Source organism: Frigoribacterium sp. Leaf164 (assembly GCF_001423665.1).
GTDB classification, from domain to species: Bacteria; Actinomycetota; Actinomycetes; order Actinomycetales; family Microbacteriaceae; genus Frigoribacterium; species Frigoribacterium endophyticum.
On sequence record NZ_LMOX01000003.1, the window covers coordinates 503,134 to 545,899 of the forward strand.

Annotated in this window: 37 protein-coding genes, 1 tRNA gene and 1 pseudogene (1 of these 39 cut by a window edge); 17 read left to right on the plus strand and 22 right to left on the minus strand. The window is 72.5% G+C overall.

Going from position 1 to position 42,766, the window contains the following annotated elements:
- The 4 genes from ASF82_RS16320 to ASF82_RS10375 all read right to left on the minus strand — a co-directional run.
- Nucleotides 1-158: the start of a DMT family transporter gene (locus ASF82_RS16320; RefSeq protein WP_056056767.1), read on the minus strand. The gene continues 871 nt to the left of window position 1, outside the view; only the first 158 of its 1,029 coding nucleotides appear in the window; its start codon is at nucleotides 156-158; the stop codon falls past the left edge of the window.
- Between the two features lie 90 nt (nucleotides 159-248).
- Nucleotides 249-1,958 (minus strand): long-chain fatty acid--CoA ligase, encoded by a 1,710-nt coding sequence (locus ASF82_RS10365; RefSeq protein WP_082514558.1) that lies wholly within the window; start codon nucleotides 1,956-1,958, stop codon nucleotides 249-251.
- 119 nt (nucleotides 1,959-2,077) lie between these two features.
- Nucleotides 2,078-2,551 (minus strand): helix-turn-helix transcriptional regulator, encoded by a 474-nt coding sequence (locus ASF82_RS10370; protein ID WP_056056769.1) that lies wholly within the window; start codon nucleotides 2,549-2,551, stop codon nucleotides 2,078-2,080.
- A 703-nt stretch (nucleotides 2,552-3,254) separates the two neighbouring features.
- Entirely contained in the window at nucleotides 3,255-3,764 is a 510-nt protein-coding gene (locus ASF82_RS10375) for a hypothetical protein (RefSeq protein WP_056056771.1), read from the minus strand.
- Between the two features lie 138 nt (nucleotides 3,765-3,902).
- Here ASF82_RS10375 and hrpA point away from each other — a divergent pair, with 138 nt between their 5' ends.
- The 7 genes from hrpA (at nucleotide 3,903) to ASF82_RS10410 (ending at nucleotide 15,066) form a co-directional block, all read left to right on the plus strand.
- Entirely contained in the window at nucleotides 3,903-7,829 is a 3,927-nt protein-coding gene (gene hrpA, locus ASF82_RS10380) for an ATP-dependent RNA helicase HrpA (RefSeq protein ID WP_056056773.1), read from the plus strand.
- Between the two features lie 61 nt (nucleotides 7,830-7,890).
- Nucleotides 7,891-8,907, plus strand: a complete 1,017-nt coding sequence (locus ASF82_RS10385) for a LacI family DNA-binding transcriptional regulator (protein ID WP_056056775.1) — start codon at nucleotides 7,891-7,893, stop codon at nucleotides 8,905-8,907.
- 132 nt (nucleotides 8,908-9,039) lie between these two features.
- The gene (locus ASF82_RS10390; RefSeq protein WP_056056776.1) at nucleotides 9,040-9,936 is read left to right on the plus strand and encodes a glucose 1-dehydrogenase; all 897 of its coding nucleotides are present in this window, start codon (nucleotides 9,040-9,042) and stop codon (nucleotides 9,934-9,936) included.
- A gap of 169 nt (nucleotides 9,937-10,105) precedes the next feature.
- The gene (locus ASF82_RS10395) at nucleotides 10,106-11,485 is read left to right on the plus strand and encodes an extracellular solute-binding protein (protein WP_082514559.1); all 1,380 of its coding nucleotides are present in this window, start codon (nucleotides 10,106-10,108) and stop codon (nucleotides 11,483-11,485) included.
- A 71-nt stretch (nucleotides 11,486-11,556) separates the two neighbouring features.
- Complete coding sequence (locus ASF82_RS10400) at nucleotides 11,557-12,525, plus strand: carbohydrate ABC transporter permease (protein ID WP_056056779.1); 969 nt, start codon at nucleotides 11,557-11,559, stop codon at nucleotides 12,523-12,525.
- Nucleotides 12,522-13,439: a carbohydrate ABC transporter permease gene (locus ASF82_RS10405; RefSeq protein ID WP_056056782.1), complete on the plus strand. Its 918-nt coding sequence runs from the start codon at nucleotides 12,522-12,524 to the stop codon at nucleotides 13,437-13,439. The genes ASF82_RS10400 and ASF82_RS10405 overlap by 4 nt, the downstream gene beginning before the upstream one ends.
- 91 nt (nucleotides 13,440-13,530) lie before the next feature.
- On the plus strand, nucleotides 13,531-15,066 hold the full coding sequence (locus tag ASF82_RS10410; RefSeq protein ID WP_056056784.1) for an alpha-N-arabinofuranosidase: 1,536 nt from the start codon (nucleotides 13,531-13,533) through the stop codon (nucleotides 15,064-15,066).
- A gap of 146 nt (nucleotides 15,067-15,212) precedes the next feature.
- On the opposite strand, the gene ASF82_RS10415 is transcribed toward ASF82_RS10410, so the two are convergent.
- A complete protein-coding gene (locus ASF82_RS10415; protein WP_056056785.1) occupies nucleotides 15,213-15,614 on the minus strand; it encodes a hypothetical protein in 402 nt (133 codons plus the stop codon).
- Between the two features lie 22 nt (nucleotides 15,615-15,636).
- Nucleotides 15,637-16,293 carry an FMN reductase gene (gene msuE, locus ASF82_RS10420; RefSeq protein WP_197981322.1) on the minus strand — a complete coding sequence of 219 codons (657 nt, stop codon included), beginning with the start codon at nucleotides 16,291-16,293 and terminating at the stop codon, nucleotides 15,637-15,639.
- A gap of 72 nt (nucleotides 16,294-16,365) precedes the next feature.
- Here msuE and ASF82_RS10425 point away from each other — a divergent pair, with 72 nt between their 5' ends.
- From ASF82_RS10425 to ASF82_RS10435, 3 genes are read left to right on the plus strand one after another with little or no spacing between them, the layout of a single operon-like run.
- The gene (locus ASF82_RS10425; RefSeq protein WP_235491261.1) at nucleotides 16,366-17,148 is read left to right on the plus strand and encodes a class I SAM-dependent methyltransferase; all 783 of its coding nucleotides are present in this window, start codon (nucleotides 16,366-16,368) and stop codon (nucleotides 17,146-17,148) included.
- 34 nt (nucleotides 17,149-17,182) lie between these two features.
- Nucleotides 17,183-18,238 (plus strand): hypothetical protein, encoded by a 1,056-nt coding sequence (locus tag ASF82_RS10430; protein WP_056056791.1) that lies wholly within the window; start codon nucleotides 17,183-17,185, stop codon nucleotides 18,236-18,238.
- Complete coding sequence (locus ASF82_RS10435; RefSeq protein WP_056056793.1) at nucleotides 18,235-19,557, plus strand: kynureninase; 1,323 nt, start codon at nucleotides 18,235-18,237, stop codon at nucleotides 19,555-19,557. Before ASF82_RS10430 ends, ASF82_RS10435 begins: the two co-directional genes overlap by 4 nt.
- Before the next feature lie 83 nt (nucleotides 19,558-19,640).
- On the opposite strand, the gene nrdF is transcribed toward ASF82_RS10435, so the two are convergent.
- The 4 genes from nrdF to nrdH form a co-directional block, all read right to left on the minus strand.
- The gene (gene nrdF / locus ASF82_RS10440; RefSeq protein ID WP_056056795.1) at nucleotides 19,641-20,666 is read right to left on the minus strand and encodes a class 1b ribonucleoside-diphosphate reductase subunit beta; all 1,026 of its coding nucleotides are present in this window, start codon (nucleotides 20,664-20,666) and stop codon (nucleotides 19,641-19,643) included.
- Nucleotides 20,667-20,778: 112 nt separating this feature from the next.
- On the minus strand, nucleotides 20,779-22,884 hold the full coding sequence (gene nrdE / locus ASF82_RS10445) for a class 1b ribonucleoside-diphosphate reductase subunit alpha (protein WP_056058956.1): 2,106 nt from the start codon (nucleotides 22,882-22,884) through the stop codon (nucleotides 20,779-20,781).
- A gap of 32 nt (nucleotides 22,885-22,916) precedes the next feature.
- A complete protein-coding gene (gene nrdI, locus ASF82_RS10450; protein ID WP_056056798.1) occupies nucleotides 22,917-23,333 on the minus strand; it encodes a class Ib ribonucleoside-diphosphate reductase assembly flavoprotein NrdI in 417 nt (138 codons plus the stop codon).
- A 50-nt stretch (nucleotides 23,334-23,383) separates the two neighbouring features.
- Nucleotides 23,384-23,617 carry a glutaredoxin-like protein NrdH gene (gene nrdH / locus ASF82_RS10455; RefSeq protein ID WP_056056800.1) on the minus strand — a complete coding sequence of 78 codons (234 nt, stop codon included), beginning with the start codon at nucleotides 23,615-23,617 and terminating at the stop codon, nucleotides 23,384-23,386.
- A 374-nt stretch (nucleotides 23,618-23,991) separates the two neighbouring features.
- Here nrdH and ASF82_RS10460 point away from each other — a divergent pair, with 374 nt between their 5' ends.
- From ASF82_RS10460 to ASF82_RS10470, 3 genes are all read left to right on the plus strand, one after another.
- A complete protein-coding gene (locus ASF82_RS10460; protein ID WP_056056802.1) occupies nucleotides 23,992-25,200 on the plus strand; it encodes an MFS transporter in 1,209 nt (402 codons plus the stop codon).
- A 28-nt stretch (nucleotides 25,201-25,228) separates the two neighbouring features.
- Nucleotides 25,229-26,059 carry an aldo/keto reductase gene (locus ASF82_RS10465; protein WP_056056804.1) on the plus strand — a complete coding sequence of 277 codons (831 nt, stop codon included), beginning with the start codon at nucleotides 25,229-25,231 and terminating at the stop codon, nucleotides 26,057-26,059.
- 75 nt (nucleotides 26,060-26,134) lie between these two features.
- Entirely contained in the window at nucleotides 26,135-26,659 is a 525-nt protein-coding gene (locus ASF82_RS10470) for a ribonuclease H (RefSeq protein ID WP_056056806.1), read from the plus strand.
- Nucleotides 26,660-26,758: 99 nt separating this feature from the next.
- On the opposite strand, the gene ASF82_RS10475 is transcribed toward ASF82_RS10470, so the two are convergent.
- From ASF82_RS10475 to ASF82_RS10485, 3 genes are all read right to left on the minus strand, one after another.
- Nucleotides 26,759-27,520, minus strand: a complete 762-nt coding sequence (locus tag ASF82_RS10475) for an SDR family oxidoreductase (RefSeq protein WP_056056808.1) — start codon at nucleotides 27,518-27,520, stop codon at nucleotides 26,759-26,761.
- A 97-nt stretch (nucleotides 27,521-27,617) separates the two neighbouring features.
- Nucleotides 27,618-30,188: an RNA helicase gene (locus ASF82_RS10480; protein WP_056056810.1), complete on the minus strand. Its 2,571-nt coding sequence runs from the start codon at nucleotides 30,186-30,188 to the stop codon at nucleotides 27,618-27,620.
- A 507-nt stretch (nucleotides 30,189-30,695) separates the two neighbouring features.
- The gene (locus ASF82_RS10485; protein WP_056056812.1) at nucleotides 30,696-30,893 is read right to left on the minus strand and encodes a hypothetical protein; all 198 of its coding nucleotides are present in this window, start codon (nucleotides 30,891-30,893) and stop codon (nucleotides 30,696-30,698) included.
- Between the two features lie 189 nt (nucleotides 30,894-31,082).
- Here ASF82_RS10485 and ASF82_RS10490 point away from each other — a divergent pair, with 189 nt between their 5' ends.
- On the plus strand, nucleotides 31,083-31,988 hold the full coding sequence (locus tag ASF82_RS10490; protein WP_056058958.1) for an NAD(P)-dependent oxidoreductase: 906 nt from the start codon (nucleotides 31,083-31,085) through the stop codon (nucleotides 31,986-31,988).
- Nucleotides 31,989-32,099: 111 nt separating this feature from the next.
- Here the strand turns inward: ASF82_RS10490 and ASF82_RS10495 are convergent, their stop codons facing one another.
- The 7 genes from ASF82_RS10495 to galU form a co-directional block, all read right to left on the minus strand.
- Nucleotides 32,100-33,671 carry a methyltransferase gene (locus ASF82_RS10495; protein ID WP_056056814.1) on the minus strand — a complete coding sequence of 524 codons (1,572 nt, stop codon included), beginning with the start codon at nucleotides 33,669-33,671 and terminating at the stop codon, nucleotides 32,100-32,102.
- A gap of 109 nt (nucleotides 33,672-33,780) precedes the next feature.
- Nucleotides 33,781-35,226 (minus strand): right-handed parallel beta-helix repeat-containing protein, encoded by a 1,446-nt coding sequence (locus ASF82_RS15570; RefSeq protein ID WP_056056816.1) that lies wholly within the window; start codon nucleotides 35,224-35,226, stop codon nucleotides 33,781-33,783.
- A gap of 310 nt (nucleotides 35,227-35,536) precedes the next feature.
- The gene (locus tag ASF82_RS10505) at nucleotides 35,537-36,535 is read right to left on the minus strand and encodes a hypothetical protein (RefSeq protein WP_056056818.1); all 999 of its coding nucleotides are present in this window, start codon (nucleotides 36,533-36,535) and stop codon (nucleotides 35,537-35,539) included.
- A 264-nt stretch (nucleotides 36,536-36,799) separates the two neighbouring features.
- Nucleotides 36,800-36,872, minus strand: a tRNA-Ala gene (locus ASF82_RS10510).
- A 66-nt stretch (nucleotides 36,873-36,938) separates the two neighbouring features.
- Nucleotides 36,939-38,006 carry a hypothetical protein gene (locus ASF82_RS10515; RefSeq protein WP_056056820.1) on the minus strand — a complete coding sequence of 356 codons (1,068 nt, stop codon included), beginning with the start codon at nucleotides 38,004-38,006 and terminating at the stop codon, nucleotides 36,939-36,941.
- Nucleotides 38,007-38,094: 88 nt separating this feature from the next.
- A complete protein-coding gene (locus ASF82_RS10520; protein WP_056056821.1) occupies nucleotides 38,095-38,742 on the minus strand; it encodes a GNAT family N-acetyltransferase in 648 nt (215 codons plus the stop codon).
- A gap of 13 nt (nucleotides 38,743-38,755) precedes the next feature.
- Nucleotides 38,756-39,652, minus strand: a complete 897-nt coding sequence (gene galU, locus ASF82_RS10525) for a UTP--glucose-1-phosphate uridylyltransferase GalU (RefSeq protein WP_056056823.1) — start codon at nucleotides 39,650-39,652, stop codon at nucleotides 38,756-38,758.
- A 65-nt stretch (nucleotides 39,653-39,717) separates the two neighbouring features.
- Here galU and ASF82_RS10530 point away from each other — a divergent pair, with 65 nt between their 5' ends.
- The 3 genes from ASF82_RS10530 to mscL all read left to right on the plus strand — a co-directional run bounded on the left by ASF82_RS10530 (nucleotide 39,718) and on the right by mscL (nucleotide 41,322).
- Complete coding sequence (locus ASF82_RS10530) at nucleotides 39,718-40,296, plus strand: 5-formyltetrahydrofolate cyclo-ligase (RefSeq protein WP_056056825.1); 579 nt, start codon at nucleotides 39,718-39,720, stop codon at nucleotides 40,294-40,296.
- Between the two features lie 70 nt (nucleotides 40,297-40,366).
- Nucleotides 40,367-40,750, plus strand: coding sequence for an FmdB family zinc ribbon protein (locus ASF82_RS10535; protein ID WP_056056827.1), 384 nt, complete (start codon nucleotides 40,367-40,369; stop codon nucleotides 40,748-40,750).
- A gap of 65 nt (nucleotides 40,751-40,815) precedes the next feature.
- On the plus strand, nucleotides 40,816-41,322 hold the full coding sequence (gene mscL, locus ASF82_RS10540) for a large conductance mechanosensitive channel protein MscL (protein ID WP_056056830.1): 507 nt from the start codon (nucleotides 40,816-40,818) through the stop codon (nucleotides 41,320-41,322).
- A gap of 93 nt (nucleotides 41,323-41,415) precedes the next feature.
- On the opposite strand, the gene ASF82_RS10545 is transcribed toward mscL, so the two are convergent.
- Nucleotides 41,416-41,646: a hypothetical protein gene (locus tag ASF82_RS10545; RefSeq protein WP_056056832.1), complete on the minus strand. Its 231-nt coding sequence runs from the start codon at nucleotides 41,644-41,646 to the stop codon at nucleotides 41,416-41,418.
- A gap of 5 nt (nucleotides 41,647-41,651) precedes the next feature.
- Nucleotides 41,652-42,766 (minus strand): annotated as a pseudogene (locus ASF82_RS16155) (AAA family ATPase); the annotation flags it as partial.

Genomic DNA, 42,766 nt, shown 5'->3' on the forward strand with positions numbered 1-42,766 from the left:
GCGAGGCGCGGGGCCGTGAGTGCCAGCAGGAGGCCACCGACCGTCATGGTGGCGGCCCCCGTCGCCAGCGGGCTGACCGTCCCGCCGACGAGGCTCGCGGCCGTGCCGGTCGTGCCCCAGAGCAGGGCGGCGAGGACGATGGCGATCACCGTCGTCATCGTAGGGCGCGGGCCTCGCGCGGGTCGCCCCGTGACGCCGTGGTGCAGGGGCGTGCGGAGTACCGGCCCCGGCCGGAGGGAGCGCGGCCGTCAGGAGGCGGGGGTCGGCTCCTCCCCCGCGCTGAACCGGTCGACGAGGGCCCGCTTGAGCACCTTGCCGCTGGGGCCGATCGGCAGGGCGTCGAGCACGTGGACGACCCGCGGGAACTTGTACGCGGCGATCTCGTCGGAGACGTGGGCGATCAGCTGCTCGGGGGTGGCCGTGGCGCCGGGGCGGAGCACCACCGCCGCCTCGATCTCCTGCCCGTGCACCGCGTGCGGCACGCCGAACACGGCCGCCATGGCGACGTCGGGGTGGGTGGCGAGCACCTCCTCGACCTGCCGCGGGTACACGTTGTAGCCGTTGCGGATGATCATGTCCTTCGTGCGGTCGACGATCGTGAGGTAGCCGTCGTCGTCCTTCGTGCCGAGGTCACCGGTGCGGAACCAGCCGTCGACGATGGCCGCGGCCGTGTCGTCGGGGCGGTTCAGGTACCCGTTCATCAGGTTGTGGCCGCGGATCACGAGCTCGCCGATCTCGCCGTGCGGCAGCAGGACGATCGCGTCGGCGGAGCCCGGGTCGGCGATCTCGACGTCGACGCCCCAGATCGGCGTGCCGATCGTGCCGGGGCGTGGCGGGCGGCCGACGTGGTTGAAGGTGGCGACCGGGGAGGTCTCGGTGAGCCCGTACCCCTCGTGGATCGGAGCGTCGAAGACGGCCTGGAAGCGCTCGAGGACGGCGAGCGGCAGGGAGGCCCCGCCCGAGATCGCGTACCGGAGCGCCGGTCGTGCCTCGGTGCGCGTCGCGGCGTCGAGCAGCGCCATGTACATCGTCGGGACGCCCATGAAGATCTCGCAGCCGTGCTCGACCATGGCCGCGAGCGCGCCGTCGCCGTCGAACTTCGGCAGCATGACGATCGTGGCCCCGGCCCGGAAGCCGGTGTTCATCGTGCAGGTCTGCCCGAAGGTGTGGAAGAGCGGCAGCGCCCCGAGCAGCACGTCGCCGCGGGTCATGTCGAAGGTCGTCATGAGGTTGGTGTTCACCTGCTCGAGCAGGGCGAAGTGCGAGCCCTCGGCCCCCTTGGGCTGGCCCGTCGTGCCGCTCGTGTACAGGATCGTGGCGGTGTCGAACGGGTCGCGGGGCACGTAGGTGTCGAGCGGCTCGCTCGCCTCGGCGAGCGCCTCGAGGCGGTCGTGCCCGGTGCCGTGCGGGTCGACGGACGAGGGAGGCGCCAGCACGGTCACGACGTCGACCCCGGCGAGCGCGGCGCCGGCGGCGCCCTCGGCGAGCAGCGGCGCGGCGCAGACGAGCATCGTCGCCCCGCTGTCGCGGAGCACGTACTCGATCTCGTGCTGCTTGAGCAGCGCGTGGACGGGCACCGCGACGGCGCCGAGGGCGAGGGTCGCGTAGTAGACGCGGGGGAAGTCGGCGACGTTGGGAACGAGCATCGCGACACGGGAGCCCTCGGTGACGCCCTTGGCGCGGAGCGCGCCGGCGTAGGCGAGGGTCTGCGCCCACAGCTCGGCGTAGGTGGTCCGCTGATCGCCGACGATGACGGCGACGTCGTCGGGGAACCGCCGCGCCGACTCGGCGAGGACAGCGGCGACGGAGGCGGTGGCGCGGGTGGGTGCGGTGCTCCGGTCGCCCGGGGCGCCGGGGCCGGGGCGGGCCCCGGTGTCGGAGCCGGGGCTCGGGCTCGGGCTGGTGCTGGTGCCGGTGCTGGTGCCGGTGCTGGCCGGGGTCTCCGTGGTGCTGGTCATGGGTGGTCTCCGTCTCCGTTGACGTGCGAGTTCCTCGGATCATACGTCGGCATCCGTCCACCGCAGGGGCGAGTGCCAGGTGGCCGCCGAGGTGCCTCAGGTGAGGCTCGCCGGCCTCGTCAGGTGAGGCCGGCACCGCCGTCCGTCTCCTCGGCCCACTCACTCCGGCCGACGCCCCGCCGGGCGAGGTCGCGGGCACCGCGTCCCTGACGCAGACGAGCGGGGCGGTGGTGCACGTCGTCGAGCAGGGGTGCGCCGTGGCGGGCTCCGACGTCGGTGGTGAACGCCGCGGGAGGGAGCGACGCGGTGAAGCCGAGCTCGCGGAGCGGCCGGTGCTCGTCCCACACGCCCCGCAGCCCCGAGAGCGCGGCGTCGACGCGGTCGAGCCAGTCGGGGCGCAGGGCGTGCCAGCGGGTCGGGCCGTCGACGACGACGTCGGTGAAGCCGGCGCGGCGCAGGGTGACGAGGTGCCGCGAGACGGCCGACCACCCGATGCCGAGGGACTCGTGAGCGAGCGAGGCGAGGTCGCCGGAGCTGTGCTCGCCGACGCAGAGCTGCTCGATGATCCACACCTCGACCGGGTCGGCCAGCACCTCGAACGGAGTCCGCGAGCGCCGCCAGCTCGGAGCCCGCTGCGCCTGCTCCCGCCCGCGGCCCCGGCCCCGGCCCCGGCCCCGCTCCTGCTCGGCGCCGAGCTCCCCCGCCGCCGCCTCCGTCGGGAGCCCGTCGTGCCCCGAGGAGAAGTCGCCCGCCAGAAAAGCCGATCCACTCCAGAGTGGAGCAGCCCCCTCCGGCTGCCCCCACGACCGCGCTCCTTCTTCCCCCGCTCCTCCACTCCAGAGTGGAGCAGCCCCCTCCGGCGTGGTGGGCTCCGCGGGGGATGCTCCCGTCGCTCCTCCACTCCAGAGTGGAAGACGAACCCCCGACTCACGCTGCTGGTCAGACCCCGCTGCCTCACTCCCGAGGGGAGGAACCTGCTCCGGCCCCTCGTCGGTGCCAGGACCCACGTCCTCGGCTGCTCCACTCCAGAGTGGAGCAGCACCCTCAGGCCCCTCGTCAACGCCCAGACCCATGTCCTCCGCTGCTCCACTCCAGAGTGGAGCAGCACCCTCAGGCCCCTCGTCAACGCCCAGACCCATGTCCCCCGCTCCTCCACTCCAGAGTGGATCGACGTTCTCGGCGACCGACTCCGGGCGCAGCCGCTCGTCGGCCGCCCCGGCCGCCCCGGCCGCCGCGCAGGCGACGTCGCGGCCGACGTCACGGCCGACGGCGCGACCCACCGCAGGCCCACTCACCTCACGCCCCCTCGGGGCGCGGGCGCCCGAAGGGCAGGCCCAGCGTCCCCTCGGCGACACGGCGGGCGTGCCGCTGCCCGGCAGGCGAGAGCCGGAAGGCCTCGGCCACGGCCCGACGCGCCTCCGCGGTGCTGCGCGTCGCCCAGGCCGCGTCGATCGCGGTGACCGCGTCGGTCGCCTGCTCCGAGTCGCCGGCCTCGTCGAGGGCCCGCAGCACGTCGACCACGCTGTCGAAGGCCGCCGCCAGCTCGTCGTGCGTGCAGCCCCGCCACGCCGGCTCGGCCCCGCCCCCCTCGACCCGCATCGCGAACCCCGCGTCGACCATCGAGGCCAGCCGCGACGTCACCGCCTCCTCCGTCGTGTCGAGACGGTCCAGGGCCCCGGTGACCAGCGCCTCCCGCGAGACCGCCCCGCCGCCGCCCCCTCCCTCGGCGAGCAGGTCGAGCAGGTAGACGCCCACGGGGTCCGTGGCGATGACGAGGGGAGCAGAGGCGAGACCGGTGACGTTCATGGGGCGAGCGTGCCGCGGCGGCCGACCCGCGACTCCTGCCCCTCGACCGGCCCGGGGAGGACGCCCACGGCGAACGACCTGGGGAGGGCTGGCCGCGAGCCCCCGTCCACAGCCCCCGCGGCTTACCATGGGGGGCTCATGTCTGCCGCTCCCCTGCCTCCGCTCACGATCTCGTACCCCGCCGAGCTCCCCGTCAGCCAGCGGCGCGACGACATCGCCGCCGCGATCCGCGACCACCAGGTCGTGATCGTCGCCGGCTCGACCGGCTCCGGCAAGACCACGCAGCTGCCCAAGATCTGCCTCGAGCTCGGCCGCACCAGCATCGGCCACACGCAGCCCCGGCGCATCGCCGCCCGCACCATCAGCGAGCGCATCGCCGAGGAGCTCGGCCAGGAGGTCGGCGGGCTCGTCGGCTACCAGGTGCGCTTCACCGACAAGGTGTCGAGCGACACGAAGATCAAGCTGATGACCGACGGGATCCTGCTCAACGAGATCCACTTCGACCGCGACCTGAAGCGCTACGACACGATCATCATCGACGAGGCGCACGAGCGCAGCCTCACCATCGACTTCCTGCTCGGCTACCTCAAGCAGCTGCTGCCCCGCCGCCCCGACCTCAAGCTGATCATCACCAGCGCCACCATCGACCCCGAGTCGTTCTCCGCGCACTTCGACGGCGCCCCCATCGTCGAGGTCTCCGGCCGCACCTATCCCGTCGAGATCCGCTACCGGCCGCTCGTCGCCGACGACGCGGCCAGCACGCGCGGCGATGACGACGACGACCTCGACGAGCTCGACGAGGCCCCGCCGCGCCGCGCCGCCGCGCCCGCACGCTCCCCACAGAAGAACGCCCCCGCGCCCGCGAGGGCGGACGACAAGGACTACCTCCAGGGCATCAACGAGGCCCTCGACGAGCTCGCCCGCGAGTCGAGCGGCGACGTGCTCGTCTTCCTCAGCGGCGAGAACGAGATCCGCGACGCGGAGGACGCCATCCGGGGCCGGAACCTCCCGCACACCGAGGTGCTCCCCCTCTACGGCCGCCTCAGCGCCGCCGACCAGCACCGCGTCTTCCAGCCCAGCACCACCGCCGGCACGAGACGCCGCATCGTCCTCGCGACGAACGTCGCCGAGACCAGCCTCACCGTGCCCGGCATCAAGTACGTCGTCGACGCCGGCACCGCCCGCATCAGCCGCTACTCCACGCGCGCCAAGGTGCAGCGCCTCCCCATCGAGGCCATCTCGCAGGCGAGCGCGAACCAGCGCTCCGGGCGCTCCGGGCGCACGAGCAGCGGCATCGCGATCCGTCTCTACAGCGAGACCGACTTCGAGAAGCGGCCCGAGTTCACCGAGCCCGAGATCCTCCGCACGAACCTCGCCGCCGTCATCCTGCAGATGATCTCGCTCGGCCTCGGCGACATCGCGGCCTTCCCCTTCCTGCAGCCGCCGGACTCCCGGGGCATCAAGGACGGCCTCGACCTCCTCCGCGAGCTCGGCGCCGTCACGCAGGGCGGTCAGATCACGCGCGTCGGCAAGCAGCTGACCCGCCTGCCGATCGACCCCCGCCTCGCCCGCATGGTGGTCGAGTCGAAGACGCAGGGCACCACGCGCGAGGTCATCGCGATCGTCGCGGCCCTCAGCATCCAGGACCCCCGCGAACGCCCCCTCGAGCGCCGCGCGCAGGCCGATGAGAAGCACTCGCGCTTCCGCGACCCCAAGGGCGACTTCCTCACCCTGCTCAACCTCTTCGACTACCTGGAGGACAAGCAGAAGGAGCTCAGCGGCAACGCGTTCAAGCGCCTCTGCCGCGACGAGTTCCTCAACTACCTGCGCGTGCGCGAGTGGCAGGACGTCTTCCGCCAGCTCTCCCGCGCCGCCCGGCCCCTCGGGCTGCACGTCGGCGAGCGCAGCGCGAACCCCGACGGGGTGCACCGCAGCCTGCTCGCGGGGCTGCTCAGCCAGATCGGCCTGTTCGACCCGCAGAAGAAGGACTACGTCGGCGCCCGCCAGACCCGCTTCGTGCTCTTCCCCGGCAGCTCGCTCGCGAAAAAGCCGCCGGTCGCCATCATGAGCGCCGAGCTCGTCGAGACGAGCCGGCTGTTCGCCCGCGTCGCCGGGGTCATCGACCCGGCCTGGGCCGAGCCGCTCGCGCCCGACCTCGTGAAGAAGAGCTACGGCGAGCCGCACTGGGAGAAGAAGCAGGGCGCCGTCGTCGCCTACGAGCGCGTGACGCTCTACGGCGTGCCGATCGTGCCCCGCCGCCGCATCCAGTTCTCGCGCATCGACCCGGGCTACGCCCGCGAGCTGTTCATCCGGCACGCGCTGGTCGAGGGTGACTGGGAGAGCCGTCAGGCGTTCGAGGCGAAGAACCAGCAGCTGATCCGCGAGCTGACCGAGGTCGAGGAGCGCACCCGCCGTCGCGACATCCTCGTCGACGGCGACGCCGCGTTCGAGTTCTTCCAGCGGCGCATCCCCGCCGACGTCACGAGCACCCGCGACTTCGAGGGCTGGTGGCGCACGGCGAAGCAGCAGACCCCCGACCTCCTCACCATGACCGCCGCCGACCTGCTCGGCGACGACGAGCCCGACGTCGACGAGGCGGGCTTCCCGAGCACGTGGCGGCAGGGCGACCAGACGCTGACCCTGCGCTACAAGTTCGAGCCGGGGGCCGACGACGACGGCGTCACGGTGGTCGTCCCCCTGCCGCTGCTGGCGCGCCTCCGCCCGGTCGGCTTCGACTGGCAGGTGCCGGGGCTCCGCGACGAGCTGGTCACGGCGCTGATCAAGTCGCTGCCGAAGCAGATCCGCAAGAACGTCGTGCCCGCCGCCGACTGGGCGTCGAAGATCACCGCCGAGCTGCCGGCCGAGCCGCCGGCCGACGTCGACGAGCCGTTCACCGCGACCGTCGCCACCGTCATCCGCACGCTCACCTACACGCCCGTGGCCGTCGACGACTTCGACCTCGAGCGCGTGCCCGCGCACCTCCGGGTCAGCTACGCCGTCGTCGACGAGCGCGGCCGCACGGTCGGCGTCGACAAGCGCCTCGACGCGCTCCAGGAGCGCCTCAGCGACGACATGCGCGAGAGCGTCGCCCGCGTCACGCAGGGTCAGGGCCAGGGCGAAGGAGGCGCGGGTCGCTCCCGACGAGGCCGCGGCGGCCCGCAGGCGGTCGCCTCGGGCGCCCCCGCGGCGAACGCCATCGAGCGCTCCGGCATCACCAGCTGGGACTTCGACGAGCTGCCGACCGTCGTCGACACGAAGCACGGCGACACGGTGATCCGTGCGTACCCGGCGCTGGTCGACGAGGGCACCTCGGTGGCGATCCGCCTGATGGCGACCCCCGCCGACCAGGCGCTCGAGACGCCCCGCGGCGTCCGCCGGCTGCTCATGCTCGCCGTGCCGAGCCCGGTGGCCTACGTGCAGCAGCACCTGACAGCGCCCGAGAAGCTCATCCTCGCCACCAGCCCGTACCAGAACACCGCCGCGCTCTTCGCGGACTGCCTCGTGGCCGTCGTCGACGACGTGCTGCACCGGGTGAAGCCCGACGGCCAGCTGTACACGAAGAAGGAGTTCCTCACCGTGCGCGACCGGGTCTCGGCCGCCGTGATGGACTCGATGTTCCAGACCGTGTCGCTCGTGGCCCGCACCCTCACGGCGGCGCGCGACGCCGACAAGGCGATGAAGGCGGCGACGAACATGTCGCTGCTGGCCGCCCTCACCGACATGCGGCAGCAGCGCGAGCGGCTGATCTACCCGGGCTTCGTCTCCGCGACCGGGCTGCAGCAGCTGCAGCGCGTGCCCGTCTACCTCGTCGGCGTCACGCGCCGCACGGCGAAGCTGCTCGAGGCGCCGGCGCGCGACCGGGCCTGGCTCACCGAGGTGCAGCAGGCGACGGAGCGGTACGAGACCGCGGGCGGCACCTTCCCGCCCGCCGCCACCGCGCCTCCGGCACTCGTCCGCGCCCGGTGGCTGCTCGAGGAGTTCCGCGTGAGCCTCTTCGCGCAGGACCTCCGGCCGAGCGAGAGCGTCTCGCTGCAGCGCATCGTCAAGGTGCTCGCCTCGGCCTGACCGCCCGGCGCCCAGCGCCCGCCGCCGGGGGCACGGGCGGCCCCCGCACTAGCCTGGGCAGATGCGCGCGACGGTGAAGGACGTGGCCGCCCTCGCGGGCGTCTCGCCGAAGACCGTCTCGAACGTCATCAACGGCGTCGTCCGGGTCGCCCCCGACACCCGTGGCCGGGTCGAGGCGGCCCTCGCGCAGCTCGACTACGTGCCGAACCTCAGCGCCCGCGGGCTGCGCAACGGCCGCACCGGCGCGATCGCCCTGGCCTTCCCCGACCTGACGACCCCGTACAGCGCCGAGATGTCGCACTGGTTCGTCGAGGTCGCCCACGAGCGCGGCTGGTCGGTGCAGCTCGAGCAGACCGGCGTGCGGCCCGAGCGCGAGCGCGAGCTGCTGCTGCGCGGTCGCGAGCACCTCGTCGACGGCCTCGTGCTGAACCCCGTCAGCCTCGGCGAGAGCGCCATCGTCGGCGCGGAGGACCTCCCGCCGGTCGTCGTGATCGGCGAGGTCGAGCAGCACCTCGTCGACCAGGTGCGCGTCGACAGCGTCACGGCCGCCCGCGACATGACCGAGCACCTGCTCGCCCTCGGCCACCGGCGGATCGCTGTGCTCGGCTGCCCCGGCGACGGCTTCGACTCGGCCACGGCCCGGGCGCGCACCCTGGGCTGGTCGCAGGCGATGGAGGCGGCGGGGCTGCCGGTCGGCGACGACCTGCGCTGGGCCTGCCGCGCCTGGGAGCCCGAGGCCGGCGCCGCCACGGTCGCCGACGCCCTGGCCCGCGGCGAGGCCCCCGACGCCCTCTTCTGCTTCACCGACTCGCTCGCCATCGGCGCCGTCCACGCCCTCTGGAGCGCCGGCCTCCGGGTGCCCGACGACGTCTCGGTCGCCGGGTTCGACGACATCGCCGACGGCCGCTTCACCCGCCCGCCGCTGACCACCGTCCGCCTCGACAAGCGCCTCTTCGCCGAGCGCACCCTCGAGCTGCTCGCCGCGCGCATCGCCGACCGCGAGCGGGCGCCCGAGCTCGCGGTGATCCCGCACGAGGTGGTGCCCCGAGCGAGCACGGCCCGCCGGGCACGGCGCTGACGACGCCCGCCGCCCGCCGTCGCCCCACTTCGCTTTCTGGATGGCGGCTGCCCGTCCGCTGTCAAGCGGTCACGAGGAGTCGCGGGTCGGCCTACCGTCGCACTTCCGTGCACGAGACCGAGAGGCGCCGCCATGTCTGCTGACCAGTACGCATTCGAAGACCCCACCCAGAAGTTCGCCGACATCACCCCGAAGGCCCAGTACCTCGAGGGCGCCGGCACCGACGAGGAGCTCTCGTCGCCCGCCGACCACGGCGAGGAGACCTACCGCGGCTCGGGCCGCCTCGAGGGCCGCAAGGCGCTCATCACGGGAGGCGACTCGGGCATCGGCGCGGCCGTCGCCATCGCCTACGCCCGCGAGGGCGCCGACGTCGCCATCAGCTACCTCGCCGAGGAGGAGGAGGACGCGCAGAAGATCGTCGCCCTCGTCGAGGCCGCCGGCCGCAAGGCCGTCGCCCTGCCCGGCGACATCACCGACCGCGAGTTCTGCACGCAGCTCGTCGAGAAGGCCGTCAGCGAGCTCGGCGGCCTCGACATCCTCGTCAACAACGCGGGCAAGCAGCAGCACGTCGAGGACTTCCTCGAGCTCGACGACGAGAACTTCGACGAGACCTACAAGACCAACGTCTACGCGATGTTCTGGATCACCAAGGCCGCGCTCCCCCACCTCGTGCCCGGCTCGACGATCATCAACACGACGTCGATCCAGGCGTACCAGCCGGCCCCGATGCTCGTCGACTACGCGTCGACCAAGGCCGCGATCAACACCTTCTCCAAGGGCCTCGCCATGCAGCTCGCGCCGAAGGGCATCCGCGTCAACGCGGTCGCCCCCGGCCCGATCTGGACCCCCCTCCAGCCCGCCGGCGGACAGCCGTCGGACGCGCTGCCCGACGTCGGCAGCCAGACCGCCCTCGGCCGCTGGGGCCAGCCCGCCGAGCTCGCGCCCGCCTACGTCTTCCTGGCGTCGGGCGAGTCGAGCTACGTCGTCGGCGAGACCCTGCACGTCGACGGCGGCATGCCCACGCCGTAGGTCGCACGGCTCTGCCGGAGGGGCCGCTCGCGCATCGTCGCGGGCGGCCCCTCCGTCGTCGGCGGGCGGCCCCGGGGAGTCGCAGGTCGCCTCCGGATCGTCGCTTGCGTTCGCGTTACAACGATGTAATGCTGTCCGCAGTCGACGCATCACGAAGGAGTGACCACCGATGACACCCCCTGAGCCCCTGTCCGGCCCGCCCCGCCCCGGCGGCCTCGCCCGTACCGGCCTGGCCGGCCTCTCCCGCCGCAGCCTCCTCCTGGGCGGCGCCGGCATCATGAGCGTGCTGGCGGTGGGCAGCCTGGCGGGCTGCGCGCCCGGCGCGACGACCGCCTCCGGCGCTGCCGTCGAGCAGCTCAAGTTCTGGCACCTGCTGAGCGGAGGCGACGGCATCAAGATGTCGGCCCTCGTCGACCAGGCCAACGAGCAGAACCCCGAGTTCCACGCGACGCAGACCGTGCTCGCCTGGGGCACGCCGTACTACACGAAGCTCGCCATGGCCTCGGCCGGCGGCCGCGCCCCCGACGTCGCGATCATGCACGCGTCGCGCGTGCCCGGCTACGCACCCGGCGGGCTGCTCGACCCGTGGGACATCGACAAGCTCGCCTCGTACGGCCTGCGCGAGCAGGACTTCGCGCCCGCGGTCTGGAAGGCCGGGTTCAACGGCGACCAGCTGTACTCGGTCGCCCTCGACTCGCACCCGTTCATCCTGTTGTACAACACCGACGTCGCCCAGCAGGCCGGGGCCCTCGGGCCCGACGGCCGCCTCGTCGACATCAGCAGCCCCGAGCAGTTCCTCGAGGTCGCGGCCGCCATGCAGGCGGTCACCGGCAAGCACGGCGCCTCGTGGGGGTACCTCAACGACGGCGCCCAGCTCTGGCGCATGTTCTACACGTTCTACAAGCAGCAGGGCGCCGACATGGTGCTCCGCGAGGGCGGCACCGTCGAGTACGACGAGGCCGCCGCGGTCACGGCCCTCGAGTTCATGCAGACGCTGACCGACGGCACCGCCATGGCCACCGCGAGCGACATCCAGTCCGGCATCGCCGAGTTCGTCAGCGGCGAGAGCGGGATGCTCTTCACCGGCGTGTGGGAGGTGCCGAGCGCCGAGGCGGCCGGCATCCCCTACGACGCCAGCATCATCCCGACGCTCTTCGGCACGCCGGCCGTCTACGCCGACTCGCACGCCTTCGTGCTGCCCCGGCAGAGCGACGTCGACGACGCGAAGCGGGAGGACGTCTACAAGATGGTCGCCACCATCCTGAAGGACAGCATCTCGTGGGCCGAGGCCGGGCACATCCCCGCCTACGGCCCGGTCGTCGACAGCCCGGAGTACGCGGCGCTCGTGCCGCAGGCCCACTACGCCGAGGCCGCCGAGTACCTCGCCTACGACCCGCCGGCCTGGTTCTCGGGCTCGGGGTCGGACTTCCAGACGTACTTCCTCGACAGCATCCAGTCCGTGATCCTCGCGAAGGACGACGCGGCCGCGGGCATGCGCGCCTTCGTCGCCCGGGTGGAGACGCAGCTGTCGCGACCGGCCCCCGTCTGAGCCGGCCCGCGCCTCCCCGTGCTCCGCCCCTCCCGCCCCACCTCCCTGCACGACGACGAAGGAGTCGATCTGTGACGACCACCACGGTGACCGCCCCGGCGGCCAGCGCCGACCGCGCGGCCTCGCCCGCCCGCACCCGCACCCGGGTGCGCACCCGCTCCGGCGGGCCGAGAGACACCAAGATCGGCTGGGGCTTCGCCGCCCCGTTCACGATCCTCTTCGCGCTCTTCCTCGTCTGGCCGCTCGTGCACGGGTTCTGGCTGAGCCTCACGGGCCAGAGCCTCACCGGCCAGGGCGGCGACCTGATCGGCTTCGCCAACTACGCCGAGGCCTTCGCCGACGCCGCGATGTGGCGCTCGATGCTCAACACGCTGTGGTTCACCGTGCTCAGCACGATCCCGCTCGTGGTGATCGCGCTCGTGCTGGCCCTGCTCGTCAACACCGGCCTGCCGGGCCAGTGGCTCTGGCGCCTGAGCTTCTTCCTGCCCTACCTGCTGGCGTCGACCGTCGTGTCGCTGTTCTGGATCCAGCTCTACAGCCCGACGCTCGGCCCGATCAACTCGGCGCTGGCGACGGTCGGGCTGCCGCAGCCCGCCTGGCTGCAGGACCCCGACACGGCGATGATCGCCGTCGTCGCCACCACCGTCTGGTGGACGGTCGGGTTCAACTTCCTGCTCTACCTCGCGGCGCTGCAGAACATCCCCGACCAGCAGTACGAGGCGGCGTCGCTCGACGGTGCGGGCCGCTGGCGCTCGCTGGTGTCGATCACGATCCCGCAGCTCGGCCCCACCACCGGCCTGATCGTCATCCTCCAGGTGCTCGCGTCGCTCAAGGTCTTCGACCAGATCTACCAGATGACGAACGGCGGCCCGGCCGGCACGACCCGCTCGACCGTGCAGTACATCTTCGAGACCGGCTTCACCGGCTACCGCTTCGGCTACTCCAGCGCCATCTCGTACATCTTCTTCGCCGTCATCGTCGTGATCTCGATCGCACAGTTCGCGGCCACGGCCCGCAACCGCAAGGGAGCCCAGAAGTGACCACACCGGCCCTCGCCCCCACCGACGACCTCCGCGCCCCGACCGCCCGCCGCGGCCGCGAGCGTGCCCCGCACAAGCCCGGCCAGTCTCGCTTCGGCGTGATGAGCGTCGTCAGCATCGTCATCCTCGTGGTGATGGCCGCGCTGTGGCTCATCCCCTTCCTCTGGTCGCTCGCCACCTCGTTCAAGAGCGAGGCCGACGCCGCGGCGACGCCGCAGACCTGGCTGCCGGCCGGCGGCTTCACCCTCGACGCGTACCGGGCGATCCTCGACCAGGGCAACATCCCGACCTGGCTCTTCAACAGCCTGTTCACGTCGATCGTCATCACGCTCATCGTCGTCGCGACGTCGGCGCTCGTGGCCTACGCGTTCTCGCGCCTCGACTTCCGGGGCAAGAAGTGGCTGTACGTCGCGACGATCGCCTCGATCATCGTGCCGCCGCAGGTGCTGATCGTGCCGCTCTTCTACCAGATGCTCGCGTTCAACATGGTCGACACGTACTGGGGCATCATCCTGCCGCAGGCGATCGCGCCCGCCATGGTGTTCGTGCTGAAGAAGTTCTTCGACCAGGTGCCGATCGAGCTGGAGGACGCCGCCCGCGTCGACGGCGCCGGGCGCATCCGGGTCTTCTTCACCATCCTGCTGCCGCTCTCGCGGCCCATCCTCGGTGCGGTCTCGATCTTCGTGTTCATCGGCGCGTGGAACAACTTCCTCTGGCCGTTCATCGTGACCAACGACGCGTCGCTGCTCACCCTCCCCGTCGGCCTCCAGACCATCAAGAGCGCCTACGGCATCCAGTACGCCCAGAACATGGCCGCGGCGATCCTCGCGGCCCTGCCGCTGATCCTCGTGTTCCTCTTCTTCCAGCGCCAGATCATCAAGGGCATCTCGACCACCGGGTTCGGCGGGCAGTGACTCCCCGCTCGACCGGCCCCGCGCCTCCCCCGCTCCCCCTCCGACCGTCCCCCCGCCAGACCGCCGTCCCCCATCACCAGGAGATAACCGCATGAGCACCGCCCGCATCACCGTCGACCGCGAGTTCGTCGTCGGCCCCGTGCCCCGCCGCCTGTTCGGCTCGTTCGTCGAGCACATGGGCCGGTGCGTCTACACCGGCATCTACGAGCCCGGCCACGAGACCGCCGACGAGAAGGGCTTCCGCCACGACGTGCTCGAGCTGACGAAGGAGCTCGGCGCCACCGTCATCCGCTACCCCGGCGGCAACTTCGTGTCGGGCTACAACTGGGAGGACGGCGTCGGGCCGGTCGACCAGCGCCCCCGCCGCCTCGACGGCGCCTGGCACACGGTCGAGACCAACGCCTTCGGCCTGCACGAGTTCGTCGAGTGGAGCGCGCTGGCCGGCACCGAGGTCATGGAGGCCGTCAACCTCGGCACCCGCGGCGTCGAGGCGGCCCGCGAGCTCGTCGAGTACGCCAACCACCCCGGCGGCACGGCCCTCAGCGACCGCCGCATCGCCAACGGGGCGAAGGACCCGTTCGACATCAAGCTCTGGTGCCTGGGCAACGAGCTCGACGGCCCGTGGCAGATCGGCCACAAGACGGCCGGCGAGTACGGCCGCCTCGCCCAGGAGGCCGCCAAGGCGATGAAGTTCGTCGACCCGACCATCGAGCTCGTCGCCGTCGGCAGCTCGGGCCGGAACATGCCCACCTTCGGCTCGTGGGAGCACGAGGTGCTCACCCACGCGTACGACGAGGTCGACTACGTCTCGATGCACGCGTACTACCAGGAGCACGACGGTGACGCCACGAGCTTCCTCGCCACGGCCGTCGACATGGACGCCTTCATCGAGGAGGTCGTCTCGACCATCGACGGCGTCAAGGCCGCGGGCAAGCACCGGAAGCAGGTCGACATCTCGTTCGACGAGTGGAACGTCTGGTACCAGACGGGCCTCGACACCGACGACCAGCCCCACAACGTCTCGAAGGGCTGGGTCGAGCACCCGCGCCTCATCGAGGACCAGTACAACGTCACCGACGCGGTCGTCGTCGGCACCTTCCTCAACTCGCTGCTGCGTCACGGCGACCGGGTGAAGATCGCCAACCAGGCGCAGCTCGTCAACGTCATCGCCCCCATCCGCAGCGAGCAGGGCGGGCCGGCCTGGCGCCAGACGATCTTCTGGCCGTTCGCCCGCATGGCGGCGCTCGCCCGCGGCGAGATCCTCCGCACCGTGGTGACGAGCGACAAGATCGACACCCCGAAGTACGGCGACGCCGACCTCGTCGACGTCAGCGCCACCTGGGACGAGGAGTCGGGGCGCGTCGCGTTCTTCCTCGCCAACCGGGGACTCGAGGAGGCGGCGGACGTCGAGGTCGCCCTCCGCGGCTTCTCGGGCGCCCGTGTCACCCGGGCCGAGCTGCTGACGGTGCCCGAGGGCGGGGACCGCTTCACGAGCAACACCGAGCAGGCGCAGGACGCCGTGGGCCTCGTGCCGCTCGAGGGCGTCAGCGTGGACGGCGGCGTCGCCCGTCTCACGCTGCCCGCCCTGTCGTGGGCCGTCGTGGAGCTCGAGGTCGGCACGGCGTAGGGAGCGCGCCGACCCCGGGAGGGGACGAGGGCCGGTGCCGGGGCGTGAGCCCGGCGCCGGCCCTCGGCCGTGGGGCGTCGGGCGTGGGGCGTCGGCCGTGGGGCGTCGGCCCCCGGGCGTTGGCCGGGGATCGTCGGACGGGGGCGCTACTTGCGGCGCGGGAAGAGCCGGGAGATGGAGTCGCGCACCGTCTCCTCGATGGTGTCGCTGAAGGTGTTCGAGAACGACAGCGAGTCGGCGGGCGCGCTGGCCGCCGTCATCGAGCGGATCACGGCCTCGCCGTGGTGGGCACGGGCGGCGCGGACGGTGTCGAAGGCGAGGCCCTGCGAGGCCGCGAGCTTCTCCAGGAGCGCCAGCCGCGCCTCCTCGCCGAGGCCCGCCCCGGCCGCGAGGGCCCGGGCCGCGTCGTCGTCGACCCCGTCGGCGACCCAGCGGCCGGCGCGCTCGGTGAGGTCGGCGGCGGCGACCAGGCCGATCATGCGCTTGGCCTCGTCGTCGCGGATCTCGGAGCGGGCGACGGCGATGTCGCGAGGGGGCGTGTCGGGCATGCCGACCAGGATATCTCGGCGGTCAGCTGTACAGCCGGGTGGGCACGGTCGCGTCGAGCTCGGCGGTGCGGAGGTCGACGTCGGCGTCGAGGGCGGCGCCGCTCAACGACTCCTCGATGCGGCGCTTCTCGGCGGTGCTCGAGCGGATCAGCGGCAGCCCGCGCGCGATGGCGTTGCGGATGCGCTCCTGCAGCAGGGGCGCCGTCACGCGCCGGTCGGTGAAGTCGCTGGCGTGCGCGTAGACGCCGAGCGGGAGCGTCAACGCCTGGAAGAAGCCGAAGAGCGGCCGCAGCGAGTGCTCGAGGATGAGCGCGTGGCGCTCGCTGCCGCCCGTGGCGGCGAGCAGCACCGGCACGTCGACGAGCGCGTACTGCTCGACGAAGTCGAAGAGGTGCTTGAACAGGCCCGTGAAGGAGGCGCGGTAGACCGGCGAGGCCGCGATCAGCAGGTCTGCCCCCTCGATGGCCCGCAGCTCGCGCTCGACCCGCGCGTCGAGCTGGTCGCGGGTGAGCGCCCCGGCGAAGAGCGGACCGAGCTCGCTGACCCGGATGACGTGCCGCTCGATCGGCATGACCAGGGCGAGCTCGTCGAGGATCGCGTCGACCAGGGCGTCGGTCTTGCTGGGCGTGCTGAGCGTTCCCGACACGGCGACGACGCGCAGCGGAGGTGTCTGAGTCATGACGACCATGCTCGCCCCTCCCCTCGTCGTAACGTTCGTGTGTGACGTTCTGAGTCGTGCGACAGTGACCTGGTGACGCATCACCTACCTGCCTCCGCCTCCGCCCCCGCCGACCCGGCCGACGTGCTCGCGCTGCACGCCGCCTCCTTCGGCCTGGCCGCCGACGTCTACGAACGCGGCCGCCCCTCGTACCCCCGCGAGGCCGTCGAGTGGCTGCTGCCGCGCGGCGCCCGCGACGTGGTCGACCTCGGGGCCGGCACGGGCAAGCTGACCCGCGTGCTGCTCGAGCAGGTCGACGAGGTCGTCGCCGTGGAGCCGAGCGAGGGCATGCGCGAGATCCTCGAGCGCGTCGTGCCGCGGGCCCGGTCGCTCGCCGGCAGCGCCGAGAGCATGCCGCTCGCCGACGACTCGGTCGACGCCGTGCTCGTCGCCCAGGCCTGGCACTGGGTCGACCCCGTGGTCGCCGTGCCGGAGGTCGCCCGCGTGCTGCGGCCGGGCGGCACCCTCGGGCTGCTCTGGAACATCCGCGACGAGACGGTGCCGTGGCTCGCCGCCCTCAGCCGTGTGCTGAACCAGCCCGCCGAGCGCGACATGCAGTCGGAGGCGCCCGTCGTCGGGGCGCCGTTCGGCGAGGTCGAGCGGCACGACGTCGAGTGGGTGCACGAGCTCGAGCGCGACGAGTTCCTCGCGATGATCGCCTCGCGCAGCTACGTCATCACCCTGTCGGTCGACGACCGCGCGCAGGTGCTGCGCGACGTCGGCGCGCTGCTCGACACGCACCCCGACACCCGGGGCGTCGACCTCATCCGCCTGCCGTACGTGACGCGGTGCAGCCGGGCCGTGCTGCTCGGCTGAGCCGCGGCACGGGCGGTGCCCGTACGGTGGGGTCATGACCCCGGAGGCCCTGCTCGTCACGGTCGACCACGTGTGGTCGGGCCGCTGGCGCGGGCCGTCGGTCGTGCGGGCCACGCGCGAGGGGCTGCACCTCTTCGGCAGCCCCGACCCCGCGACCTCGGCGGCGCTGCCGCACCTGCCCGGCACGCTGCTCTCGCCCTTCACCGACTCGCACGTGCACCTCGGCCTCGTCGACCCGACGCAGCTCGGGCCGGGCGGCATCGCCCGGGTGCTCGACCTCGGCTGGGACCCGGACGAGGCCTCCCTCTGGCCCGAGCACGGCCGGATGGACGACGCCTGGCCCGAGGTCCAGGTCGCCGGCGGGCTGCTCGGCGCCCCGGGCGGCTACCCGAGCCGCGCGGGCTGGGCGCCCGCCACCGCCGCGGTGCCGATCACGAGCACCGTCGACGCGCACCGCGAGGTGCGACGGATGCGCGACCTCGGGGCGTCGGTGATCAAGGTCGCGCTGAACGGCGACGTCGGGCCGGTGCTCGACCGGGTGCTGCTCGAGGCGATCGCGGAGGCCGCCGACGACGTGCAGCTGCTCACGGTCGCGCACGTGCAGGGCCTCGGGCAGGTGCGCCGTGCCCTCGACGCCGGCCTGCTGCGCTTCGCGCACACCCCCTTCAGCGAGGTGCTGACCGACGACCTCGTCGACCGTGCCGCCGACGGCACGTGGATCAGCACGCTCGACATCCACGGCCACGGCCGGGGAGGCGCGGAGCACGAGATCGCCGTCACGAACCTCACGAGGTTCCGGGCGGCCGGCGGGCACGTGCTCTACGGCACCGACCTCGGCAACGGTGACCTGCCCGTGGGCGTCAACGAGCGCGAGCTGCGGGCGCTGCAGCGCGCGGGGCTCGGCCTCGACGAGCTGCTCCGGGCCCTCGGCAGCGACGACACCCTCGACGCGGGCAGCGACGGCCGCCACTGGTCGCGCCGGGCGTCGTGGATCCCGACCGCGCCGCCGGGCCCCGACGGCGACGCTCCCGCGTGGCTGGCCACCGCCTCCGTGCTCACCCCCGACACCCTGCTGGAGAAGACCCGATGACCGACGCCTCCCCCACCTCGCCCGCCCCCGGCGCCTCGCCCGCCTCCCCCGCCGGCGCCGACGACCTGCCGGCGGCGCCGCACGACGCGGCCGACCCGCTCGCCGCGCTGGTCGCGAGGTTCGTGCCCGCGGGCGACGTGGTCTCCTACCTCGACGGCAACTCGCTGGGGCGGCCCCTGCTCGCGACGGGGCCGCGCGTCGAGCAGCTGCTGCGGCACGACTGGGGCACCCGGCTGATCCGTTCGTGGGACGAGCGCTGGATGGCGCTGCCCACCGAGGTCGGCGACCGCATCGGCGCCGTGGCGCTCGGCGCGGCGCCCGGGCAGACGGTCGTCGGCGACTCGACCACCGTGCTGCTCTACAAGGCGATCCGGGCGGCGCTCGCGGCGCGGCCCGGTCGGCACGAGATCGTCATCGACGACGACCAGTTCCCGACCGATCGCTTCGTCGTCGAGGGCATCGCGCGCGAGCGCGGCGCCGTCGTGCGCTGGGTCTCGGTCGACCCGGCCCTCGGCGTGACGCCCGAGCTGCTCGCACCGGTGCTGGGCCCCGACACGGCGGTCGTGCTGGTCAACCACGTGTCGTACCGGTCGGCGTTCGTCGCCGACCTCGAGGCGATCGCGACCGCGGTGCGGGAGGCGGGGGCCCTGCTGGTCGCCGACCTCTGCCACTCGGTGGGCGTGGTGCCGATGCAGCTCGACGCGTGGGGAGTCGACATCGCGGTGGGCTGCACCTACAAGTACCTCAACGGCGGGCCGGGGGCGCCCGCGTTCCTCTACGCCCGGGCCGACCTGGTCGCCGAGCTCGAGCAGCCGATCCAGGGCTGGATGGGCGCCGCCGACGTCTTCGCGATGGCCGACGGGTACACGGCGTCGCCGGGCATCCGACGCTTCATCAGCGGCACGCCGCCGGTGGTCGGGATGCTCGCGATGCAGGACATGCTCGACCTGGTCGACGAGGCCGGGGTGGAGGCGGTCCGGGCCAAGTCGGTCGCGCTCACCGAGTACGCGCTCGAGCTCGTCGACGCGTGGCTCGTGCCGCTCGGCGTCGAGGTCGCGAGCCCCCGCGACCCGTCGCAGCGGGGCAGCCACGTGATGATCCGGCACGCGGCGTTCCGCGAGGTGGTCGCGACGCTCTGGGAGCAGGGCGTGGTGCCCGACTTCCGCAACCCCGACGGGCTGCGCATCGGCCTGTCGCCGCTCTCGACCAGCTTCGAGGAGGTGCGGGTCGGCCTGGCCGCGGTGCGCACCGCCCTGCAGGAGCAGCGGGCCGCCCCGGCCGTCGCCTCCGCCCCCGAGCCGGGCCCCACCACCCCCTGAACCCGCCTCCTCGGTGGAGAGGCGGGGCACGACGAAGGGCGCCGGCCGGAGCCGGCGCCCTTCGTGGCGTGTGCGGGGAGGGGCTAGAAGTCCCAGTCCTCGTCTTCCGTGTTGACGGCCTTGCCGATGACGTACGACGAGCCCGACCCGGAGAAGAAGTCGTGGTTCTCGTCGGCGTTCGGCGACAGGGCCGACAGGATCGCCGGGTTCACGTCGGTGGCGTCCTTCGGGAACATCGGCTCGTAGCCGAGGTTCATCAGCGCCTTGTTGGCGTTGTAGTGCAGGAACTTGCGGACGTCCTCCGTCAGGCCGACGCCGTCGTACAGGTCCTGCGTGTACTGGATCTCGTTCTCGTAGAGCTCGAAGAGGAGGTTGAACGTGTAGTCCTTGATCTCCTGCTTGCGCTCCTCGGAGGCTCCTTCGAGGCCCTTCTGGAACTTGTAGCCGATGTAGTACCCGTGCACGGCCTCGTCGCGGATGATGAGACGGATCAGGTCAGCGGTGTTGGTGAGCTTCGCCCGCGACGACCAGTACATCGGCAGGTAGAAGCCGCTGTAGAACAGGAACGACTCGAGCAGCGTCGAGGCGACCTTGCGCTTCAGGGGGTCGTCGCCCGTGTAGTAGTCGAGGACGATCTGTGCCTTCTTCTGCAGGTTCGGGTTCTCGACCGACCAGCGGAAGGCGTCGTCGATCTCGGGGGTCGACGCGAGGGTCGAGAAGATCGACGAGTAGCTCTTGGCGTGCACCGACTCCATGAACGCGATGTTCGTGTAGACGGCCTCCTCGTGCGGGGTGATCGCGTCGGGGATGAGGCTGATCGCGCCCACGGTGCCCTGGATGGTGTCGAGCAGCGTGAGGCCCGTGAACACGCGCATGGTGAGCTGCTGCTCCTCCGGCGTGAGGGTGTTCCACGACTGCACGTCGTTCGACAGCGGGATCTTCTCCGGCAGCCAGAAGTTGTTGACGAGTCGGTTCCAGACCTCGACGTCCTTGTCGTCCTGGATGCGGTTCCAGTTGATCGCACTGACCGACTTGATCAGCGGGATCGACTTGCCGGTGGCGTGCACCGGGTCGCCGGCGACGCTGTTGATCTTGTCGGTGATGGTCATGTCGTCTCTTCCGTCGGGTGGTGCCGTGGTTCTCAGTTCAGGAGGCGGGGGCCGGTCGTCGAGACCGGCCCCCGCCGGGTGCCGCGCCGCAGGAGCGGCACGGCGACGAGCACTAGAGCATGCAGCTGACGCAGCCGTCGACCTCGGTGCCCTCGAGCGCGAGCTGGCGCAGACGGATGTAGTAGATCGTCTTGATGCCCTTGCGCCATGCGTAGATCTGCGCCTTGTTGATGTCGCGGGTCGACGCCGTGTCCTTGAAGAACAGGGTCAGCGAGAGGCCCTGGTCGACGTGCTGCGTCGCCGCGGCGTAGGTGTCGATGATCTTCTCGGGGCCGATCTCGTACGCGTCGGTGTAGTACTCCAGGTTGTCGTTCGTCATGAACGGCGCCGGGTAATAGACGCGGCCGAGCTTGCCTTCCTTGCGGATCTCGATCTTCGACGCGATCGGGTGGATCGACGACGTCGAGTGGTTGATGTACGAGATCGAGCCGGTCGGGGGCACCGCCTGCAGGTTCTGGTTGTACAGGCCGTGCTCCATGACGCTGGCCTTGAGGGCGAGCCAGTCGGCCTGCGTCGGGATCGCGACGCCGGAGGCGGCGAACAGGCCCGCGGCGCGCTCGGTCGCCGGCACCCACGCCTGCTCGGTGTACTTGTCGAAGAACTCGCCGGAGGCGTACTTGCTGTCCTCGAAGCCGCCGAAGGTCACGCCCCGCTCGATCGCGATGGTGTTCGAGGCCCGCAGGGCGTGGAACAGCACCGTGTAGAAGTAGATGTTCGTGAAGTCGATCGCTTCTTCGCTGCCGTAGTGCACGCGCTCACGAGCCAGGTAGCCGTGGAGGTTCATCTGGCCGAGGCCGATGGCGTGCGACTGGTCGTTGCCGACCTCGATCGAGCGCACCGACTGGATGTGGCTCATGTCGCTGACGGCGCTGAGGCCGCGGATGGCCGTCTCGACCGTCTTGCCGAAGTCGGGGGCGTCCATCGCCAGGGCGATGTTCATCGACCCGAGGTTGCAGGAGATGTCTTTCCCGATCTCGTTGTACGAGAGGTCCTCGTTGAACGTGGTCGGGGTGTTGACCTGCAGGATCTCCGAGCACAGGTTCGACATGTTGATGCGGCCCTTGATCGGGTTCGCCGCGTTCACCGTGTCTTCGAACACGATGTAGGGGTAGCCCGACTCGAACTGGATCTCCGCGATCGTCTGGAAGAAGTCGCGGGCCTTGATCTTGGTCTTCTTGATGCGGCCGTCGGCCACCATCTCGCGGTACTTCTCGCTGATCGGGACGTCGCCGAAGGGGACGCCGTAGATCTTCTCGACGTCGTACGGCGAGAAGAGGTACATGTCCTCGTTGTTCTTGGCGAGCTCGAACGTGATGTCGGGCACGACGACGCCGAGGGAGAGCGTCTTGATGCGGATCTTCTCGTCGGCGTTCTCACGCTTCGTGTCGAGGAACCGCATGATGTCGGGGTGGTGCGCGCTGAGGTACACGGCCCCCGCGCCCTGACGGGCACCGAGCTGGTTCGCGTAGCTGAAGCTGTCTTCCAGGAGCTTCATGACGGGGATGATGCCCGACGACTGGTTCTCGATCTGCTTGATCGGGGCGCCGGCCTCACGGATGTTCGAGAGCGAGAGGGCGACGCCGCCGCCGCGCTTCGAGAGCTGCAGCGACGAGTTGATGCCGCGCGAGATCGACTCCATGTTGTCTTCGATGCGCAGCAGGAAGCAGCTGACGAGCTCGCCGCGCTGGGCCTTCGCCGTGTTGAGGAAGGTCGGGGTGGCCGGCTGGAAACGGCCACCGATGATCTCCTCCACCAGGTCGATCGCGAGCTGCTCGTCGCCCTGGGCGAGGCCGAGGGCCGTCATGACCACCCGGTCTTCGAAGCGCTCGAGGTAGCGCTTGCCGTCGAACGTCTTGAGCGTGTACGAGGTGTAGTACTTGAACGCGCCGAGGAAGGTCTGGAAGCGGAACTTCTTCGAGTAGGCCAGGTCGTTCAGCTTCTCGATGAAGGCGAAGTCGTACTGCTCGATGGTGGCGAGCTCGTAGTACTCGTTCTCGACGAGGTAGTCGAGGCGCTCGCGCAGGTTGTGGAAGAAGACCGTGTTCTGGTTGACGTGCTGCAGGAAGTACTGCTTCGCCGCCTCGCGGTCCTTCTCGAACTGGATCTCGCCGGACGGACCGTAGAGGTTCAGCATCGCGTTCAGGGAGTGGTAGTCCATCCCGGAGCTGAGACCCTGCCCCGGGGCGGCGATCACTTCGAGGTCATCGACTGCTGTGTCCAAAATTCTTCCAATCCAGTTCTTACGGCTGTGACGTCGTCGGGAGTCCCGAAGACCTCGAATCGATAGAGGAGGGGCACGTCGCACTTGGCGGCGACGATGTCGCCGGCCAAGCAGTACCCCTCACCGAAGTTCGTGTTGCCCGCGGCCACGACGCCCCTGATGAGGGAGCGGTTGCCCTCGTCGTTGAGGAAGCGGATGACCTGCTTCGGCACGGCGCCCCGACCCTCGCCCCCGCCGTACGTCGGCAGGACGAGCACGTAGGGGTCGCTGACGTGGAGCGGCTGTTCCGAGGGGAACAGCGGGATGCGCTCGGCCGGCACGCCCAGCTTCATGACGAAGCGGTGGGTGTTGCCGGAGACGCTCGAGAAGTAGACGAGGTTCGTCATGTCAGGCGAGCCTCCTGTCTCGTCGGCGACCGCGGCCCGGGAGGCGCGGGTCAGGAGATGCGGGCGGCCAGGCCGGCGATCTTGTCGGGGCGGAAGCCGCTCCAGTGGTCGTCGTCGGCGATCACGACGGGGGCCTGCAGGTACCCGAGGGCCTTGACGGTCTCGAGCGCGGCCTCGTCGGCGGTGACGTCGAGCACCTCGTACTCGATGCCCTTGTTGTCGAGCGCACGGTAGGTCGCGGTGCACTGGACGCAGGACGGCTTGGTGTAGACGGTGATGGCCATGGGATCCCCTGTGTTCTGGTCGGCTCGGGAGCCGGGTGGTGAGCGGCGCGGACGCCGTGCGGTGGGCTTGTGGGGCCTGCGGGCGTGGTGCCCGTGGCGACTGTTCGATACTACATCTAGTGGCCGGGGGTTGCCCCCGCAACTAGATGCGGTGTTACACGCCTGTAGTTCGCCGGACCGAGTTCTCCACAGGGAACCGCACACGTTCTGCACAGAACGAGCCGGGTTCTCCCCGGTTCTGGGCCGTTCTCCACATGTTCGTCCCCACCACCGACATCGCCGAAGGGGTGTCCCCAGTTCGGGGCCCCGGCGTGTCGCGGCGAGTCGGCGGAGGGCTGTCGAGGGCCTCCGGGCGTCCGTAGACTCGACTCCTCGTGAGCACCTACACCTCCCTCCTGAAGACGCCGGGCGTCGGCCGCATCATCGCGGCGCAGCTGACCGCGCGCTTCCCGTTCGGGATGCTCTCGCTCGCGTTCCTCCTCCACGTCGAGCACGTCCACCACTCGTACGCCGCGGCCGGCCTCGTGCTCGCCGCGACGAGCATCGGGCAGGCCATCTCGGGCCCCCTGACGAGCCGGTGGATGGGCCGCTGGGGCATGCGCCCCGTCCTGCTGCTCACCCTCGTCGTCTGCTTCGTCACGATGGTGACCTTCACGCTGTACGACTTCTCCGTGCCCGCCTTCATGGCGCTCGGCTTCGTGACCGGCCTCAGCGTGCCTCCCGTCCAGCCCGCGGTGCGCACCATCTACCCGAAGATGGTCAACTCGTCGCAGCTGACCCCCCTGTTCTCCCTCGACGCCTCCGCCCAGGAGATCATCTGGGTCGCCGGCCCGGTCATCACCACCTTCGTCGGCACGCAGGTCGGCACGCAGGAGGCCATCTGGCTCGCCGCCGTCTTCCTCGTCGGGGGCGGCGCCTGGTTCATCGCCTCCCCCGAGGTCGGCCGGGTGCGCATCCCGCGCAGCAAGCGCGCCTTCGGCAAGGTGCTCGCGCGGCCGACCGTGCTGCTGGCCACCGCCTCCGGCTTCCTCCTCATCGGCGCCTGCGCGGCCGTCGAGGCCGGGGTCGTCGCCCTCTTCGGCGAGGGCAGCGCCGACTCGGGCATCGCCCTCGCCGTCTTCGCCCTCGGCTCGCTCGTCGGCGGCCTCGCCCTCGGGCACGTGCCGGTGGGCCCGTGGGCGCTGGCCCGCCGCCTCGCGATCGTCTTCGTCGGCATGACCCTGGCCGTCTTCGTCAGCGGACTGCTGCCGCTCAGCGCCGCCCTGCTCGTCGCCGGCGTCGGCATCGCCCCGGCCCTGGCCGTCATGTTCGCGATCGTGTCGTCGAGCGTGAAGTTCAGCGACACGGCCGAGGCCTACGGCTGGGCCGGCACCGGCCAGCTGATCGGCTCCGCCCTCGGCTCCGCGATCGCCGGCTTCTGGATCGACCGGATCGGCGGCCAGGGCGGCCTGCTGGTGGCCGCCGTGTTCGCGCTCGTCGGGGCCGTGGTGGGCGCCGTCTTCCACCGCTCGCTGCCCGATCTGCGCGGGCGCGACGCGAGCCCGCTGCCCGACACCGAACCGGTGCCCGTCCAGCCCAGCTGACCCGCGACTCCGGTGCCATGATCGAGGGATGGCCCCCATCGACACGCCCACCCTCGCCCTGAACGACGGCACCACCATCCCCCAGCTGGGGCTCGGCGTCTACAAGGTGCCCGACGACGAGGCCGAGACGGTCGTCGCGACGGCGCTCGAGGCGGGCTACCGCCACCTCGACACGGCGTCGTTCTACGGCAACGAGGGCGGCGTCGGCCGGGCGATGCGCGCCTCGGGCGTGCCCCGCGACGACGTCTTCCTCACCACGAAGGTGTGGAACACCGACCACGGCTACGACGAGACCCTGCGCGCCTTCGACCGCAGCCTCGAGACCCTCGGCACCGACCACGTCGAGCTGTACCTCATCCACTGGCCGGCCCCGACGCAGGACCGGTACGTCGAGACCTACCGCGCCCTGGAGCGCATCCGGGAGGAGGGGCGGGCCCGCTCGATCGGCGTCAGCAACTTCCAGGTGCACCACCTCGAGCGCCTGCTCGGCGAGACCGACGTCGTGCCCGTCGTCGACCAGGTCGAGGTGCACCCGTGGCTGCAGCAGCACGAGGTGCGGGAGTTCGCCGCGGCGCACGGCATCGTGACCCAGGCCTGGTCGCCGCTGGCCCGCGGCAGGATCCTCGACGACCCGACCCTGCTCCGCCTCGCCGAGCGACACGGCGTCTCGACCGCGCAGGTCGTGATCCGCTGGCACCTGCAGCAAGGGCTCGTCGTCATCCCGAAGTCGGTGACGCCGGCGCGCATCCGCTCGAACATCGACGTGTTCGGCTTCGAGCTCGACGACGACGACCTCGCGGCGGTCGCGACGCTCGACTCAGGGCAGCGCACCGGCTCGCACCCCGACACGAACGGCTGAGCCGGAGGCGCGGGTCGAGGGGGCGGCGCCCGCTCGCGTACCGTGGTGGGCGCACATCTCGAGCAAGGAGCACCCATGACGATCGTCGCCGCCGCTGACGGATCCGCCCTCGGCAACCCCGGCCCCGCCGGCTGGGCCTGGTACGTCGACGACGACCGCTGGGCCGCCGGGGGCTGGCCCCGGGCCACGAACAACCAGGGTGAGCTGACCGCCGTGCTCGAGCTGCTGCGCGCCACGGCCGGCACCGACGAGGTCGTCCACATCCTGTGCGACAGCCAGTACACGATCAAGGCCTGCACCGAGTGGATGCCGGGCTGGAAGCGCAAGGGCTGGCGCAAGGCCGACGGCAAGCCCGTGCTCAACGTGGAGATCCTCAAGGAGCTCGACGCCGCCCTCGCGGGGCGGGCGGTCACCTTCGAGTGGGTGCGCGGCCACGTCGGCCACGAGATGAACGAGGCCGCCGACGTCCGTGCCCGCGGCGCCGCGACGGCGTTCCAGAACCGCAGCGACGTGCCGAGCGGGCCGGGCTGGCCGGGTGCGCCGGTCGCGACGACCTCCCCGGTCGCCGCTCCCCCGGAGCCGCCCGCGACGCTCTTCTAGGTCGCGCCCCGCGCCTCCCCCTCACACGACGACGGCCCCGCAGCACGCGCTGCGGGGCCGTCGTCGCGGCGCGCGCCCCGGGCAGGGGGGCGCCCGCCGCTACATCGAGGGGTGGGTGCTCGACAGCCCGCCGTCGACGACGAACTGCGCGCCGGTCGAGAAGGCCGAGTCGTCGGAGGCGAGGTGCAGCGCGAGGCCCGCGACCTCCTCCGGCATGGCCAGGCGGCCACGCGGGCTCATCGTCTTGAAGGCGTCGAGCAGCGCGGGCTGCGCCTCGACCTGGCGCCGGAAGAGCGCGGTGTCGGTCGGGCCGGGGTGCAGGGAGTTGATGCGGATGTCCCAGCCCTCCTGCGCCGCGTGCGCGGCGCTGGAGCGGGTGAGGCCCACCAGCGCGTGCTTGCTGGCGGTGTAGGCCGCGTCGTCGCCGAAGCCGAGGAAGGACGTGGCCGGGGCCAGGTTGATGATCGACCCGCCGGACGACGCCGGGTTCGCGCGCATCTGCTCGATGGCGAAGCGCGTGCCGAGCATCACGCCCGTGACGTTGACGGCGAAGACCCTGTTCCAGCTCTCGAGCTGCGTCACGTCGATCGACTGGCCCGAGACGATGCCCGCGTTGTTGACCAGCACGTCGAGGCGCCCGTAGTGGTCGGCGATGCGGTCCATCACGCGCTTCCAGTCGCCGCCGTTGGCGACGTCGTGCTGGATGAACTCCGCGCCCGCCTCGGCGGCGACGGCCGAGCCGTCGAGGATGTCGGTGGCGACGACGCGCGCGCCCTCGTCCGCGAAGCGGCGGACGATGGCCTCCCCGATGCCCGAGGCGGCTCCGGTGACGATCGCGACTTTGCCGGACAGACGGGACATGGGTCCTCCTCGTGGAGCGGAGCACGGTGGTGCTGCGGGCGGTGCGTCGGAGGGTCGCTCCGGGGTGGCCGACGGGGTGCCGCGGCCAGCGACGATGCTACTCCTCGACGACCGTCGACCGGGCCCGGTCGGAGGCGGGACCGACGGCCGTGACGGTGACCACCGCCTCCCCGCGCTCGTCGCTCGAGGCCAGGTCGACCACGGCCGAGATGCCCCAGTCGTGGTCGCCCTCGGGGTCGGCGAGCACCTGCCGCACGCGCCACACGCTCGGCAGCTGCTCGACCTGGAGCATGTGCGGGCCCCGCGCGTCGGTGTCGGTGCCGATCGTGTCGTACTCGTCGAAGTAGCGGTCGAGGGCCTCGCCCCAGCGGTCGACGTCCCACCCCGACGACGAGTCGAGCTGGCCGAGGGCCTCGGCGTCGTCGCGGGCCATCAGCTGCACCCGACGGAACATCTCGTTGCGCACCGCGATGCGGAACGCCCGGTCGTTCGCCGTGAAGCGGCGGAGCACCGGCGGCACGATCTCGTCGTGGGCCTCGACCTCGCGGGGGTTCAGCATCTCCTCCCACTCGTCGAGCAGGCTCGAGTCGACCTGGCGCACCAGCTCGCCCAGCCACTCGATCAGGTCGGCGAGCTCGTCGGTCTTGGCCTCGTCGGGCACCGTCTGCCGTAGGGCACGGAACGCGTCGGAGAGGTAGCGCAGCACGAGGCCCTCCGACCGGGCCAGGCCGTAGAAGCCGACGTAGTCGCCGAACGTCATGGCCCGCTCGTAGAGGTCGCGCACGACCGACTTCGGGCTGAGGGCGAAGTCGCCGATCCAGGGCTGCGACGCCGCGTAGGTCTCGAAGAGCGCCGTGAGCAGCTCGTCGAGGGGCTTGGGGTGCGTGACCTCCTCGAGCAGCTCCATGCGCTGGTCGTACTCGATGCCCTCCTGCTTCATGGCCGCGACGGCCTCGCCGCGGGCCTTGAACTGCTGCTGCGAGAGGATCGGCCGCGGGTCGTCGAGGGTCGCCTCGATGACGGAGACGACGTCGAGGGCGTAGCTGGGCGACTCGCGGTCGAGCACCTCGAACGTCGCGAGCGCGAACGGCGAGAGCGGCTGGTTGAGCGCGAAGTTCGCCTGCAGGTCGACCGTGAGGCGGATGGTCGGCGCGGCGCCGTCGACGCCGGGCTCCTGCACGACGACCTCCGCGGTGCGGAGCGTGCGGTAGATCGAGATCGCCTGCCGGGCCATCGCGTACTGCTTCGCGAGGGGCTCGTGGTTGTCGAAGACGAGCGACCGGACGTTCGCGAAGACGTCGCCGCCGCGGCCGATCACGTTGAGCAGCATCGCGTGCGTGACCTGCAGGTGCGACACCAGGGGCTCGGGCTCCGCCGCGATGAGCTTGTGGAAGCTCGGCTCGCCCCACGAGACGAAGCCCTCGGGGGCCTTCTTGCGCACGATCTTGCGCTTCTTCTTCGGGTCGTCGCCGGCCTTCTCGATCGCCTTGAGGTTGTCGATCTCGTGCTCGGGCGCCTGCAGCACCACGGTGCCGGAGGTGTCGTAGCCGGCCCGGCCCGCCCGGCCCGCCACCTGGTGGAACTCGCGGGCGCTGAGCTGGCGCATGCGCGTGCCGTCGAACTTCGTCAGCGCGGTCAGCAGCACCGTGCGGATCGGCACGTTGATGCCGACGCCCAGGGTGTCGGTGCCGCAGATGACGCGGAGCAGGCCGCGCTGGGCGAGCTGCTCGACGAGACGGCGGTACTTGGGCAGCATGCCCGCGTGGTGCACGCCGATGCCCGACCGAACGAGCCGGCCGAGCGTCTTGCCGAAGCCGGTGCTGAACCGGAACCCGCCGATGAGCTCGGCGATCTCGTCGCGCTGCTCGCGCGTCGCGACCTTGATGCTCGACAGCGCCTGCGCCCGCTCGAGCGCGGCGGCCTGCGAGAAGTGCACGACGTAGACCGGGGCCTCGCCGGTGGAGAGGAGCTCCTCGACGGTCTCCTGCACGGGGGTCTGCGCGTACGAGTAGTGCAGGGGAACGGGGCGCTCGACGCCGGTGACCCGGGCGACGGGCCGGCCCGTGCGCCGGGCGAGGTCGTCGGTGATGCGCGTCACGTCGCCGAGCGTCGCCGACATCAGCAGGAACTGCGCCCGGGGCAGCAGCAGCAGGGGCACCTGCCAGGCCCAGCCGCGCGACTGGTCGCCGTAGAAGTGGAACTCGTCCATGACGACCTGGTCGACCTCGGCGTCGGGCCCCTCGCGGAGCGCGAGGTTGGCGAGGATCTCGGCGGTGCAGCAGATGATCGGGGCGTCGTGGTTCACCGACGAGTCGCCCGTCACCATGCCGACGTTCTCGGCGCCGAACAGCTCGACCAGCGCGAAGAACTTCTCGCTCACCAGGGCCTTGATCGGCGCCGTGTAGTACGTGCGCCGCCCCTGGCTCAGCGCCACGAAGTGCGCTCCCGCGGCGACGAGCGACTTGCCGGTGCCGGTCGGCGTGCTGAGGACGACGGAGGCGCCCGAGACGAGCTCCATCATGGCCTCGTCCTGCGCGGGGTACAGGGGCAGCCCCCGGCTCTCCGCCCACTCGACGAACGAGGTGTAGGCGACGTCGGGGTCGTACGAGGACGCTCCCGGGGTCGCGGGCAGCAGAGCGGCGAGCGGGGCGGTGGGAGCGGGCGACATGGTGAGTCGATCCTGCCCCATCGACCGGGCCCGCGCCTCCGCCCGGGGCGGGAGAGCCGTCACGGGGCCGGGGGGCGACCCCGTGACGGGCCCTCGCCACGGACCCTGAACCGCCCCGAGGTGAGGACTCCTCGATGGTGCCACGAACGTTTCGGTTCGGCAAACGACCGAGGGAGGCGTGACGCCCGGAGACGAGACACGCCCCCGTCGACGAGCCGGGCTCGGACAGGGGCGTGTCACCGCGCCCACGACGTCGGCCAGCTCGAGTTCGGATCAGGAGAGCCCGAGCGACCGGACGCCGCACGACGGGCGCGGGATGCCCCGGTAACCAGCCGGGCGCACGAACCCTACCGTAGCGTGAGGCTCGGGCTCCGGGAAGGGTGGCTGGGGGGTGATCGTGGGCCGGGTCACTCCGCTACCGCAGCGGACGGTGCTTGCCTGATCCCTCTGCGTCCGCTCCGCTACCGCAGCGGACAGTGCTCGTCTGATCCCGCTGCGTCCGCTGCGCTACCGCAGCGGGATGTGCCCGCCCAGCGCGTCGTCGACCTGCTCGACGGCGCCCTCGCGGGCGGCGTCGTCGGCCTCGGAGGCGCCGTGGGCGTCGACGGGGGCGGGGTCGTCGCCGTGCACGGCGGCCGCGTCGGTGCGGTCGTCGAGGTCGCGGTCGGCGGGGTCGGTGCTGCCGGTGATCGGGTCGGTGCTCATGGCGGTCCTCTCGCTGTCGGTGGTGGCGGGGCCGGGGCCGCGCCGTCCTCGTCACGGTACCCGCGCCTCCCGCACCGCCCCCAGCGACGCCGGACGACCCCGGACCCTGTGGGCCCTCCGCACCCCGACACGGTAAGAACGAGGAGGCGCACCGCGCGCCCTCGAGACCCTCCCCAGGAAGTGCAGACGATGTCGTCACCCGCCCCCTCCCCCGCCCCCCTCCGCGTCGCCGTCACCGGCGGCAGCGGCAAGCTCGGCCGCGCGGTCGTCCGAGACCTCGCCGAGCACGGCTGGGAGGTCGTGCTGCTCGACCGCGTCCCGAGCCCCGACCCGGTGCCCGGCGTCACCTTCGTGCAGGTCGACCTCTCCGACTACGGGCAGGTCGTGCAGGCGCTCACGCACGTCGACGACCGCTACGACTCGATCGACGCCGTGGTGCACCTCGGCGCGATCCCCGCCCCGGGGCTCGTGCCGAACGCGACGCTCTTCACGAACAACGTGACCGGCAGCTACAACGTCTTCGCCGCCGCCCGCGCCGCGCACATCCGCAACGTCGTCTGGGCCTCGAGCGAGACCCTGCTCGGCATCCCCTTCGACCTCGACCCGCCCTACCTGCCCCTCGACGAGGAGTACGCCGTGCGCCCCGAGTCGTCGTACTCGCTCGGCAAGGCCCTCGACGAGGAGATGGCCCGGCACTTCACCCGCTGGGACCGCCAGCTGAAGATGATCGGCCTGCGCTTCTCGAACGTCATGGACGACGGCGACTACGAGGACTTCCCGTGGGACGAGACGCCCGAGGCGAAGACCTTCAACCTGTTCTCGTACATCGACGCCCGCGACGGCGCCCAGGCCGTCCGCCGCGCGCTCGAGAGCGACCTGGTCGGCTACGAGGCGTTCATCATCGCCGCGACCGACACGGTCATGAACACCCCCACGGCCGTGCTGGCCGACCGGTTCTGGCCCCAGGTGGAGCGCCGCGCGGCCGTCGAGGGCACCGACTCGCTGCTCAGCAGCGACAAGGCCCGCGACCTGCTCGGCTTCGTGCCGGAGTTCAGCTGGCGCACCTGGGGCGACCGGGTCGGCAAGCAGGACTGACCTCGGCGGCGGCCGCGGCGGCCGCCGCGGAGCGCGTGGCACGACGGGCGAGTCCGACCCGACCGGGCGTCCGTCGACGCCCGGGTCGGTCGGACCCGCCCCTCGTCCGTCTCAGGCCCGCAGCATCCCCGTCGTCACGAGCTCCCGCACCTGCGGCAGCAGCTCGGCGGTCAGCGCCGCCTCGTCGGCCTCCAGCAGGTGCGCGAGCGCCCCGACGATCGCGCCGACGCTGAGCTCGCCGTCGCAGGCGCCCACCAGGGCCGAGAGCGCGGTGCCCGAGTCGACCCGCCGGGCGAACCCGCCGCCCTGCACGAGGGTGATCACGGTGGGGTCGTCGTTGCCGGGCCAGTAGTGGCGCTCCTCCGTGACGTCGCCGGCGACCGTGAGTCGGGTCGCGAGCAGCGCCGCGTCGTCGAGGCCGCGCAGCACGTCGACGGCGTCGAGCGTGGCCGCCAGGTGAGCGCCCAGCCCGACGTCGTTCGAGCCGAGGCCCCCGAGGAGGCGCTCGGTGCGCACCAGGGGCACCGCGCCTCCGCCCGGGGGTCGCCGGAGCGTCACGTAGCCGAAGCCGACCTCGACGACGCCCCGGGCCTCGAAGTCGCCGAGCCAGGCCTCGTAGAGGCGCTCGAAGTCGTCGGTGCCCGGGCGGGTGCCCCCGTCGCGGATCCAGGTCTCGGCGTAGGCCGCAGGGTCTTGCACCTCGCGCTCGACGACCCAGACGTCGAGGGGCACGTCGCCGCGCGAGGCCCAGTCGGCCACCGAGTACGCCCCCCGCTTGCCGGCCGCGGCGCCCGCGCCTCCGGTCTCCCAGTTGCCGAGCAGCTGCGCGACGCCGCCGGGGGCGAGGTGGGCCCCGACCTGCGCCACGACGGAGGCGACCAGGTCGTCGCCGACCATGCCGCCGTCGCGGTACTCGTACTCGGGCACGCCCGGGGCCCGGGGCGTGATGACGAAGGGCGGGTTCGAGACGACGTGGTCGAACGTCTCGCCGGCCACGGGCTCGAACAGGCTGCCGAGGCGGAACTCGATGCCGTCGACGAGGTTGAGCGCGGCGTTGAAGGCCGCGAACTCGAGGGCCCGCCGCGAGATGTCGGTGGCGACCACGTGGCGCGCGTGGCGGGCGACGTGCAGGGCCTGGATGCCGCAGCCGGTGCCGAGGTCGAGCGCGCGGTCGACGGTGCCGGGCGTCATCAGGCCCGCGAGCGTGGCCGAGGCGCCGCCGACCCCGAGGACGTGGTCCTCGCGCAGGGCGCCGCCGAGGGCGAGCTCGCCGAGGTCGGAGGTGATCCACCAGGAGGCCTCGCCGGCCGCGTCGACGAAGGCGTAGGGGCGCAGGTCGACGAGGGCGGCCACCTCGCCGCCGGGCCGGCGCTCGACGAGCCCGAGGGCCTCGGCGCCGTCCACGCCGAGCGTCGGCAGCGCCTCCGCCAAGTCGTCCGCCGGCTGTGGCACGCCCAGCACGAAGGCCAGCGCGAGGGTCGCGGCCGGCCGGAGCGACGGGTCGCGGTCGACGCTGCGGAGCAGGGCACGGCGAGCGGCCACCCGCTCGCCGCGGAACAGGGCCGCGCCGGCGGCGGCGCCCCAGGCGTCGGCGCTGCCGAGCCGGTCGACGGTGAAGTCGGCCGACGAGAGGTCGGAACGCAGGCGGGCGAGGAGGTCGGCGTCGGTGGAGAGGAACGGCACCCGACCATCTTGCCCCGCGGCGGCCGCGGCCCGGGACAGGGCCGCCGCCCGGCCCGGGAGCGGCGCCGGTGCGTCGGCGCACGCCGCGGCGGCCGCGGGGGCCGCCGCCTCAGCGGGAGCAGGCCCCGTTCGTCAGCCCGGCCGCGGCGCGCGTGCCGGCCGTGCGGCAGGCGACGACGGTGCCGACCGCGCCCTTCTGCACCCAGACCTCGTAGCCGGGCACGCCGCCGAGCACCGTGTTGTCGCGGAAGGCGTTGCCGCGCCCCCAGCCCGAGATGACGTGCACCTGGAAGGCGTCGAGCTTCGTGCCCGTGCCGGAGTTGGCGGTGACGAGGTAGCCGTCGCCCTTGACGTCGACCCACGAGTCGGCCGAGTTCTCGCCCGACCGGCCCGCGTCGCGGAAGACGTTGCCGCTGACGACGCCGCCCGTGGTGCCCTCCTTGAGGTCGATGCCCTCCGCCGCCGTGTCGGAGATGGTGTTGCCGATGATCTGCGCGCGGTCGGAGCGGTCGGGGGTCGACGACGAGCCCATGACGCTGCCCCAGTTGCTGACGGCGCTGCCGACGTAGATGCCCTCGCCGAAGCCCGCCTTGCGGAGCCCGGTGTCGTGCACCGACGAGCCCCGGACGGTCACGTCGACGCTGTTCGTGCGGAGGTGGACGCCCTCGTCGCCGATGCGGCCGACGTCGACGCCCTCGACGACGGTGCCGCTCGACCCGTCGAGCACGATGCCCTTCTGGGCGGTCTGCACGCTCAGCCCCGAGACGATCCACCGGTCGCCGGTCACGTGCAGGCCGTAGCCCTTCGAGACGCTGCCGGTGGTCAGCACGGCGGCCCGGGAGCCGGTGAGGCGGATCGGCCGGTCGGCCGTGCCGTCGGCCGCGGCCCGGAAGGTGCCGGTGTACGTGCCGTCACGGAGCGCGATCGTCTGGCCCGGCCGCGCCGCCGCCAGCGCCGCGGTGAGGCCCGCCGAGGTCGACACCGTCACCGTCGTCGCCGCCGGCGTCGCCACGGGCGACGTCGAGGACGCGGGAGGCGCGGGCGAGGCCACCGGGGCCGGCGCGGGGGTCGGGGCGGGGACCGGCGCGGGAGCCGGTGCCGGCGCCGGCGCGGGAGCCGGTGCCGGCGCGGGAGCCGGTGCCGGCGCGGCTGCAGGTGCAGGTGCGGGCGACGGCACAGGTGCAGGTGCCGCCACCGGCGCGGCGACGGCCGCCGCCCGCACCGTGAACGGCACCTCGACGGCCTGGCGTCCGCCGACCGCGGCGTCCTCCCAGCGCACGTCGAGCTCGTGGGCGCCCGGGGCGACGGCGATCGGGAAGGCGTAGGGCGCGACCTTGTCCTGGCCGAGGTAGCTCCCGTCGACCTTCACCTTGACGACGGAGCCGGCCGGGGCGTCGACCCCGAGCGTGAAGGCCCCGGTGGTCAGTGTGGCTCCCGCGAGCGGCACGCCGTCGGCGGTCGCGACGGACGTCGAGGCCGCGTGCGCCGCCTCGGGCACGGTGACCGTCGCGGCCACGCTCAGCAGCACGGCGGCGCCCGCCACGGTGCTCGTCACGGCCAGTCTCCTGGTGGTGGTCGTTCGTCCCATCATCGTCTCCCCGGTGTCGGTGGTGGTGGCCGACGGCACGCGCGGGGAGCGCCCCCTGCGCCCGGCAGGGTGGCCGTCCGGCGGTCGTCGACGCGCCCTCGGCGCTGATCCGACCATCCCATGCGGGCCCCGGAGCGTCTCCACCCCGTTGGCGGGTCAACCGCCCGCAGAGCGCCCCCAGAGCTGGGGGGCCGCGTCGTCCGACCTCACCCACGACGACGACGTGCCGCCCGCCCCGATAGGGGACGGACGGCACGGAGCAGGTCGCGACGGAGCGTCAGTTCGTGAAGACGGCCGCGTCGTAGTCGTAGCCCGGAGCGATCTGGTAGACGAGCTGAGCCGGGTCACTGACGGAGTAGACCTCCTGCCAGGTGGCGGACTGCCCGGCGGGCACGGTCGTGCTCGGCGAGCCCATGAGCCCCTGGGCCGAGTCGAAGACCTGGCTCGCCTCGACGCCGCCCGACGACACGCTCGAGTAGGTCTCGATCGGGTCGTAGTTCGCGCCGGTGTCGTTCTGCACGGTGACCGTGAACACGACGGCGGCGGCCTGGTCGGCGCCGGCGGCGGTCTCGCTCGGCGTGAAGGGCTGCGGGGCCGAGACGCTGACCGAGATGCCGTCGTCGTACGACCAGACGTCGCCGAAGACGGCGTTCTCGCTGGCCGCCTCCTCCGAGGCGTCGTCGGTCGACTCGGTGGGCTCCGTGACGCCGGGGTCGCTCGAGCCGCCCGTCTCGCCGGAGCTCTCGTCGATCGAGTCGCGGACGCTGCCGGCGGCCACGAGGCCGACGACGAGCACCGCGACGGAGACCAGGACGGCGAGGCCCGAGAGCGCCGTGCCGATGATCGCGAGGAGGCGCGAGCCGGTCTTCTTGAGGAGCGCCACGATGCCGAGGGCGAGGCCCACGAGGCCGAGCACCCCGCCGAAGACGATGATCGAGAGCAGCAGGCCGACGCCGCCGAGCACGACGGAGGCGATGCTCAGGCCGTTGCCGCCGGCCGGCGACGACGGCTGGCCGCCGTAGGGGGCGTAGGGCTGACCCGGCTGACCCGGCTGGCCCGCCTGGCCGTAGGGAGCCTGGGGAGCGCCGTACGCGCCCGGGGACGTCGTCTGCGGGGCTCCGTAGGCCGGCTGCGGCGCCGAGCCGGGGGCGCCGTCGCCGACGGGGGCCTGCTGGCCCGCGCCGGGGTAGGCGCCGTAGCTCGGGGGCTGCGGCACCGAGGGGGGCCCAGCGGCGGCGGGGTCGTACGGGTCGGACGGCTTCTGCGGATCGCTCATTTCTCAGAGTATGCCGTGTACCAGACCGCCCCGTCTGCCTCCCGCCCCGCGCGCCCCCCTTCTGGGGCCAAGCCCACCACCAGGGAGCGGCCCCGCACTCGCCCTACACGTAGTGCACCCGCCAAGAACGCCGCGAAGCGCCCCCGCCACCCGTCCACCACGTAGTGCACCCGCCAGGAAGGCCGCGAAGCGGCCCTTCAGTTGTTCTGACAAGAGGAACGGAATGCAGAAAGGCCCGCCAGAGGCGGGCCTTTCTGCATTCCGTGGAGCTAAGGGGATTCGAACCCCTGACCTTCTCATTGCGAACGAGACGCGCTACCAACTGCGCCATAGCCCCGGAAACTGCTCTGCAACGATAGCACCACCGTGGCGTGGTCCGTGAATCGGGCGGAGCGGCGGCGCGTCAGACGGCGCGGCGGCGCTGCAGGGCCTCGTCGACGCGGAAGGTCGACTCGCCGAGGTCGTCGATGATGCCCATGCGGGCGAAGCGGCTCGGGGCCGTCGGGGTCGGTGCGGGTGAGGGGGCGGCGGCCTCCGCGGCTCGGGCGTCGGCGACGGCGCGGCGGGCGCGCTCGGCGCGGGCGGCGGCGGCCGAGCCTGTGTCGGTCGCGCGTGCGGCGCTGAGGGCGCCCTCGGCCCGGGCTGCCTCGCGGAGGGCGTCGTGCTGGGCGCGCTGGGCGTCGCGCAGGGCGCGGACGGACCGCTCCGACTCGGAGCGCAGCTCCGCGGCCGGGCTGGCGGCGGCGGGCGCGGCCGGGGCAGCGGCGGGCCGCTGGCGCCCCCGGCGCAGGTACAGCGGCGCCGGCACGGCCACGGGCGTCCACGACCGCGAGGCGGGCGCGGCGTCCTCCGCGGGCGCCGACGTGAATCCGTCGGAGAAGTCGCGCAGCGGCTGCGCCTCGCCGGCGGGCGCGACGACCCGCTGACGACGGGCACGTGCGCGGGAGACGGCGGCGAGCTGCGAGAGCACGGCGACCGAGCCGGCCCCGAAGACGAGGCCCGCGACGGCGAGCAGCCAGGCGCTCGCGAACGAGGCGACGCCCACGACGACGGCCAGGCCCGACGCCACGAGCACGAGGGTCGAGACGAGCCGTGAGCGGCGCAGGCGACGCGCGGCGAGGGCAGGGTCGTGGTCGGCGGCCCGCAGCACCGGGGCGGCCGCGGCGAGCTCCCGGGTCAGCGCGCGCTGGCGGGCGGCCTCGTGGGCGCGGCGCAGCGCCTCCCGCTTGCCCTCCTCCTGGCGGAGGATGCGCTGCGCGTCGGCGACGGACCGGGCGTTCGCCTCGATGCGCACCTCCTCGGGCAGCTCGGCCGTCTGGGCGAGGATCCGCAGGGTCTGCTGGAGGCGCACGGCGTTGCGCTCGGTGGCGAGGTACTCCTGGCGCCGGTGCCAGGTGGGCACGAGGTAGACGAGCCAGAGCACGGCGACGAGCGCCAGCACGACGCCACCGCCCCACGACTCGAGTCCCATGGTCACGAGGGTATGAGCGACGACGCGCCGCGGGGGCGCACCGCGCAGGTGTGTCGGTGCGGATCTGCCCCGAGGAGTCGCGGGTCGGCTACCAGGGCAGGCTGCGGGCGGACTCGGCCAGCGCCTCCGGCGGGACGCTGCCCTGCCCGGGCGGCACGAGGCCCTCCCGCCATCGGCGGAGGACGCCGCCGGGCACCTCGTCGGCCACGAGCGCGAAGCAGAAGTGGTCGCGCCACATGCCGTTGATGTGGATGTACCGGCGCCGCAGCCCCTCGTAGCGGAAGCCGAGCTTCTCGACGACGCGGAGGCTCGGGCCGTTCTCGGGGCGGATGCAGATCTCCATCCGGTGCAGCCCGAGGCTGCCGAAGCAGTGGTCGGTGGCCAGGGCGACGGCGGTCGGCGTCACGCCGTGGCCGGCGGCGGACTGGGTGACCCAGTAGCCGATGGTGGCCGAGCCGAGCGACCCGTAGGCGATGCCGCTGACGTTGAGCTGCCCGACGAAGCGCCCGTCGAGCTCGATCGCGAAGGGCAGGCCGAGGCCCGCCCGGGCGTTGATCTGCAGGGAGCGGATGCTGCCCCGCACGTCGTGGCTGGTGAAGCCCGACGGGTTCGTGGCCTCCCACTGGCGCAGCCAGGAGCGGTTCTCCGAGAGCGCCGCGTCGAGGTCGCGGGTGTCACGCAGACGGAGGGGCCGGATGGTGGTCCGCCCCTCCGTCAGCGTGGGGATGGTCGTCACGCGATGGGTCTCTTTACTTCTCGAGACCCGCGGTGAACTCCTGGAGCCACGGGCGGAGCTCGCCGCCGATGTCGTCACGGTCGGAGGCGAGCTGGACGATCGCCTTGATGTAGTCGAGCTTGTCGCCGGTGTCGTAGCGGCGGCCGCGGAAGACGACGCCGTAGACGCCGCCCGTCCACTCCTCGGCGCTGGCCATCTTCATCAGCGCGTCGGTCAGCTGGATCTCGCCGCCCTTGCCCGGCTCCTGCTTCTCGAGCACGTCGAAGACCTCGGGGCGGATGACGTAGCGGCCGATGATGGCCAGGTTGCTGGGCGCCTCGCCCTGGGCGGGCTTCTCGACCAGGCCGGTGATCTTCACGACGTCGTCCTCCGCGGTCTCCTCGACCGTGGCGATGCCGTAGAGGTGGGTCTGCGACGGGTCGACCTCGAGGAGGGCGACGACGGTCGCGTTCTTCGTGCCCTGGACCTCGATCATGCGGGTCAGCAGCGGGTCGCGGGCGTCGATGATGTCGTCGCCGAGCAGCACGGCGAAGGGCTCGCGCCCGACGTGCATCTTGGCGCGGAGCACGGCGTGCCCCAGGCCGAGCGGGTCGCCCTGGCGCACGTAGTGCATGTCGGCGAGGTCGGTGCTCTGGTTGACCTTGGCGAGCTTGTCGTGGTCGCCCTTCTTGCGCAGGGTCTCCTCCAGCTCGGAGACGTGGTCGAAGTGGTTCTCGAGCGCGTTCTTGTTGCGGCCGGTGATCATCAGCACGTCGGTCAGGCCGGCCGAGACGGCCTCCTCGACGACGTACTGGATCGCCGGCTTGTCGACGACGGGGAGCATCTCCTTAGGCATGGCTTTGGTGGCGGGCAGGAACCGAGTTCCGAGGCCCGCGGCGGGAATGACTGCTTTCGAGATCGTGAAGCCCATGCCGGTCAGCGTATAGGGCGCGGCCCTCTCGCGGGGGGCACATCTGCGACCGTACGATGGGGGACATGACGGACGAGGTCGGCGACGCCAAGCGAGCCCTGCGAGCCGAGCTGCGACAGCGCCGCCGGAACCGCACCAGCGCGGAGCGCGAGGAGGCCAGCGCAGCCCTCACCCGGCACCTCGTCGACCTCGCCACGGGCCTCTCCGCCCGCTCCGTCTCGGCCTACCTCTCGGCCCCCGACGAGCCCGACACCCGCCCCTTCCTGAACTGGGCCTTCGCGCACGACGTCCGCGTGCTGTTCCCCGTCTCCCGCCCCGACGGCCTGCTCGACTGGGCCGTGGGCGACGGCGAGTCCGAGACCACCGGCCTCTTCGGCCTGCCCGAGCCGGTCGGCGAGGTGCTCAGCCCGATGGCCATCAACGACGTCGACCTGATCGTCGTGCCCGCCGCCTGCATCGACCGCGAGGGCATGCGCATGGGCTGGGGCCGCGGCTACTTCGACAAGACCCTCGGATCGATGGAGAAGCGCCCCCCGGTCTATGCTGTGGTGTTCGACTCCGAGTACGTCGAGTCGGTGCCGCGCGAGCGGCACGACCAGGCCGTCGACGGCGTCGTCACCCCCTCCGGCATCCACGAGTTCTGACCCGCGCCTCCCCGCGCCGGGCCGGGCCCGGGTGCCCGCCGCCCCGTCTCCGTCGCACCGTGAGGAATCCGTGCCCACCTACTCGTACCGCTGCACCGAGTGCGGCAACGCCTTCGACGTCGTCCAGTCGTTCACCGACGACAGCCTCACCGTGTGCCCCGTCTGCTCCGGCGTGCTCCGCAAGGTGTTCAGCCCGGTCGGCGTGACCTTCAACGGCTCGGGCTTCTACCGCACCGACTCGCGCAGCTCGGGCGCGAAGGGCGGCAGCGGCAGCTCGTCCGGCTCCGCCGAGAAGACCAGCTCGACCTCGTCCTCCGACAAGGGCGGCTCCTCGTCGTCCGACAAGGGCGGGTCGTCGTCGTCCGGCTCCGGAGGCGCGTCGTCGTCGAGCGGGTCGGGCACGTCGTCGAGCGGGTCGTCGGGCTCCTCCGGGGGCTCGACCACCGCCTCCTGACCCGGGCCCGTGGTTAGGTGGTCCCCCGGGACGACCGTTCCGACCACCGACCGAAGGAGCATCCCGTGAAGGGATTCAAGGAGTTCATCCTCCGCGGCAACGTCATCGACCTCGCGGTCGCGGTCGTCATCGGCGCCGCGTTCACCGCCATCGTGACCTCGCTGGTCACGAACGTCTTCAACCCCCTGATCGGTGCGGCGTTCAACGCGTCCATGCTCGACGACGCCCTCGTCGTCCCGATCCCGACCGTCTCCGGCGACACCGCCGAGCTCCGGTTCGGCGCGGTGATCGGGGCGCTGATCAACTTCGTCGTGATCGCCGCCGTCGTGTACTTCGTGCTCGTGCTGCCGGTCAACAACCTGCTCAAGCGGACCTTCGCGAAGCAGCAGGCCTCCGAGCCGGCCCCGGTCGACGTGCCGCCGACCGACGTCGAGCTGCTCAGCGAGATCCGCGACCTGCTGCGACAGACCGTGACGCCCGCGGGCGCCGGCGCGTCGCACGGCAGCCACGCGGCCCCGACCGGCTCCGTCCCGGTCGTCGGCGAGGGCAACGGGCCGCTCGGCAGCCGCTGACGCCCCTCCTCCCCCGGCGACACGACGCCCCCGACCAGACCGGTCGGGGGCGTCGTCGCGTGCGGGCGTCACGGGGCCGTCAGCAGCCGCGCCTCAGCCCCAGTGCGGCGGCACGTCGTCGCGCAGCTGGCGGTCGTTCTCGCCCGAGGAGCGGTCCGGAGGCGCGGGCGCGGGGGTCGGATCGCTCCCGGGCACGGGGTCGGTGGTGACCCGACGCCCGCCCCGACGCCGCACCACGAGCGGTGCCCCCGCGACCGCCTCGAGGGCGGGGCCGGCCTCGTCGGCCGGCACCGCGCCTCCGGCGGGGGCCTCGCGGTCGCTCACGGCGCTCAGCCGCGGTTGACGTGCTGGCGTGCGGGCACGCTCGGCACTTCCTGCGTGCGGGCGGAGTCGATGCCGAGCACCTCGGCCACGCGCTGCGCCACCGAGTCGGGGTCGGTGAAGAGCTGGAACGCGTGCACCCGCACGTAGTGCCAGCCGAGGCGGCGGAGCGTCTCGGGGCGGGCCCGCAGCGACTCGCGGAGGCTGGTGCGCGACAGGGTGGTGTCGGTCTCGATGGTCACGCAGACGCCGTCGTGCGCGGCGACGAGGCCGAGCTTGCCGCGGTGGCCGAGGGCGACGGGGATGCCGCGCGCCTCGAGGCGGCGGGCGAGGTCGACGAGCATCGGGTCGGAGTCGTCGGGCACGTGCTCGGCGGCGGTGCGCGCCTGCACCTCGGTGAGGATCTCGGAGAGCGCGATCGTGCCGTGGCCCATCCGGCCGCCGTCGATGTCGGCGGGCTGGAAGCAGGTCACGATGACCATCGAGCGTCGGGCACGGGTCATCGCGACGGCGAGCAGCCGCTCGCCGCCGGGCTGGCCGAGCGGCCCGAAGTCGCTGAGCACGCGGCCGTGCGGGGTGCGCCCGTAGCCGATCGAGAAGACGACGTGGTCGCGGCTCTGCGCGACGGCCTGCTCGAGCGTCGCCACCATGAACGGCTCGCTCCGGTCGCCGACGACGAACTCCGTGAGGTCCTTGTGGCCCGACACGGCGGTGAGCACGGCCTGCTGCACGCGCACGGCGTGCTTGGCGCTGGCGGTGATGACCATCAGCGACTCGGAGGGGCGCGTGCGCGCGTGCTCGAGCACGAGCGAGACGACCCGGTCGACCTCGGCGTCGACGCTCTCGACCGCGCCCGACTCGGGGTCGGGCACCGCGGTGCCGCCCGAGACGTAGTCGAGCGCGATGCTGCCGTGCCCGAGGAAGCTGCCGGCCCACGGCAGCGACTCGATGCGGCCGCCGTAGAACCGGCGGTTGACGAGCTCGGCGAGGTCTTCTCCGCCGGCCCGGTAGCTGCGGGTCAGCGACAGCGTCGGCAGCAGGGTCGACAGCCGCGCGAGGGCGCTGTCGGCGTGCAGGGCGTCGAGCTCGGAGTCGTCGTGGCGGGGCGGCTGCTTGCCCGGGG

Coding starts and splice junctions, on each gene's coding strand:
- ASF82_RS10365 (WP_082514558.1), bottom strand. CDS start 1,958: ATGACCAGCACCACGGAGACCCCGGCCAGCACCGGCACCAGCACCGGC.
- ASF82_RS10375 (WP_056056771.1), bottom strand. CDS start 3,764: ATGAACGTCACCGGTCTCGCCTCTGCTCCCCTCGTCATCGCCACGGAC.
- hrpA (WP_056056773.1), top strand. CDS start 3,903: ATGTCTGCCGCTCCCCTGCCTCCGCTCACGATCTCGTACCCCGCCGAG.
- ASF82_RS10385 (WP_056056775.1), top strand. CDS start 7,891: ATGCGCGCGACGGTGAAGGACGTGGCCGCCCTCGCGGGCGTCTCGCCG.
- ASF82_RS10390 (WP_056056776.1), top strand. CDS start 9,040: ATGTCTGCTGACCAGTACGCATTCGAAGACCCCACCCAGAAGTTCGCC.
- ASF82_RS10395 (WP_082514559.1), top strand. CDS start 10,106: ATGACACCCCCTGAGCCCCTGTCCGGCCCGCCCCGCCCCGGCGGCCTC.
- ASF82_RS10410 (WP_056056784.1), top strand. CDS start 13,531: ATGAGCACCGCCCGCATCACCGTCGACCGCGAGTTCGTCGTCGGCCCC.
- ASF82_RS10415 (WP_056056785.1), bottom strand. CDS start 15,614: ATGCCCGACACGCCCCCTCGCGACATCGCCGTCGCCCGCTCCGAGATC.
- msuE (WP_197981322.1), bottom strand. CDS start 16,293: ATGACTCAGACACCTCCGCTGCGCGTCGTCGCCGTGTCGGGAACGCTC.
- ASF82_RS10430 (WP_056056791.1), top strand. CDS start 17,183: ATGACCCCGGAGGCCCTGCTCGTCACGGTCGACCACGTGTGGTCGGGC.
- ASF82_RS10435 (WP_056056793.1), top strand. CDS start 18,235: ATGACCGACGCCTCCCCCACCTCGCCCGCCCCCGGCGCCTCGCCCGCC.
- nrdF (WP_056056795.1), bottom strand. CDS start 20,666: ATGACCATCACCGACAAGATCAACAGCGTCGCCGGCGACCCGGTGCAC.
- nrdE (WP_056058956.1), bottom strand. CDS start 22,884: ATGGACTACCACTCCCTGAACGCGATGCTGAACCTCTACGGTCCGTCC.
- nrdI (WP_056056798.1), bottom strand. CDS start 23,333: ATGACGAACCTCGTCTACTTCTCGAGCGTCTCCGGCAACACCCACCGC.
- nrdH (WP_056056800.1), bottom strand. CDS start 23,617: ATGGCCATCACCGTCTACACCAAGCCGTCCTGCGTCCAGTGCACCGCG.
- ASF82_RS10465 (WP_056056804.1), top strand. CDS start 25,229: ATGGCCCCCATCGACACGCCCACCCTCGCCCTGAACGACGGCACCACC.
- ASF82_RS10470 (WP_056056806.1), top strand. CDS start 26,135: ATGACGATCGTCGCCGCCGCTGACGGATCCGCCCTCGGCAACCCCGGC.
- ASF82_RS10475 (WP_056056808.1), bottom strand. CDS start 27,520: ATGTCCCGTCTGTCCGGCAAAGTCGCGATCGTCACCGGAGCCGCCTCG.
- ASF82_RS10480 (WP_056056810.1), bottom strand. CDS start 30,188: ATGTCGCCCGCTCCCACCGCCCCGCTCGCCGCTCTGCTGCCCGCGACC.
- ASF82_RS10485 (WP_056056812.1), bottom strand. CDS start 30,893: ATGAGCACCGACCCGATCACCGGCAGCACCGACCCCGCCGACCGCGAC.
- ASF82_RS10490 (WP_056058958.1), top strand. CDS start 31,083: ATGTCGTCACCCGCCCCCTCCCCCGCCCCCCTCCGCGTCGCCGTCACC.
- ASF82_RS10505 (WP_056056818.1), bottom strand. CDS start 36,535: ATGAGCGATCCGCAGAAGCCGTCCGACCCGTACGACCCCGCCGCCGCT.
- ASF82_RS10515 (WP_056056820.1), bottom strand. CDS start 38,006: ATGGGACTCGAGTCGTGGGGCGGTGGCGTCGTGCTGGCGCTCGTCGCC.
- galU (WP_056056823.1), bottom strand. CDS start 39,652: ATGGGCTTCACGATCTCGAAAGCAGTCATTCCCGCCGCGGGCCTCGGA.
- ASF82_RS10530 (WP_056056825.1), top strand. CDS start 39,718: ATGACGGACGAGGTCGGCGACGCCAAGCGAGCCCTGCGAGCCGAGCTG.